This window comes from Empedobacter stercoris (assembly GCF_020281205.1).
In the GTDB taxonomy this organism is placed as follows: Bacteria; Bacteroidota; Bacteroidia; order Flavobacteriales; family Weeksellaceae; genus Empedobacter; species Empedobacter stercoris.
Map to the genome: position 1 here is coordinate 57,672 of NZ_JACXZC010000007.1, position 57,671 is coordinate 115,342.

At 32.5% G+C, this 57,671-nt stretch carries 49 protein-coding genes and 4 tRNA genes (2 of these 53 cut by a window edge); 40 read left to right on the forward strand and 13 right to left on the reverse strand.

All coding sequences use genetic code 11. The annotated features are described in order from the left end of the window. Positions 1–191, reverse strand: partial view of a hypothetical protein gene (locus tag IF125_RS05180; protein ID WP_188319560.1) — the 5' end (the start) only. The gene continues 241 nt to the left of window position 1, outside the view; only the first 191 of its 432 coding nucleotides appear in the window; it begins with the start codon at positions 189–191; its stop codon lies off the left edge, out of view. 89 nt (positions 192–280) lie between these two features. On the opposite strand from IF125_RS05180, the gene IF125_RS05185 reads away from it, so the two are divergent. The 4 genes from IF125_RS05185 to IF125_RS05200 all read left to right on the forward strand — a co-directional run bounded on the left by IF125_RS05185 (position 281) and on the right by IF125_RS05200 (position 5,943). Next, entirely contained in the window at positions 281–1,177 is an 897-nt protein-coding gene (locus IF125_RS05185; RefSeq protein ID WP_188319561.1) for a glycerophosphodiester phosphodiesterase family protein, read from the forward strand. Next, on the forward strand, positions 1,178–2,776 hold the full coding sequence (bshC, locus tag IF125_RS05190) for a bacillithiol biosynthesis cysteine-adding enzyme BshC (protein ID WP_225541755.1): 1,599 nt from the start codon (positions 1,178–1,180) through the stop codon (positions 2,774–2,776). 41 nt (positions 2,777–2,817) lie between these two features. Then, positions 2,818–4,659, forward strand: coding sequence for a LysM peptidoglycan-binding domain-containing protein (locus IF125_RS05195; protein ID WP_225541756.1), 1,842 nt, complete (start codon positions 2,818–2,820; stop codon positions 4,657–4,659). Between the two features lie 114 nt (positions 4,660–4,773). Continuing rightward, positions 4,774–5,943: a dicarboxylate/amino acid:cation symporter gene (locus tag IF125_RS05200; RefSeq protein ID WP_394369877.1), complete on the forward strand. Its 1,170-nt coding sequence runs from the start codon at positions 4,774–4,776 to the stop codon at positions 5,941–5,943. Positions 5,944–6,037: 94 nt separating this feature from the next. On the opposite strand, the gene IF125_RS05205 is transcribed toward IF125_RS05200, so the two are convergent. Next, entirely contained in the window at positions 6,038–8,437 is a 2,400-nt protein-coding gene (locus tag IF125_RS05205) for a TonB-dependent receptor (RefSeq protein WP_225541758.1), read from the reverse strand. A 189-nt stretch (positions 8,438–8,626) separates the two neighbouring features. On the opposite strand from IF125_RS05205, the gene IF125_RS05210 reads away from it, so the two are divergent. The 6 genes from IF125_RS05210 to IF125_RS05235 all read left to right on the forward strand — a co-directional run bounded on the left by IF125_RS05210 (position 8,627) and on the right by IF125_RS05235 (position 12,106). Further along, positions 8,627–9,391, forward strand: a complete 765-nt coding sequence (locus IF125_RS05210; protein ID WP_171622555.1) for a Rossmann-like and DUF2520 domain-containing protein — start codon at positions 8,627–8,629, stop codon at positions 9,389–9,391. Beyond that, positions 9,388–9,912 (forward strand): KdsC family phosphatase, encoded by a 525-nt coding sequence (locus IF125_RS05215; protein WP_171622554.1) that lies wholly within the window; start codon positions 9,388–9,390, stop codon positions 9,910–9,912. The genes IF125_RS05210 and IF125_RS05215 overlap by 4 nt, the downstream gene beginning before the upstream one ends. Positions 9,913–9,923: 11 nt before the next feature. Then, complete coding sequence (locus IF125_RS05220) at positions 9,924–10,508, forward strand: Maf family nucleotide pyrophosphatase (RefSeq protein ID WP_171622553.1); 585 nt, start codon at positions 9,924–9,926, stop codon at positions 10,506–10,508. Between the two features lie 76 nt (positions 10,509–10,584). After that, positions 10,585–11,151, forward strand: coding sequence for a nicotinate (nicotinamide) nucleotide adenylyltransferase (gene nadD / locus IF125_RS05225; RefSeq protein ID WP_171622552.1), 567 nt, complete (start codon positions 10,585–10,587; stop codon positions 11,149–11,151). Positions 11,152–11,166: 15 nt separating this feature from the next. Continuing rightward, a complete protein-coding gene (locus tag IF125_RS05230; RefSeq protein WP_225541759.1) occupies positions 11,167–11,682 on the forward strand; it encodes a hypothetical protein in 516 nt (171 codons plus the stop codon). Next, a complete protein-coding gene (locus IF125_RS05235) occupies positions 11,657–12,106 on the forward strand; it encodes a GNAT family N-acetyltransferase (RefSeq protein WP_225541760.1) in 450 nt (149 codons plus the stop codon). Before IF125_RS05230 ends, IF125_RS05235 begins: the two co-directional genes overlap by 26 nt. On the opposite strand, the gene IF125_RS05240 is transcribed toward IF125_RS05235, so the two are convergent. Genes IF125_RS05240 through pth form a run of 3 tightly spaced genes read right to left on the reverse strand, consistent with a single transcriptional unit; the run spans position 12,094 to position 13,293 of the window. Beyond that, positions 12,094–12,324, reverse strand: coding sequence for a DUF3820 family protein (locus IF125_RS05240; protein ID WP_114998729.1), 231 nt, complete (start codon positions 12,322–12,324; stop codon positions 12,094–12,096). The genes IF125_RS05235 and IF125_RS05240 overlap by 13 nt on opposite strands. Next, positions 12,324–12,737, reverse strand: coding sequence for a rhodanese-like domain-containing protein (locus IF125_RS05245; RefSeq protein WP_225532377.1), 414 nt, complete (start codon positions 12,735–12,737; stop codon positions 12,324–12,326). Before IF125_RS05245 ends, IF125_RS05240 begins: the two co-directional genes overlap by 1 nt. After that, complete coding sequence (gene pth / locus IF125_RS05250; protein ID WP_171622549.1) at positions 12,727–13,293, reverse strand: aminoacyl-tRNA hydrolase; 567 nt, start codon at positions 13,291–13,293, stop codon at positions 12,727–12,729. Before pth ends, IF125_RS05245 begins: the two co-directional genes overlap by 11 nt. A gap of 112 nt (positions 13,294–13,405) precedes the next feature. Between pth and IF125_RS05255 the strand changes: the two genes are divergently transcribed. From IF125_RS05255 to IF125_RS05265, 3 genes are all read left to right on the forward strand, one after another. Continuing rightward, a complete protein-coding gene (locus tag IF125_RS05255; protein WP_225541761.1) occupies positions 13,406–13,921 on the forward strand; it encodes a TlpA family protein disulfide reductase in 516 nt (171 codons plus the stop codon). Positions 13,922–14,105: 184 nt separating this feature from the next. Continuing rightward, complete coding sequence (gshB, locus tag IF125_RS05260; RefSeq protein WP_225541762.1) at positions 14,106–15,086, forward strand: glutathione synthase; 981 nt, start codon at positions 14,106–14,108, stop codon at positions 15,084–15,086. Then, positions 15,083–17,089 carry a flavohemoglobin expression-modulating QEGLA motif protein gene (locus IF125_RS05265; RefSeq protein ID WP_171622546.1) on the forward strand — a complete coding sequence of 669 codons (2,007 nt, stop codon included), beginning with the start codon at positions 15,083–15,085 and terminating at the stop codon, positions 17,087–17,089. Before gshB ends, IF125_RS05265 begins: the two co-directional genes overlap by 4 nt. A 33-nt stretch (positions 17,090–17,122) precedes the next feature. On the opposite strand, the gene IF125_RS05270 is transcribed toward IF125_RS05265, so the two are convergent. Together IF125_RS05270 and alaS are read right to left on the reverse strand one after the other, a co-directional pair. Beyond that, entirely contained in the window at positions 17,123–18,034 is a 912-nt protein-coding gene (locus IF125_RS05270) for a DMT family transporter (RefSeq protein ID WP_225541763.1), read from the reverse strand. Between the two features lie 99 nt (positions 18,035–18,133). Next, a complete protein-coding gene (gene alaS / locus IF125_RS05275; protein WP_225541764.1) occupies positions 18,134–20,743 on the reverse strand; it encodes an alanine--tRNA ligase in 2,610 nt (869 codons plus the stop codon). A gap of 99 nt (positions 20,744–20,842) precedes the next feature. On the opposite strand from alaS, the gene IF125_RS05280 reads away from it, so the two are divergent. The 13 genes from IF125_RS05280 to IF125_RS05340 all read left to right on the forward strand — a co-directional run bounded on the left by IF125_RS05280 (position 20,843) and on the right by IF125_RS05340 (position 30,515). Beyond that, the gene (locus IF125_RS05280; protein ID WP_171622544.1) at positions 20,843–21,793 is read left to right on the forward strand and encodes a M23 family metallopeptidase; all 951 of its coding nucleotides are present in this window, start codon (positions 20,843–20,845) and stop codon (positions 21,791–21,793) included. Between the two features lie 9 nt (positions 21,794–21,802). Further along, positions 21,803–22,171, forward strand: a complete 369-nt coding sequence (locus IF125_RS05285) for a MerR family transcriptional regulator (RefSeq protein WP_171622543.1) — start codon at positions 21,803–21,805, stop codon at positions 22,169–22,171. Between the two features lie 229 nt (positions 22,172–22,400). Then, entirely contained in the window at positions 22,401–26,801 is a 4,401-nt protein-coding gene (gene dnaE, locus IF125_RS05290) for a DNA polymerase III subunit alpha (RefSeq protein ID WP_225541765.1), read from the forward strand. Between the two features lie 109 nt (positions 26,802–26,910). Next, entirely contained in the window at positions 26,911–27,228 is a 318-nt protein-coding gene (trxA, locus tag IF125_RS05295; protein ID WP_038331009.1) for a thioredoxin, read from the forward strand. 127 nt (positions 27,229–27,355) lie between these two features. Continuing rightward, positions 27,356–27,429, forward strand: a tRNA-Asp gene (locus tag IF125_RS05300). 44 nt (positions 27,430–27,473) lie between these two features. Next, a tRNA-Asp gene (locus IF125_RS05305) sits at positions 27,474–27,547 on the forward strand. 49 nt (positions 27,548–27,596) lie between these two features. Then, a tRNA-Asp gene (locus IF125_RS05310) sits at positions 27,597–27,670 on the forward strand. 58 nt (positions 27,671–27,728) lie between these two features. Continuing rightward, positions 27,729–27,805: transfer RNA gene (locus IF125_RS05315), tRNA-Asp, on the forward strand. Between the two features lie 143 nt (positions 27,806–27,948). Continuing rightward, entirely contained in the window at positions 27,949–28,356 is a 408-nt protein-coding gene (locus IF125_RS05320) for an NUDIX hydrolase (protein ID WP_188319570.1), read from the forward strand. A 69-nt stretch (positions 28,357–28,425) separates the two neighbouring features. Further along, positions 28,426–28,686, forward strand: a complete 261-nt coding sequence (locus IF125_RS05325) for a hypothetical protein (protein WP_171622860.1) — start codon at positions 28,426–28,428, stop codon at positions 28,684–28,686. Positions 28,687–28,763: 77 nt separating this feature from the next. After that, complete coding sequence (locus IF125_RS05330) at positions 28,764–29,195, forward strand: RNA polymerase sigma factor (protein WP_394369878.1); 432 nt, start codon at positions 28,764–28,766, stop codon at positions 29,193–29,195. Beyond that, the gene (locus tag IF125_RS05335; protein ID WP_225541767.1) at positions 29,185–29,766 is read left to right on the forward strand and encodes a hypothetical protein; all 582 of its coding nucleotides are present in this window, start codon (positions 29,185–29,187) and stop codon (positions 29,764–29,766) included. The genes IF125_RS05330 and IF125_RS05335 overlap by 11 nt, the downstream gene beginning before the upstream one ends. 122 nt (positions 29,767–29,888) lie before the next feature. After that, entirely contained in the window at positions 29,889–30,515 is a 627-nt protein-coding gene (locus IF125_RS05340; protein ID WP_225541768.1) for a hypothetical protein, read from the forward strand. A 21-nt stretch (positions 30,516–30,536) separates the two neighbouring features. Here IF125_RS05340 and IF125_RS05345 read toward each other — a convergent pair whose 3' ends face one another. Together IF125_RS05345 and ahcY are read right to left on the reverse strand one after the other, a co-directional pair. Beyond that, on the reverse strand, positions 30,537–31,112 hold the full coding sequence (locus IF125_RS05345) for a hypothetical protein (protein WP_225541769.1): 576 nt from the start codon (positions 31,110–31,112) through the stop codon (positions 30,537–30,539). 161 nt (positions 31,113–31,273) lie between these two features. Further along, the gene (ahcY, locus tag IF125_RS05350; protein WP_225541770.1) at positions 31,274–32,587 is read right to left on the reverse strand and encodes an adenosylhomocysteinase; all 1,314 of its coding nucleotides are present in this window, start codon (positions 32,585–32,587) and stop codon (positions 31,274–31,276) included. Between the two features lie 74 nt (positions 32,588–32,661). On the opposite strand from ahcY, the gene IF125_RS05355 reads away from it, so the two are divergent. From IF125_RS05355 to IF125_RS05370, 4 genes are all read left to right on the forward strand, one after another. Then, positions 32,662–33,291, forward strand: a complete 630-nt coding sequence (locus IF125_RS05355) for a 4'-phosphopantetheinyl transferase family protein (RefSeq protein WP_225541771.1) — start codon at positions 32,662–32,664, stop codon at positions 33,289–33,291. An 84-nt stretch (positions 33,292–33,375) separates the two neighbouring features. After that, positions 33,376–34,062: a nicotinamide riboside transporter PnuC gene (gene pnuC / locus IF125_RS05360; protein WP_188319572.1), complete on the forward strand. Its 687-nt coding sequence runs from the start codon at positions 33,376–33,378 to the stop codon at positions 34,060–34,062. Positions 34,063–34,122: 60 nt separating this feature from the next. Continuing rightward, the gene (locus IF125_RS05365; protein WP_171622851.1) at positions 34,123–34,827 is read left to right on the forward strand and encodes a Bax inhibitor-1/YccA family protein; all 705 of its coding nucleotides are present in this window, start codon (positions 34,123–34,125) and stop codon (positions 34,825–34,827) included. A gap of 70 nt (positions 34,828–34,897) precedes the next feature. Then, positions 34,898–35,614 carry an LOG family protein gene (locus tag IF125_RS05370; RefSeq protein ID WP_225541772.1) on the forward strand — a complete coding sequence of 239 codons (717 nt, stop codon included), beginning with the start codon at positions 34,898–34,900 and terminating at the stop codon, positions 35,612–35,614. Between the two features lie 69 nt (positions 35,615–35,683). Here IF125_RS05370 and IF125_RS05375 read toward each other — a convergent pair whose 3' ends face one another. The 3 genes from IF125_RS05375 to IF125_RS05385 are packed head-to-tail and all read right to left on the reverse strand — an operon-like array spanning position 35,684 to position 41,268. Next, a complete protein-coding gene (locus IF125_RS05375; RefSeq protein ID WP_225541773.1) occupies positions 35,684–36,712 on the reverse strand; it encodes a SusE domain-containing protein in 1,029 nt (342 codons plus the stop codon). 1 nt (position 36,713) lies between these two features. Further along, positions 36,714–38,339, reverse strand: a complete 1,626-nt coding sequence (locus IF125_RS05380; RefSeq protein WP_225541774.1) for a RagB/SusD family nutrient uptake outer membrane protein — start codon at positions 38,337–38,339, stop codon at positions 36,714–36,716. 10 nt (positions 38,340–38,349) lie between these two features. Further along, the gene (locus tag IF125_RS05385; protein ID WP_225541775.1) at positions 38,350–41,268 is read right to left on the reverse strand and encodes a SusC/RagA family TonB-linked outer membrane protein; all 2,919 of its coding nucleotides are present in this window, start codon (positions 41,266–41,268) and stop codon (positions 38,350–38,352) included. A gap of 224 nt (positions 41,269–41,492) precedes the next feature. Between IF125_RS05385 and IF125_RS05390 the strand changes: the two genes are divergently transcribed. From IF125_RS05390 to IF125_RS05435, 10 genes are all read left to right on the forward strand, one after another. Continuing rightward, positions 41,493–42,512: a LacI family DNA-binding transcriptional regulator gene (locus IF125_RS05390; protein WP_225541776.1), complete on the forward strand. Its 1,020-nt coding sequence runs from the start codon at positions 41,493–41,495 to the stop codon at positions 42,510–42,512. A gap of 159 nt (positions 42,513–42,671) precedes the next feature. Continuing rightward, on the forward strand, positions 42,672–44,018 hold the full coding sequence (locus tag IF125_RS05395; protein WP_188319576.1) for an MFS transporter: 1,347 nt from the start codon (positions 42,672–42,674) through the stop codon (positions 44,016–44,018). Between the two features lie 5 nt (positions 44,019–44,023). Then, a complete protein-coding gene (gene pgmB / locus IF125_RS05400; RefSeq protein WP_225541777.1) occupies positions 44,024–44,680 on the forward strand; it encodes a beta-phosphoglucomutase in 657 nt (218 codons plus the stop codon). 28 nt (positions 44,681–44,708) lie between these two features. Then, positions 44,709–47,006, forward strand: a complete 2,298-nt coding sequence (locus IF125_RS05405) for a glycoside hydrolase family 65 protein (protein ID WP_225541778.1) — start codon at positions 44,709–44,711, stop codon at positions 47,004–47,006. 223 nt (positions 47,007–47,229) lie between these two features. After that, positions 47,230–49,083 (forward strand): glycoside hydrolase family 13 protein, encoded by a 1,854-nt coding sequence (locus IF125_RS05410; RefSeq protein ID WP_225541779.1) that lies wholly within the window; start codon positions 47,230–47,232, stop codon positions 49,081–49,083. 157 nt (positions 49,084–49,240) lie between these two features. Beyond that, positions 49,241–51,418: a glycoside hydrolase family 97 protein gene (locus IF125_RS05415; protein ID WP_225541780.1), complete on the forward strand. Its 2,178-nt coding sequence runs from the start codon at positions 49,241–49,243 to the stop codon at positions 51,416–51,418. Positions 51,419–51,706: 288 nt separating this feature from the next. Next, on the forward strand, positions 51,707–53,386 hold the full coding sequence (locus tag IF125_RS05420; protein ID WP_225541781.1) for an alpha-amylase family glycosyl hydrolase: 1,680 nt from the start codon (positions 51,707–51,709) through the stop codon (positions 53,384–53,386). An 18-nt stretch (positions 53,387–53,404) separates the two neighbouring features. Continuing rightward, positions 53,405–54,787, forward strand: a complete 1,383-nt coding sequence (locus IF125_RS05425) for an alpha-amylase family glycosyl hydrolase (protein ID WP_225541782.1) — start codon at positions 53,405–53,407, stop codon at positions 54,785–54,787. 78 nt (positions 54,788–54,865) lie between these two features. Next, on the forward strand, positions 54,866–55,477 hold the full coding sequence (locus IF125_RS05430) for a PepSY-like domain-containing protein (protein WP_225541783.1): 612 nt from the start codon (positions 54,866–54,868) through the stop codon (positions 55,475–55,477). Positions 55,478–55,597: 120 nt separating this feature from the next. Next, on the forward strand, positions 55,598–57,199 hold the full coding sequence (locus tag IF125_RS05435) for a class I SAM-dependent methyltransferase (RefSeq protein WP_188319582.1): 1,602 nt from the start codon (positions 55,598–55,600) through the stop codon (positions 57,197–57,199). 68 nt (positions 57,200–57,267) lie between these two features. On the opposite strand, the gene IF125_RS05440 is transcribed toward IF125_RS05435, so the two are convergent. Next, on the reverse strand, positions 57,268–57,671 hold the final stretch of the coding sequence (locus IF125_RS05440) for a hypothetical protein (RefSeq protein ID WP_171622835.1). The gene runs 613 nt beyond the window's last position; 404 of the gene's 1,017 nt are visible here — the last part of the coding sequence; its start codon lies beyond the right edge, outside the window; the stop codon is at positions 57,268–57,270.

The window sequence follows — 57,671 nt, forward strand, 5'->3', positions numbered from 1 at the left end:
TGCTCTTTCAAATCACCTGAAGCATCTTTCAAATTATGAATTGTTTTACGTGCAAAATCTGATGCATCATCCGCAATCAATGTTCCTGTTTTTTTTACCGTTGCCGAAACATCGTCAAATTTATCGCCCGCTACATCTATTGCAGTTTCAGTTTTTCCTAAAATTCTTTTCAAAAAATTTCTAAGTCCCATAATAATTTATTTTCTTGATTATTTTCACTTTAAATTTACAGCTTCATTCAATAACTTTGAATGAATTCAAATTAATTTTTATTAAAAATATGATTTTTAACTATTTTAAACGATTCTATCTTGGAGTTTTCGTACTGAGTTTACTAACTATTTTTAGTTGTAATCCAGAAAAAAAACAGCCCGAATCGAATCATACTACATCATCCGAAGTTATATCTTTCAAATATTCGACCAAAAATAAAAATTATGTAAGTGCTCATCGTGGTGGTAGTGGAATTCATGGTTTTCCAGAGAATTGTATTGAGACCTTAGAGCATCTTTATCAAAACGGTATTCAAATTTTTGAGATAGACGTGGCTGAAACAAAAGATGAACAACTTATTTTAATGCACGATAATTCTCTACAACGGACAAGTACAGGGCGACAAGATGTCAATCAAGTTGATCTAAAAACGATAAAGGAATACTTTTTGGTAGATGATTTCGGTCAACAAACGTCTTATAAAATTCCAACTTTTGCAGAAGCATTAAATTGGGGAAAAAATAAACCAATTTATTTTATGGTAGACATCAAAAAAGGTGTTGATTATCGGGCGATAGTTTCGACAATAAAACAAGCGAACCTACAAAAACAAGTGGTTTTGGTAACTTATACAATTGGACAAGCTAAAAAGTTACATCAACTTGCACCAGAAATGTTATTGTCTGTTTCGATGCGAAACGAAAGAGAATTGAATGAAATGCTAAATAGCGGAATTCCAACTGATAAAATGGTTGCATTTACTGGAACCCGTCGCAATGATCAATCATTTTTAGATAAAATTCATGACAAAGATATAGTCGTCATTTTTGGTACGTTAGGTAACTTAGACAAAAGTTCTGCTGCAAGAAATGGTCAACTTTATCGCGATTTAGAAAAAGATGGTGTCGATATTTTTGCAACAGATAGAGCAATAGATGTTCATCAAACGATTAATAAAAATTAAATGGAAACAATATCACTTAAAGATTCAAATTATTTTTCAAAATTGATGCTCAATTACATCAATCAAGATGAAAGTTTGAACGACTTCTATAACCTATTTCCAACCAAAGAAAATTATAGTAAACAAGCTAAGAATAAACTTGAAAATTATAAAAACAGAGCAATTCTTGTTGAACAAACCTCGAAGCAATTAAATCATTTAGAACTTTCGGAAAAACAACAAAAAAATCTCAAAAAATTAGCTAAAAAAAATACGGTAACCATTACAACTGGTCATCAATTAAATTTGTTCACAGGGCCGATTTTCTTTTTTTATAAAATATTACAAGTCATTAAAGCGTGTGAAGAATTAAATGCAGAACAAAAAGAAGTCAATTTTGTTCCCATGTTTTGGATGGCCACTGAAGATCACGACTTCGAAGAAATCAATCATTTCAAATATGGTGATCGAATTATTCATTGGGAAAAAGATTTTGGAGGTCCCGTTGGTCGATTATCAACAGAAGGTTTACAAGAAGTTTTCAACTCTTTTTTGAAACTTTTGCCAAATGGGAAAAAGAAAACAGATTTACACAATTTGATTGAAGCATCTTATTTGTCAAATGATAATTTAACCGAAGCAACTCGAAAATTAGTTCATTTATTATTCAAAGATCTTGGATTGTTGATGATTGACGGCGATGACAAAGAATTGAAAAAAATAATGATTCCTTCTTTTGAGCAAGAGTTAATTCAATCTACATCCTTTAAAAAAGTAATTCCTCAGAATGAAAAATTAGAACAATTAGGTTATTCGATTCAAGTAAATCCACGCGAAATAAATTTATTTTATATTAATCAAAATAACTCTCGCGAAAGAATTGTTGAACAAAATGGAACGTATTTTGTCAATAATACTTCAATCAAATTTTCAAAAGAAGAAATGATTAGCGATTTACATCAAAATCCAGAAAAATTTAGTCCAAATGTGATTTTGAGACCATTGTACCAAGAAACAATTTTACCGAATGTTGCGTATATTGGTGGAGGTGGTGAAATGGCTTATTGGTTGCAATTAAAGGAAATGTTTAACGAATTTGAAGTTGATTTTCCTCTTTTGGTGTTGAGAAATTCATTATTAATTAGAACTGAAAAGCAGTATGAAAAGCAACAAAAATTAAATCTATCGAACGAAGATTTATTTTCAAACAGTTTAGCTATTGCGAAAAAACAAGCGATTAATTCATCAGAAATAGCACCTAAACTTCCTGAATTGGAAGAGGAATTAAAAAATATTTTTGAGCGTTTAGAACAGTTGAGTTCGTTAACCGAGTCTTCTTTTGCAGATATGATACAAGCACAGCGCACAAAACAATTGAAAGGTTTTGAGAAAATAAAAAAACGTTTGGTACATGCAGAAGTTAAAAAGAACGAAGATTTATTGAAAAGAATAGAACAATTATTAAATGATCTTTCTCAACAAAATGGTTTGCAAGAACGAGTGAAAAATTTTGCTGATTTTGACTATGTTAACATCAAGTATTTCATTGATTTTATTGAAGATAGTCTTCAGCCTTTCGAGTTTGAGTTTATTATAAATACATTAAACGAAGAACGCTAACCAAAACATAATTTGTATATTTGAAACGAAAATTCATCTAAATGAAAAAAATATTAGCTTTATTGTTATTTGTTGGTGCATCAGCACTTTATGCTCAACAAAAAACGCATACAGTTCAAGCCAAAGAAACCGTTTACGGAATTTCGAAACAATATGGTGTTTCGCAAGAAGAATTGTATAAAGCCAACCCTAAAATTGAAAAAAATGGGATTCATCCAGGTGATTTGATTGTAATTCCAACCAAAGGGACTGCAACAAACCAACCAACAGAAACCAATAATTCTACTCAACATGTAACTACTTCTGACGATAATTATCAATACATTACGATAGAGCCGAAAGAAACCGTTTACAACTTGACTAAAAAATATTCTATTTCGGAAGAAACATTGTATTCTTTAAATCCTCAAATCAAAGAAAGAGGTTTAGAAATTGGAGATGTGATTAAACTTCCGAAAGTGGTAACGAACAAAGTTTTTTCTGTACCGAAAGGAACTCACTTGATCAAAAAAGGGGAAACTTTATATACATTAGCCAAACAATATAATGTAAGTGTTGATGATTTTTATGCTGAAAATCCAGCATTACAAACTGGAGTAAAAGAAGGCATGGTCATTTCTATCCCTAAAAAATCGGGGTCAGTTACTATTGAAGAAAACTCGATCAATTATGTTGTTCAGAATGGTGATTCTGCTTACGGAATATTAGAGAGATACAATACGAATTTAGATGAGTTATTGCGTTTAAATCCTGAATTAATTAATGGGTTAAAAGCTGGAATGACTCTTAAAATTCCATTGCAAAAAAATGCAAAAATCATCAAATATGGAACTGCAGGGAAATTGAAACGTGCAAATGACAACGAAATTAATGTTGCCATCTTGTTGCCTTTTGATGTAGCTAATAATCCACAATTGAAAAACTCGCAAGCGATGCAATTTTTTACCGGAACTAAATTAGCCTTAACACGTTTAGCAAAAAAAGGTAAAAATGTCAATGTAAAAGTCGTCGATACAAAAGACGGAAATCTACAAGATATCCTATCGACAACCGATTTTAGTAAAACAGATGCAGTTATTGGTCCCTTAAATACTTCTGATGTAACCGAAGTCGCAAACTTTTTTAGTAATTCTGGAATTGCTGTGATTTCGCCTTATGCGAATGATGATTCATTGAATTCTTTTAATGATTTATTGATTTCTAATCCAAAAGATGAAGTTATCGCGGATCAAATCATCGATGAAATTGGGAAAAATTTTGCTGGAGAACAAGTTTATTTATTGACAAATCGTGATGATCAAGAATTAGCAAATTACACAAAGAAACAATTAGAAAAACAATTGAAAGCTAATGTGGTTATCGTAGATAGTGCTTCTAAAATTGTACAACCACACGATAAAGTAAATGGTGAAGATTATTATACACCAATTATTACGGTTTTAGTTGGAGATGACGATGCATTAGGAAAGCAATATTTAGAAAAATTAAAAACATTTCACAAAGACAACATCAAAGCTTATGGAATAAAAGCTGTTTCGGTTTATGATGTGTATAATCCAGAAAATGCGAAAAATATTGATGCTTTCCGCGAATTTGGTTTTGTCTTTAGTACCGCACGCTTAATCAATACAAGAGATACGGAAGTACAAAGTGTTTTGAAAGATTTTAAAGATGTTTATTGCGAATTCCCTACACGTTACGAGCAAATTGGATACGATGTAACATATGATATTGTAGATAGAATGAACAATAAAGGAGATGTTACGAATAATATTACAACAGAATATACACGTGTGGCTTCTAAATTTGCTTACAAAAAAGCAAGAGGAAGTAAAGCATTTACAAACGATGCGAGTCGTATAGTACGTTTACCAAAAAAATAAATACTTCTAAAAATTATACCTAAAAGCGATACTAAATCATAGTATCGCTTTTTCTTTTTTTATGAATTAGAATTAAAATCATTCAGAATGAAAGTATTTTTTCTAAATTTGGATATGCACAAACTTAAAGACAATTTACTCGTAAAAGTGATCCTTGCCATTGTGCTTGGAATTGCACTTGGCGGAATTATACCAGAAGCTATTGGTCGTATATTTATAACTTTTAATGACTTTTTTAGCAAATTACTCAACTTTCTAATACCGTTAATTATTGTCGGATTAATTGTTCCATCAATTGGGAGACTGGGACAAACTGCTGGAAAATTATTGTTTACGACAGTATTGATCGCTTATGGTTCCTCTATATTATCAGGACTATTAGGTTATTCTGTAAGCATGTCTGTATTTCCTACTCTATTAGAAAGTCAAACAGGACAAATAAATTTAGCAGAAAAAGCGAAAGAATTTGCACCTTATTTTTCAATCGAATTTCCTCCTTTATTTGGTGTAATGCCAGCCTTAATCTTTTCATTCCTTTTCGGAATTGGATTATCAAGATTAAAAAATTCTACTTTTGGAAATTTTGCAGATGATTTTGAAACGATTATAACCTATTTAATTAAAAACTTAATTATTCCACTTTTACCAATTTTCATTTTCGGAATTTTCTTGAATATGTCTTATTCTGGGCAAGTATTTACGATTATGAATGTATTTTTAAAAATAATTGGCGTTATCTTCGTTCTACATATTTTGTTGTTACTTGTTCAATTTATTATTGCTGGATCAATTGCAAAGAAAAATCCATTGACGATGTTAAAATTGATGATGCCGGCATATTTTACAGCCTTAGGAACGCAATCATCTGCTGCAACAATTCCGGTTACAATTGCGCAAGTAAAGAAAATTGGAGTTCGAGAAGAAATTGCAAATTTTGCAGTGCCTTTGTGCGCAACGATTCATTTATCTGGTTCGATGTTAAAAATCGTTTGTTGTTGTTTAGCATTAATGCTAATTCAAGGAATGGAAATCGATTTTATTCAATTTTTTGGATTTATGATGATGCTTGGTGTCGCAATGGTCGCAGCGCCTGGAGTACCTGGTGGAGCAATTATGGCAGCAATAGGAATTATCGCTTCGATGTTAGGATTTGATGCAGAAAATCAAGCATTAATGATTGCACTTTATATTGCAATGGACAGCTTTGGTACTGCAGGTAATGTAACGGGAGACGGTGCAATTGCCGTAACCTTAAATAAGTTATTTAAGAAAGAAGTTCAATAAATAAACTATTAATGATATAAAAGAAGCGTTCTAAAATTAATTTAGAACGCTTTTTTAGTTATAAAAATATATAAATGAGGAATGTACTTGTTGATTAGAACCCTACTCCACCACCTTGATTTTCTGTTTTATTTCTCTGAGCTTCTGCACGAGAACGCACTTTTCCACCGAAATTATACGTAAAACCAATATTTAATGTTTGAGCTTCCCAACGGAAATTGCCGTAACCTCTTGCAGGATCGTACATTTCTAAACGTCCGTAAAATGTTCTGAAAATATCACTTACACGAGCACTTAAAGCAGCTTTACCACCCATAAATGTGTAACGTGCACCTAAATCCATACGCCACATATCTTGCATTTCTCCTTGTACAAAACGGTATTTACCTGAGTACATAAAGAAATGTTGTAAACTAATTGATTTCGTTACTTTGAATGTGTTGTTCATACGAGCTGTCAAACGATTAGCGTCTATTTCTGCTGTGTATGGATTTTTAAATTCATCCATTCTGGCAACAACCATTGTATTGTGTGTAAAATCTCCACTAATATTTGATGACCACCATTTTGTTGGAACAAGATTAAACGCTAATTCGAAACCATATGCATTTACTTTATCGTAGTTTTCATATAATTGGATGAATTTTTCTGAATTTGTATCATCAACCAATACACTACGGAAAATATTATCTTGTACATGTCTGTAAAATACATTAGCCGAAATAGAATTTTTACCAATTCGTTGTAAATACCCAACTTCAAAATTATCTGTGTATTCAGGTTTTAATTCTGGATTTCCAATGCTTGACATTAATGGAGTTGACCATTCTGCTACTGGAGATAATTGTCTGATTCCTGGACGATCTATTCGACGGCTATAATTCAACGAAACTTGTCCTTTTTCTGATACATCGTATGTTAAGAATGCAGATGGAAAGAAATCTAATTTATCTTTATCAATATTCTTCGTTTCTTGATTGTAAAAATAATTTCCTTTGTCTTTATATTGTTCTGCTCGTAAACCTAATTGCATACCAAATTTCCCGAATTTTTGACCATAATTTACATATGCAGAAAGGAAATCTCTCGTGAAATCAAAATCTGTACTAGGGTCAATTAAGGTGTTTTCGATATCAATTCGTCTATCAGTTAGTAACGTATTGTTATTTTTTTCGCGACGAAATTGCAATCCTGCTTCTATTTTTCCGCCATCTTTTATTTGATTTGTATAATCTAAATTTACACGAACATTATCCGTTTTAGAATCACGATCTTCGTAATAATTTTCTGTTTTAGGATAAGTATTGTGCATATTTCGCCAATCCGTATTTGTCGCTTGAGAGAAAAATGCATCTAAAACAATGTTGTGGTCTTTTTTATCGAAATCACGTTTAAAGTTTAAACTATAGTCTTGACTTTTCCAATCTCCATGAAAATCAGAATTATTTGGGTGAAGAGTATTGACATCTGTTTTTATAATGTCCGAACCAATTTCACCATGTCCTTTTCCAAACCATTGATTGGTATAAACTGTTAAAGCTGTTTTATCATCAATAAACCAGTCAAATCCGAATTTAGCTGCTTGACTTTCATCTTTATTCAAAATATCAATCGCTTGCCAACGTTTAGAATCATAATTATCTAAGTATCCATGAAATTCGCTTGGACGTTTATTGTAGCTATAATTTCCAAAAAAGTTAAATGAACCTATATTTACATTTGCAGTTAATGAATTATTGAAACGACTTTTTTTACCTTGTTCATAACCTGTATTTAACGTAACATTATATCCTTTTTTCTGACCTTTTATCATGACAATATTAATGATTCCAGATTTCCCGTCTGCTTCATATTTTGCAGAAGGATTGGTTATAATTTCTACACTTTTTATTTGATTAGAAGGAATTTGTTTTAATACTTCCGAAGCTGATAAAGAAGAAGGTTTACCGTCGATATAAATTTTTACATTTTCGTTTCCTCTTAGAGATAACTCACCTGTTTGTTGATCTACATTAACAGACGGAATGTTATTAAGAACAGCAGCTGCGTTCGCTCCAGCAGACACTAAATCATTTCCTACTTCTACAACACGTTTGTCAATTTCGTTGCGATATTGCGAAACTTCTGCACGTACAAAAGCACCTTTTAATTCTACTGTCTCAGTAGATGAAGCTTGTAAAACAATATTTCCTAAATTTAATTCACCTCCTTTTACTTCTGCTGTTGTCACAGATTGTTGGTAGCCAAATTCTGTAATTACCAAACGATAATTTCCGTCTTCTAAATCTGGAATTTCAAATGTTCCATCTTCATTAGCATAAACTTCATCAAATAATTCTTTTGAATCAGCTTTAAAAATCTGAATTGCAGCCATAGCTACAGCTTCATTTTTTGTATTTTCAATCTTTCCCTTCACAGGATGATGCTCCTGCGCAAATCCGTAAATAGAACAAACGGAGAAAAGAATAGCTAAAGTAATTTTATTTAATTTCATAGTTGATGTTTTTGCATAGTACTATGTTTTACATAATACAAAGTTATAATGATCCGAACTTTTACCTAATAAGACGCATGAATTAAAAAATTGTTACAACAATTATAATTTTTTTTAAAATTTTATTTCCTCAACTGAAAAACTTACTTTTATCATTCAATTAATATTAATTCAAAAATTGCTAAAACATTGAGTTCAATTGTCATATTAGGCGCAGGTAATGTTGCATTTCATTTAACTCGTGCATTAATCGAAAACACTTGCAATGTTCGACAAATATTTAATAGAACATTAGAGCATGCCAGAGAAATAGGCGAAGCAAATAGAATTTCGTACACTGATAAAATATCTGAAATTGAAAAAGCAGATGTTTACATTATCGCAAGTGCGGATTCTGGTATCGAAGAATTTTCGCATTATATCCCATATGATGATGTATTAGTCGTGCATACATCAGGTTCGTCGCCAATGTCTGTGTTGAAAGGAGATTATCGTAAAGGAGTTTTTTATCCGTTGCAAACTTTCTCGAAAGAACGAACGATGCGTTATGATAATATTCCATTTTTTATCGAAGCCGAAAATCCTGAAGATTTAAAAACATTAAATGATTTAGGAAATCGTATTTCCAATGAAGTTCATGTGTTGAATTTTGCGAGCAGAATGCAAGTACATATGACAGGTGTTTGGGCAAATAATTTTGTCAATCATTTATATTATATCGCTGGAAATATATGCGAACAGAATAATGTGCCGTTCGATGTTTTGTTGCCGCTAATTCAAGAGACTGCCAACAAAGTAATTGAAATGAATCCGAAAGATGCTCAAACTGGACCAGCAAAACGCGGAGATCAAGTGATTATAGATCGTCATTTAGAAGCCCTTCAAGACGATTCGAGATTATTACAGATTTACCAAATAATGACAGATTCAATTAAACGAGTTTACGAAAAATGATAAGTTATAAAGAGAAACTAAATAACATCAAAACGGTTATTTTAGATGTAGATGGAGTTTTGACAGACGGTAATTTAATTTTATTACCAACTGGCGAAATGGTGAGAACAATGAATACACGAGATGGTTATGCCATGCAATTAGCCATTAAACAAGGAATTCGTATTGCAGTAATTACAGGAGGAAGAGATGAAGCTGTAGTTAATCGTTTAAAATATTTAGGCTTAACAGATATTTACGTGAATAAACGTGATAAAGTAGATGCTTTCGAAGATTTACTTTTTTCTTACGGATTAGACCCTGATGAAATTGCTTATATGGGCGATGATTACCCTGATTTAGCTGTAATGAATTTGGTAGGATTGGCTTGTTGTCCAAACGATGCATGTATGGATGTACGTAAAGCATCTGAATATATTTCACCTGAAAACGGTGGAAAAGGTTGCGTTCGCGATTTATTGGAACAAATCTTAAAAGTTCAAAATAAATGGTATAATGCTGAAGAAATTGCTTCGGTATAAAGGAATTTAAAATGTTATTAACCGAAAAATTTAAAGATACCACTATCATTCTGGCATCACAATCGCCAAGAAGAAAAGAACTTTTAGCAGGATTAGGATTACAGTTTTCAACAATTTCATTGGATATTGACGAAACTTTTGATCGCAACGAATTGAAGAAAGCTCAAATCACCGATTATCTTTCTGCAAAAAAAGCAAAAGCTTATACAGCAATTGAACCAAATGATTTAATTATTACATCGGATACAACGGTTTGGGTAGATGATGAATCGTTAGAAAAAGCTTCGAATAGAGAAGAAGCTTACGAGATGATTAAAAAATTAAGCGGAAAAACACATTCTGTTTACACATCGGTTACCATTCGCTCTATAAAAAAAGAAGTCACGTTTTCTGACGAAACCCAAGTTACTTTTGCAGATTTAACAGATGAAGAAATTTATTTTTATATCGACAATTACAAACCTTTCGATAAAGCCGGTGCATACGGTGTGCAAGAATGGATTGGCTACATTGGTGTTGATAATATGAATGGTAGTTATTTTAATGTAATGGGATTGCCAACGCACAAGCTATATAAAGAGTTAATGAAATTCTAAATCATATCATCCAGCTTCGGCTGGATTTTTTTATTCTACAATTATCGTATTTTTGTTTTTCTAAAAAATCAATTTTATGAAGGTCGGTTTATATTTTGGATCATTCAATCCTATTCATGTCGGACATTTAATTATTGCCAATCATTTTCAACAATTCACCGATTTGGATCAGGTTTGGTTTGTTGTTTCGCCTCAAAACCCATTGAAGAAAAAGAGTTCGTTGGCAAATGAATACGACCGATTAGAAATGGTTGAATTAGCGATTAAAGATTATCCTAATCTACGTGCATCCAATATTGAATTTACGTTACCAAAACCATCTTATACGATTGATACGTTAATTCATCTGAAAGAAAAATTCCCTGAACACGAATTTGCATTAATTATGGGTTCTGATAATTTGGATGGAATTTCGAAATGGAAAAATGCTGAGATTTTAATGCGCGATTACCAATTTTATGTTTATCCGCGTCCTGGTTATTCCCAAGAAGAAAATTTTGACAATGTCGAAATGGTCGAAGCGCCTTTGATGGAAATTTCGTCTACATTTATACGAAATGCAATCAAAGATGAAAAAAATATCAAACCAATGTTACCTAATAAAGTTTGGGAATATTTGGATGGAAGTAATTTGTATGGATGAATTTAATTTGAAAATGTGAGAATTTCTAATTTAATAAGATGGTTAGGTATTAGTTTTTTACCAATTGTATTTGTATTCATTATTTTCAGCTTAATAAAAGACATCACCAAATCTGAAAATGATATTAAATTGAATCAAGGTATAATATCTGAAATGGGAATAACAGAAAGAATTTATAAAAGCACTTCTCATAGAGGTATTACAACCAAAAATGATGTATTCTACCTGAAAGTTAAAAATGATAACAATAAATATTCTTATTTTGAAAGATTTTCAAATAATTATCAATCAATAATACATGATTTAAAAATTGGTGACTTTGTAAAAATTTATAATGAAGGAATTGATAAAAATCAAAATACAATTTCTATCATTCAGCTAGAGAAAGGCAATCAAATTTTAATTTCAAAATCTATTCATAATAAAAGAAATTATTTTATTATTATAGCTTTTTTAGCATTTCTAATCTTATATGTTATAATAATTTATCGAAAATTTAAAAATCATGACAAAACAAGCCTCTATAAATAATTTAGAAGAAATAGTTCCTTTATTTGATGCGTATCGTCAATTTTATGATAAAAAAAGTGATGTTGAAGGTGCAAAAGAATTTTTGTTAGAGAGAATTGCCAATAACGAATCGGTGATTTATTTGGCTTTTGACGAAAAAGAGAATGCAGTTGGTTTTGTACAATTGTATCCCTTATTTTCATCAACTCGAATGAAACGTTTCTGGATTTTAAACGATTTATTTGTTTCGCCAGAATTTCGCGGACAAGGTTTTTCAAGAGAATTGATTGATCAAGCAAAAAAATTATGCATAAAAACTGATGCTTGCGCAATGTTGTTAGAAACCAGTGTTACAAATCATATTGGAAATTCATTATATCCAAGTGCTGGATTTATACTGCGCGATGATGCAAATTTTTATGAATGGGAAACTCAACCAAATTGACGTTTCAATTCGTAGATAATGTCTTCTAATCCGTTTAATTTTATTTCGTAAACAGTCGATAATAAAACGCCTAATTTTCCTTTCGGAAATCCACCTTTTCCTACAAACCATTCAAGATAAGATACAGGTAAATCGCACAACAAACGCCCTTCGTATTTACCGAAAGGCATTTTAGTTGTGACAATTTCTTTTAATATTTCGGGACGAAATCCTTCCATTATTTTGCTACAGTTCCTTTGTAAGTTGACATTCCATCCTTGAAATTGTTTGCATTACTGAACCCTTTTTCTTGCATTTTTTCTGTTGCTAATTTTGCACGAACGCCAGATTTACAATAGATGTAATAATTTTTCTTTGGATCTAATTTTTGAATTTCTTCTTCGAAATTAGGATTTTTTACATCGATGTTAATTGCACCAGGGACATGACCTTCAGCAAACTCTTCTGGTGTACGAACGTCTAACAAAACATTCTTTTTGTTCTTCAAATTAACCTCCGAAGCATTGTCTAATGTAGAAGTTATTTCTTCTATTTTAGCTTGTTTTTCATGAGTTATAGTTGAACTATTTGCACAAGACCCTAAAAATAGAGTTCCTGTAATCATTGCGATTCCTAAAATTTTATTTACCATTATATTGATTCATTGTGTTACTTAATCCTTGAAAAATAAACGATAAAACAGCATCTGCAGCCAAATTTAATCGTTCATTCATTTTTTCGTTTTCTTCTGCTGACCATTCTCCTAAAACATAATCAACTTGTCTGCCTTCCGAAAATTCGTTTCCTACACCAAAGCGTAATCTCGCATAATTTTGACCACCAACTTTGTTCTGTATATCTTTTAAACCATTGTGCCCACCGTCGCTTCCTTTTCCACGCATACGAATTGTTCCAAATGGTAAATTCAAATCATCGGTGATGACAAATATATTTTCTAACGATATATTTTCTTTTTTCATCCAAAAACGAACTGCATCCCCACTCAAATTCATATAAGTATTTGGTTTTAATAACGTCACAGGTCTCGCTTTATATTTAAATTGTGCTACATCGCCAAAATTAGAAGGAGAAAATTTTGCTCCAGTTTTTTTAGCAACTTCTTCAACCACCTTGAAACCAATATTATGACGCGTATTTTCGTATTGAGCTCCAATATTTCCTAGCCCAATAATCAGATATTTTTGCATGCAACAAAATTACATCTTTTTACAATCATTCGGAATAAATATTTAACTTCGCTTTAAAATCTACTAAATTGGTATAGGTTTTGAAAAGACATGAAATCGATAAAAAATTATCATGAAAAAAATAATTAGCGTTTTAATATTATTTGTTGGGATGAATGCCTTTTCTCAGAAAATTCCAACACTAATGAAAACTGAATTTCCTGCAGCAGCTTTACAAGATAGCGTAGTTGATTTGGAAGGAAATTCAGTAACCATCGAAAAAATTGTTTCGAACAATAAAGGTAAAATTGTTTTGATAGATTTATGGGCAACTTGGTGTGGAGATTGTATCAAAAATATGTCCTCGTTGAAAAAATTACACGAAAAAAATCCTGATGTAACATTTGTTTATCTCTCAATGGATAAGTCTGAAGAAGCTTGGAAAAATGGAATTGAAAAATATCAAATTGAGGGTCAACACTTTTACTTAGGAAACAATTGGAAGGGTAATTTTGGCACAGGGATTGATCTAAATTGGATACCGAGATATTTAGTTCTTGATCAAAATGGAAAAATAGCAAATTACTACAGTGTAAAAGCTGATGACCCAAAAGTTCAGGAAACAATTGATCGTTTACGAAATAAATAGTTTATAGTTTACCAACCTAAGGGTGATTGAAATTGAAAAATCAATCACCCTTTTCTTTTATTAATTGCTAAAAATCAATACCTTTCATAGAATAAAAATAAATATTCTATAATTTTTTGTAGAGCATTTTTTATATCAAACTTTTAGTTATTATTGCATTGATTTTAATACCCTTTATATTTATATGAAAATATGCTTCGTAATGTATCCTTGGGACAAGGTTGAACCAGGAAAAGATACCACTATGCGAATTATTAAAGAATGCGTAGATCGTGGTTTTGAAGTATCCTATTTAACAAAAAAAGATATCTCTATTGCCAAAGGCAAAGTTGTAGGTAACTGCAGAAAGATGATTACTACAGACACAACGGATTGTGTAGAATTTTATCACACCATGAAATTTGAAAGTAGTATCAAAGATTTAACCGAGTTTGATATGATTTTTATGAGAGCCGATCCACCAATTGATCCGCTTTTATTGAACATGTTAGAATTGATCGAAGATAAAGTTTTTTTCGTCAATAAAATTTCTGGTTTACGTAAAGCAAATAACAAAATATACGCTGCTTCTTTTGATGATGGTCAGGAAACAATTGTTCCTCAAACGCTTATTACGAAAGATATCGATTTAATTAAATCGTTTGTTGAAGAAAATAAATTCGAAAAATTTATCATCAAACCATTAGATGGAATGGGAGGTAAAGGTGTAATTCTTTTCGAACGAAAAAATATTGGTAACTTAAGCTCGATTTGCGATTTTTATGTCAATCATTCTGGAATTTCTCAACCTATTATTTGTCAAAATTATATTGAAGGTGCAGAAAAAGGAGACGTTCGTGCAATTGTGATTAATGGAGAACCTATTGGCGCTATTATGCGTGTGCCTGCAGATGGTGATCACCGTTCTAATATTTCGGCTGGTGGTTCTGCAATTAAACATGATATGAGTGAGCATGAATTAGAATTGTGCCGTAAAATAGGGAAACAATTAAATGAAGATGGAATTTATTTTTGCGGAATCGATTTGATTAACGGAAAAATGGTTGAATTAAATGTCGTAAGTCCTGGGGGAATTGTCCCTCATAACAATGTAAACAATAACAACGAGATACAGAAACAAATTGTATCAATGTTATTGGAGAAATATAAAGAATTTAAAGCATGAAATCCTTAAGTATACAGCAAATATTAGATAATATTGAGAACGAAATTGTATTTGAAGCTTATGCAGAAGACGACTCATTCAAAATAAAAATTGACGAATACATTCCTTACGTTTGTGCTGCCATTCACGATGGTGGACAAATGCGCGAAGATATTCGAGAAAAATGTTTATTGAGTAATTACGAGCGTTGGTACGAAGAAGATCCTCATACAGCCGAGTTTGTAGAAACTTTCCCAATCTTAATTCAAGGTTGTGATTCTCGATTTGAATACGATTTAAACCGTGGTCCAGAAAATGCTGTGTACGAAGAAGCTTGGGGAAAACAAGTTTGGAAAGAGCCTTTATCTATTTCTCAAAAACAAAAAAGTAGTGCAAAACACCATGCTTTTTACGAAGTTTTACAAGCTTTAATCAGTAAGCTCGAATCTAAGTTTAAATCGTGTTTGGTATACGATATTCATTCTTACAACTGGAAGCGTTGGGATCGTCCAGTTCCTGTTTTTAATATTGGAGCTGAACGTATCGATAACGAACGTTATGGAAAATATGTTGAAAGTTGGCGCGATGAATTGGCAAATATTGAAATAGAAAATATTCATAATTATTCGGCTATAAACGATGTTTTTTACGGACGTGGTTATTTGTTAGAATTTGTGACAACTAATTTCAAAAATACATTGGTATTAGCAACAGAGGTTTCTAAAATTTATTGTGATGAATTGACGGGAGAATCTTTCCCCGAAATTATCAATCAAATAAAAGAAGGGTTTAAATCGGCGATTTTAAATCATGCTTATGAATTCGTAAAAACAGAAACAACCTATAAAGTAGGATCAAAACAAGTGAATATTCTGCACAACGAATTGGAATCTGATTTGGTGAAAATTGACAAACAATTGTATCAATTGGTTCAGAATTTTGAATTGTTAAGTGTTATCAATCCAATAAACTTAGAGTTTGAAAAAAAGAAATTCTTGGCTTCTAAATATACATACGAACCTCAATTTAAGTACAATCCTCTAAATATTGATCCATTCGAATTTAAACGAAAATTATCAAATATTAAAGTCGAAAAAATCAATGATATCAGTATTCAAAACATGTACATGAATACTATCAATGCCTATTTTGATAAGGTAGATTTGTTGGCAAATCTTGGGACAGATAAATTCTTGTACAATTCGTTGCGTTATTTTGGTGAACCAACTAAAAAAGATATCGAAAATGCGAATTTCATACTGTATTGTCCTGAATTTAGAATGGATAAACAAGGTGATTATACCGAAGAAGAAGTTGTAAATTTATTTAGAAATGCAACAAATGATTACGGTTTCAAGTTTGATATTGAAGTTTCGGATGATATTGCATCAAAAGCGCTTGTGATTAACAGCAAGAAAAAAGTGGTAATTAAACGAGGTGTAAAATTCGATAAACGTTTTACAAATGGTTTAATTGAACACGAAATTGGTGTACATATGGTGACGACGATGAATGCATTGGATCAACCATTAAAAATATTTAGCATTGGTTTACCTGTTAATACGTTAACGCAAGAAGGTTTAGCGATTTTAAGTGAATATTATTCTGATTCTATTAATCATAGCCGATTGAGGGAACTTGGTTTACGCGTAATGGCAGTTCATATGTTGACAAACGGAAAATCTTTCAACGAAACATTTATGACATTGATGGAAGAATATAAAATGCAAGCAGAAGATGCTTTTTATTTGTCAACTCGTGTGTATCGAGGTGGTGGTTTCACGAAAGATGCGCTTTATTTAAAAGGTTTAAAAACAATTTTGAACTATGTTGATCAAGGACGTTCTTTGGATAATTTATTAATTGGTAAAACATCAGTAGAATATATTGATACGATTGATGAGTTAGTAGAACGAAGAATGATTAATAAACCAAAGTATTACACAAAAATTTTCAAGAAACATCTTGAAAACCCAGAAATTAATCCAATTTTACAATATATTTTTAATGGAATTAAAGACTAATAAAAAAGCGAGATAAAATCTCGCTTTTTTATTTTAATTAGTTTTTAATCGTTTATTTTTAAACATTTCAGGTTTGTAATTTGTTATAAAAACCCCACAAATAATTAGAATTGTAGCAAATATAAATTTAATTGAAATTTCTTCGTCTAAAATTAACCAACCTAAGATAATGGCAATAATTGTGTTAAAATAGGAGAGGATTGAAACTTGTATTGGAGAAATTTTTGTTAATGCATAATGAAATGAGAAAAATGTGATAACAGAGCCAAAAATTGCTAAATAAATCATTGCAGAGATACCTTTTATACTCCAATTCTCGAAATTATAATTTTCTGTAAAAACTAAAGCAAAAATAATTTGGACAATTCCAGCAAACATAAATTGGTAAAAGAGGTTTAATGAAATATTCTTAGATTGAATATTCATTTTCTTCGTGAAAATAGTTCCTGATGCCCAGCCTGTAATCGCACAAAAAAGCAAAATAATTCCAGTTCTAAATTCTGGATTTGCTAATTCTTGAATTCCATCCCAAAAAATAAAAATTACTCCACCAAAACAAAGTAAAACACCTAAAAATCCGCGGTAACTAAATTTTTGTAAACCAATAAAAATACTTCCTAAAAAAACGAGAATAGGAGAAGTAGCGCTAATTAATGCTGCTAAACTACTTGATAAATTTTCTTCTGCAACTGTCGTTAACCCATTTGCTCCGATTAGCATAAGCGTAGAAAAAATAAGTTGATAAGATAGGTTTTTCCATCCAATCCATTTTAATTCTTTTTTCGAAATTAAAATGATTAACATAATAATTCCGGCTAAAAATTGACGAATTCCAGCAACAAACCATCCAGGAATTGTTTCTACAGCTACACGAATTCCGAGAAAAGTTGTGCCCCAAACAATCGCAACTATGCATACAGCAATCAATAATTTGATGTCTTTCAAGATAAAAAGAATTTAAGTGTTAATTTTATTTAAGTGTTATAAAAATAAAAAAAGCGACTTGTATACAAGTCGCTTTTTGAGTCTATTTTTCGGAAAAGATTATTTTACAAAATCTTCTGCTTGTTTAAGCGCAGCATCCAATCCAGAAACCTCTTTACCACCTGCAGTAGCTAAGAAAGGTTGTCCACCTCCACCACCGTTGATGTGTTTTGCAATTTCTTTTACAATTTGCCCTGCATTATACCCTTTTTCATCCACAAGATTTTTTGCAATCGAAATGGTGATAGATGGTTTTACAGTATCATTAGTTCCCACAACTATAAATGCATTTTCGATTTCTTTTGTTAAATCAATTGCATTTTGTTTTGCAGCATTTGTATCTAAATTTGTTTTTACAGCTAAGAAATTAACGCCGTTGATAGTTTGAACAGCTGTTTTCCAAGTTGCTTTTTCAGCCGCAGCTTGTTGCGCAACAAAAGATTCTAATTGTTTTTTCAATTCAGCATTTTCATCCAATAAATGTTGAACAGCTTTTACCGCATCATTTTTCGTTTTAAGAGCAGCTAAAACATCATTGTAGTTTTTCTCCGCCTCTTTGTAAGCTTCGATTGCTTTGTTAGATGTAATTGCTTCGATACGACGAATACCTGCTGCAGTAGAAGATTCAGATAAAATTCTGAATAATCGAATATCAGCTGTGTTTTTTACATGCGTTCCACCACATAACTCGATAGATGAACCAAAACGAATTACACGAACTTTATCACCGTATTTTTCACCGAATAATGCCATTGCTCCGTCAGCGATAGCTTCGTTGATATCACAATCTCTTTTTTCGATTAATGGTAAAGCATCTGCAATTTTATCATTTACTTTTTGTTCAACAATTGCCAATTCTTCATCTGTCATTTTAGAGAAATGAGAAAAGTCAAAACGTAAATAATCATCACCAACATAAGAACCTTTTTGTTCAACATGAGTTCCTAAAACTTCGCGTAACGCTTCGTGCATTAAGTGAGTTGCGGAGTGATTTTTAGTTGTTTCGTTACGTTTTTCAACATTTACTTTAGCATTAAAAGTAGCATTTACATTTTCTGGTAAAGTTTCAACGAAATGAATAACTAAATTGTTTTCCTTTTTTGTATCGATAATTTCTATCGTTTCGTTTAACGTAGAAATTGATCCAGTATCACCAATTTGTCCTCCTGATTCTGCATAGAAAGGCGTTTGGTTGAATACCAATTGAAAAAATTCTCCTTTTTTATTTTTTACTTTTCTGTAACGTGTAATTTTTACTTCAGCTTCTGTGTTATCATAAGCGATAGAAGTTTCATTGCCTGCATTATCCAAAATAACCCAGTCATCCGTTACCAAAGCTGTTGCTTTTTTCGAACGTTCTTTTTGCTTTGCCATTTCAACATCAAATCCAGCTTCGTCAATTGTGAAGCCATGATCTTCTGCAACAATACGAGATAAATCTGCAGGGAAACCGAAAGTATCATACAGTTCGAATACCACATCACCAGGTACAACTTTAGAATCTCCTAATTGCTCGATGATTTGATTTAATCTGTTCAATCCTTGTTCAATTGTACGTAAGAAAGATGCCTCTTCTTCGCGAATAACTCCTGTTACAATTGTTTCTTGTTTTACTAATTCTGGGAAAAATTCACCCATTTCAGCTTTCAAGATTGGATATAATTTATAGATAAAAGGTTCGTTAAGACCTAAAAAACGGTATCCGTAAGAAATAGCACGACGTAAGATACGGCGTATAACATATCCTGCACCTGTGTTAGAAGGTAATTGTCCGTCTGCAATTGCAAAAGAAACAGCGCGTAAATGGTCTACAACAACACGAATTGCAATATCCGTTTTTTCAGCTGTATCATATTTTACTCCAGAGATTTCTTCTAATTTTTGGATTAATGGTTGAAAAACATCAGTGTCGTAGTTAGATGATTTACCTTGTAAAACCATTGCCAAACGCTCAAATCCCATTCCTGTATCGATATGTCGAGCAGGTAAAGACTCTAAAGAGCCATCAGCTTTGCGTTGATATTGCATAAATACCAAGTTCCAAATTTCGATTACTTGTGGATGATCCATATTAACTAAAGATTTTCCATCAACAGCTAAACGATCTGCTTCTGGTCGAATGTCAATATGAATTTCAGAACAAGGTCCACATGGTCCAATATCACCCATTTCCCAGAAATTATCTTTTTTATTTCCGTAAAGAATTCGGTCTTCCGCAATATGTTGTTTCCAAAGCTCTAATGCTTCTTCATCTAAAGAAGTTCCATCACTTTTGTCACCCTCAAAAACAGTTACATAGATTTGATCTTTAGAAATTCCGTATTTTTCTGTTAGTAATTCCCATGCCCAAGCAATTGCTTCTTTTTTGAAGTAATCACCAAAAGACCAGTTTCCTAACATTTCGAACATCGTGTGGTGGTAAGTATCTTTTCCTACATCGTCCAAATCATTATGTTTACCAGAAACACGAAGACATTTTTGTGTATCCGCGATACGATTACTTTTTGGAGTTCCGTTTCCTAAAAAGAATTCTTTGAATTGTGCCATACCCGAATTATTAAACATTAATGTCGGATCGTCTTTCAAAACAATAGGTGCAGAGTCGACAATTGAGTGTCCTTTTGTTTCAAAAAAATGCAAAAATTCTTTTCTTATATCTTTGGATTTCATTTATTTAAATTATTTTTATCATTTGATTAACATGTTTGCTCATACAATATTCGTTACTTTGCAAACGTTTTACAAAGATAATAAAAGCTTGGTTAAGTAATGGAAAATAAAAACTATAAGTATAATTCTGTGAGATTTCTGATGAGTTGGGTGAAGAAAAGAGCGAAGAAAACTCCTAAAACAGCATTATACGTTTTACTATTTTTATGTTTATCGACAATATCTGCTGGTATGGTTGGGTATCATTTTAATGATTCTGAGTTCGCTTCAAAAGCAGGGAAATTTAAAAACAGCGAAAGCAAATTATTAGCTGAACTGGAAAGAATGGAAAATGAAAACCAAGAGTTACATAAAAAATTTAAAGAAGTAGAAGAAGCCTTGACAGAAATCGAAGAAAAAGATCGCAATATTTATCGTACGATTTATGATATGCGTGTCAATGAGAATATCGATTCTGTAAATAATGAAATTGATAATTATACAGCTGAAGACATTGAAAAATTAGTTGCAAAAATTGCAGCTGAATCAAAATCATTGGACGAAGTTTTTCGTTTGGCGGGTGTAAAAGATGCTAATTTATCATCAATGCCAGTTCTAAAACCTGTTGCAGATAAATATGTAAATCGTTTGGCTTCCGGTTTTGGGTCACGTTTTCATCCAATTTTAAAAGTGAATAAAATGCACAAAGGTTTAGACTTTGCTGCCGCTACAGGAACACCAATTTACGCAACTGGAGATGGTTCTGTAAAAGTATCTGAATTTAATTCGGGTTATGGAAATATGGTTGTGTTAAAACACGGAAATGGATACGAAAGCTTGTATGCTCACATGACACGTGCGAAAGTTCGTAGAGGACAAAAAGTGAAAAGAGGTGATGTGATTGGTTACGTAGGATCGACAGGTTTATCGACAGGAGCGCATTTACATTACGAAATTCACAAAAATGGAGAACCTGTAGATCCAATTATGTATTTCTATAATGACGTTGATCCAGACGATTTTATTAAAATTTATCAAAACTCTAAAAAAATGTCATTATCTTTGGATTAAACGCTGATAATGAATGTAGACCTTCCTGACAAACTTTATTATTCGATAGGCGAAGTAGCCAAAGCTTTTGATGTAAATGCATCATTGATTCGTTTTTGGGAAAAAGAATTTGAAATAATTCAGCCTAAAAAGAATGCAAAAGGTAATCGATTATTTACTAAAGATGATATCCAATGTTTCAAGAATATTTATTATTTGGTCAAAATAAAAGGGTATACGCTCGATGGTGCAAAACAAGCAATTGGTAAAAAAGGAGTGGTCAAAACAAAAGATGAAATAGATGTTGTAAAACGTCTCGAAAATATTAAAGACGAACTCATCAAACTTAAAATGAGTTTTGAGTCGGAAGAAATTTTAGAAAAAGATGAACTGAATTAAGTTCATCTTTTTTGTTTTAATAATAATATTAACTTCTTTCGTCATTTCGAGTGAAAATCGTTGATTTTAGTATCGAGAACTTAGACGAATTATATTTTATTGAAAAGTATAAACAAGTTCAATAAAACAAAATCTGAAAGTGATTCTAAAATCTAGTTTTATTCTTAACTTTTCTTAAGAAAATCTTCTCTTAAGATTTCGTAAATTTACAGATTCAAACGAAAACTCAATGTACTTAATATACGATACAGAGACAACTGGTCTTCCGAAAGATTGGAATGCACCGATTTCTGATTCCGACAACTGGCCGCGATGTATACAAATCGCTTGGCAATTGCACGATGAAATGGGGCAAATTATTGAACATCAAGATTATTTGGTTCGTCCAGATGGTTTTGATATTCCGTACGATTCTGAGCGTATTCACGGAATTTCAACTGATTTAGCTACCGAAAAAGGAGTTCCATTAAAAGAAGTTTTAGATAAATTCAATGAAGTTTTAGGTAAAGCTAAATTTATTGTTGGACAAAATTTAGGTTTCGATATCAACATTATGGGAGCCGAATTTTATCGTCTGAATTATGAAAATAATTTAGCAGATAAACCTGTTTTGGATACATGTACAGAAGTTACCGCAGAGTTGTTAAAACTTCCTGGTGGTCGTGGTGGTCGTTACAAATTACCAACGTTAACAGAATTGCATGAATATCTTTTTGGTGTTCCATTTGGTGAAGCACACAACGCAACTGCGGATGTGGAAGCAACGACACGTTGTTTTTTTGAGTTGATTCGTAAAGGTATTTTTACAAAAAATGAATTAGAAGTTGAAGATGAATATTTTGTTCGATTTAATGAAATCAATCAAACAAATATTCAACCAATTGGATTAAATCATGTCAATCTAAAGAAAGCTTCACAAGAAATTGCAAAAGCAAAAGCGAAAGAAGAAGGAGGTGATGAGGTAGTTGAAATTTCAGAAGAAGTTTTAGCGCAGTTTGAGAAAGCAAAATTTGCACATTTACATAATCATACACAATTCTCAATTTTACAATCAACGATTTCTGTTAAAGATTTAGTAGCTGCAGCTTCAAAAAATAAAATGCCTGCGGTTGCAATGACCGATCATGGAAATATGATGGGAGCATTTCATTTTAATGCAGAAGTACAAAATCATAACAAAGCAGCAAAAGAAAAGAATGAAGAATTAATTGCAGAAGGAAAAGAACCAACTGAAGTGTTAATAACACCTATTATTGGTTCGGAATTTTTTGTTTGTGAGAATCATTTAGATAAATCAAAAAAAGATAATGGTTATCAAATCGTTGTTTTTGCAAAGAATAAAAATGGTTATCATCATTTAGCAAAAATGGCGTCGAAAGCATATACAGATGGTTTTTACTATGTGCCTCGTATTGATAAAGCGATTATTGAAGAATATAAAGAAGATTTGATTGTTTTATCTGGAAATTTGCAAGGTGAAGTTCCAAATAAAATTTTGAATCTTGGTGAAAAACAAGCCGAAGAGGCCTTGCTTTGGTGGAAAGAGCAATTTGGTGATGATTTTTACATCGAATTGATGCGTCATGGTCAAGAAGATGAAGATCGTGTCAATCAAACATTGCTTGCTTTTGCACGCAAACACAATGTAAAAGTTGTCGCAACAAATAATACCTATTACATTAACCAAGACGATTCGAATGCCCACGATATTTTGTTGTGTGTACGAGATGCCGAGAAACAATCGACTCCTATTGGTCGTGGTCGTGGATTCCGTTTTGGTTTGCCAAATCAAGAATATTATTTTAAGTCGGAAGCAGAAATGAAACAATTGTTTCAAGACATTCCCGAAGCAATTATTAATATTCAAGAAATTGTTGATAAGATAGAAGAATACACGCTTTATCGAGATGTATTACTTCCAAAATTTGATATTCCCGAAGAATTTCATCACGCAGAAGATGATGAAGATGGAGGGAAAAGAGGTGAGAATGCTTATTTAAAACATTTAACCTACGAAGGTGCAAAAATTCGTTACCCAGAATTGACCGACGAAATTAAAGAACGTTTGGATTTCGAATTAGCCACAATTGAAAAAACAGGTTATCCTGGTTATTTCTTGATTGTACAAGATTTCATCGCAGCAGCTCGTAAAATGGGCGTATCGGTTGGTCCAGGTCGTGGTTCGGCGGCAGGATCAGCAGTTGCTTATTGTTTATGGATTACCAATTTAGATCCGATAAAATACGATTTACTTTTTGAGCGTTTCTTAAATCCAGACCGTGTATCTATGCCCGATATCGATATCGACTTTGATGATGAAGGACGATCATTGGTAATGGATTATGTGATTGATAAATATGGAGCAAATCAAGTAGCGCAAATTATCACATACGGAACAATGGCGGCTAAATCTTCGATAAAAGATACAGCACGTGTATTGGATTTGCCATTATTTGATGCCAATCGTGTAGCAGGTTTAATTCCAAATATGAAATTGGCAAAGATTTTCAATTTAGATGATAATGCCTTAAAAGGATCCTTAAAACCAGAAGAATTTGATGCGGTAAGTGAATTAAAGCGTTTATCAAACGGAACTGATTTAGCTGCTGAAACTATTCAACAAGCTAAAATCTTAGAAGGTTCTGTACGTAATACGGGTATTCACGCGTGTGGAGTGATTATTACGCCAGATGATATCACCAATTTCGTTCCTGTAACAACTGCCAAAGATTCAGATTTATATGTGACTCAATTTGATAACTCGGTTGCAGAAAGTGCCGGATTATTGAAGATGGACTTCTTGGGGTTGAAGACCTTAACGTTGATTAAAGATACGATTAAGTTAGTGAAGGCAAGAACAGGAATCGAGATTGATCCTGATGAAATTCCAATTGATGACGAAAAAACATATGAGCTTTTCCAACGAGGTGAAACAGTTGGAGTTTTTCAATACGAGTCGCCTGGAATGCAAAAATATATGAAGGATCTTCGTCCAACTGTTTTTGCAGATTTAATCGCCATGAACGCCCTGTATCGTCCAGGTCCAATTGAATATATTCCGTCTTTCGTTCGTCGAAAAAATGGAGAGGAACCGATTACCTATGATTTGGATGCGATGGAAGAGTATTTATCAGAAACCTATGGGATTACTGTTTATCAGGAGCAAGTAATGTTACTTTCGCAGAAATTAGCAGGATTCTCGAAAGGTGATGCCGACGTTTTGCGTAAAGCTATGGGTAAAAAGCAAAAAGCTGTCTTGGATAAAATGAAACCAAAATTTGTTGCGCAAGCTTCAGAAAAAGGGCATGATCCTAAGATTTTAGAAAAAGTTTGGACAGACTGGGAAGCCTTCGCATCGTATGCATTCAACAAATCGCATTCAACATGTTATGCATGGGTAGCGTATCAAACAGCTTATCTGAAAGCACATTATCCAGCAGAATATATGGCGGCTGTTCTTTCAAATAATATGAATGATATCAAGCAAGTGACCTTCTTTATGGAAGAGTGTAAGCGAATGGGATTAGCTGTACTTGGACCAGATATTAACGAATCCATTACAAAATTTAATGTAAACGAAAATTACGAGATTCGTTTTGGAATGGGAGCTGTAAAAGGTGTTGGGCAAGCCGCAGTAAACTCGATAATTTCTGAACGTGAAGCAAATGGTCCGTTCAAAGATATATACGACTTTGTTAAACGTGTCGAATTGCGAACAGTGAACAAAAAAACAATCGAAAACTTAGTTTTAGCTGGAGGTTTTGATTCGTTTGAATTTCATCGTGGACGTTATTTTTATATCGAAAATACGACAACTAATTTGGAAAAATTAATCAAATACGGAGCAAATTTTCAAGAGCAAAAAAACTCTGCTCAAACCTCTTTATTTGGCGATTTTGGTGGCGATTCTGTGATAGAAGATGTAGTGCCAATGCTACCTGATTGCGAGAAATGGAACATGTTGCAACGTTTATCAAAAGAAAAAGAAGTGGTTGGAATTTATATTTCTTCTCATCCATTAGATGATTTCAAACATGAGCTGAAAATGGCTTCCAATTGTAGTATTTCGGATATTAATGCAAACGAGGATAATTTTGTCAACAAAGAAGTATCAATTTGTGGAATGATGTCAAATATTCAACATCGAATTGCGAAAAATGGAAATGAATTTGGTATTTTTACGTTCAGTGATTATACCGATTCCATGGATATTATGGTTTTTGGAGGAGATTATTTGAAATATAGACACTTTATGCAAGAGAATATGTTCTTGAATTTGAAATTGAATATCTCGAAAAAAGAATTCAAAGATAAAGAAGGAAACGTGACGCAAGGGCGAGTATATAAAAATATCACGAATATTCTATTGTTAAATGAAATTGTAGAAAAACAAGCCGAAAAAATGACGGTAAAGATTGAAGTTCCAGCATTTTCGGAAGAAACTTTTACCAAACTATCAGATATTATGTACAAATATCAAGGAGATAAATTATTGAAAATCCAACTAATTGATCCAAAAGATTATTTGAATAATTTAGATTTGCCAGCAGGTAAAATTAAAATAAATATTTGCCGAGATTTGTTAAAAGAATTAGATGAATTACAGGAGATTACATTTAAACTGAATTAATTATACATTTCATTTATCTTGTAATTGACAGATAATATAAAAGGAATTTTTCTGCAATAAAATTTTATGTAGATTTGTAAACTTAAGATTAGATAAAAAATATAAGATTATGGCATTAGAAGTAACAGACGCATCATTTGCATCGGATATTATAGAGTCAGGAAAACCTGCAATGGTTGATTTTTGGGCTGTTTGGTGTGGTCCTTGTAGAATGGTTGGTCCAGTTGTGGAAGAGCTAGCTACAGAATATCAAGGAAAAGCAGTGATTGGTAAAGTTGATGTAGACACAAACCAAGAAGTTGCTGCAAAATACGGAATCCGTAACATTCCTACAATTTTATTCTTCAAAGACGGAGAAGTTGTAGATAAAGTTGTTGGAGTTGTTCCAAAAGAACAATTAGTAGAAAAATTAAATGCGATTTTATAATAGATTAAATCGTTGATTATGAAATAAAAAAATCTCGGATGAAAAGTTTCCGAGATTTTTTTAGAAAAAAGTTTAGGTTTTATCAGAAAACCGCCTATATTTGCAATCCGAAATCAATACAGATTTTGATCCGGTAGTTCAGTTGGTTAGAATACTTGCCTGTCACGCAAGTGGTCGCGGGTTCGAGTCCCGTCCGGATCGCAAAAAGTTTCGTTCTTTTACACAATATATTTTTTATAATTTCTGATCCGGTAGTTCAGCTGGTTAGAATACTTGCCTGTCACGCAAGTGGTCGCGGGTTCGAGTCCCGTCCGGATCGCAATTTTTTATAAAAATTCATAAAAAATATATTTAATTTATAATTTTCTGATCCGGTAGTTCAGTTGGTTAGAATACTTGCCTGTCACGCAAGTGGTCGCGGGTTCGAGTCCCGTCCGGATCGCATCTATTTCTTTTTCTATTTTAGATCGACGAAAATTATAAATAAAAAAAAACAGACTGATCCGGTAGTTCAGTTGGTTAGAATACTTGCCTGTCACGCAAGTGGTCGCGGGTTCGAGTCCCGTCCGGATCGCCAACTTTTATAGCTTCACAATTTATTGTGGAGCTTTTTTTTGCTCTAAACTTTTCTACGTTTACTTTTGCATAACGCATAACGCATAACGCATAACGCATAACGCATAACGCATAACGCATAACGCATAACGCATAACGCATAACATGAATCATATATATTTGGTCAATGCATTGGTAACAGATGCAGAGGGTAGAATGCTTGCTGTTCGAAAAAAGAATTCGAAATTTTTTCAGATGGTTGGAGGCAAACGCGAAAAAGGTGAAGAATTATTAGCAACACTTCGGCGCGAATTTTTAGAGGAAATTAATATCGATATTTTACTGCACGATGTTTCGTTTTTAGGACAACACACTTCTGTTGCCGTTAATGAGAAAAATACAGAAGTACATGCAAATGTTTTTCATGTGAAATTGAAGTCGTTAAAAACGCTTAAAATTGCTTCTGAAATAGAAGAAATGGCTTGGATAACGAAAGAAAACTACACAGATTATCAATTGGCTCATTTGTTAGAAGAATTTAGTTTGCCTATATGGTTGGAAATGGAATGCTAAAAACTCAAAAATTTCTGTAACGTTTTTATTTTATGTCTACTAACTTGTAAACACTAAAATAATTTGGCGATGAAATCTATTTGGGAAGCAACTTTTGAGCATAATGTAATTAGAATTGAGAATAATTGGTTTTCTGGAGAAAAATTAGTTGTAAACGGACAATTACAAGATTTAAAGCAGAATCTATTTGCATCTAATTTAGAAGGTCATCTTTTTACAATGACGAAAGAGAAGTTGAAAATTAAAGTTAGATTGTTTTCAGATTTTTTCAGAATAAATTGTATTCTTTTTGTCGATAACGAACAAGTTGTTTTGAAACAAATAAAATAACAATTTTGAGGGCAAAACAGACTTATTTCTTAGAACTAATCGAACAACACAAAGGGATTTTGCACAAAGTCGCTAAGATGTATATGGATGATGCTGATGATCAGAATGATTTGATGCAAGAAATTGTTTTGCAGTTGTGGAAATCATTTGAACGGTTTGAGGGAAATTCACAATTTTCGACTTGGATGTATCGTGTTTCACTGAATACGGCTTTAACTTATTTCAAAAAAGAAAAGAAAAAGACGGATACTCACACATTTATAGAAAATATAGATCGTGTAGACGAGGTAGATTCTCGTGAAAAGGAGACGCAACTTGAGTTGTTTTACAAAGCTGTTCACGAATTAAATAAAGTCGAAAAAGCCTTAATTTTTCTTTTTTTAGAAGGACAAAGTCACAAAGAAATTGGTGCAAACTTAGGAATTACTGAAGGAAATGCTCGCGTAAAACTGAATCGTACAAAAGATAAACTACAAATTATTATAAAAAAATACGGCTATGAATTTTGATGAATTACAAAAACAATGGGATAATCAGTCTTCAGAAGATGTGAAGATTAATCCTGATCTTGAGCTGAATCAAAAAGCAAATACAGTTATTGATAAGGTAAGAAAAACGTTGAAAAAAGATTTCTTTTTTCAGCTAACGAATTTTCCATTGTTATTAATTTATCCATATATATTTGGATTAAATACGCCTTTGATTTGGTTTATCATATTGTGTTATATAATTATTATGATATTACCTCTTAAAAATCTCATTAAATTTTATAATTCTTCTTACCGATTAGAATATAATTCTTTGAAAAATATCAATTGGTTTTATTATAATTTTAAATTTTCTATTGAAATTTTTAAATTATATACGAATGTTGTTACAGTATTAGTCATCATGTTTATTGGAATTACATTCTATGAAAAGTATTCTGAAAAAGATCTAAAATTTATTTTAATTTTTTCTATTATTTTTATCCCAACATATATTATTTCTTGTATCTGGATGCTAAAATGGTGGATAAATAAACTGTATAAAAAACCGTTGTTAGAATTAGAAAATATTTTAAACCAATTAGAAGAGTAGCGATATGTTACTCTTTTTTTTGTTAATGTAATACTTTAAACTTTAACATGTTATTGTGTAACCTTTGGGAGTTTTGAACATCTATATTTTATAAAATTGATAATAATTTAAAAACCAAATAGATGACAAAAATTTACTTCCTTATTTTATGTTTTATAACGTCTGCAAATGCACAAGATTATAAAAAAGATACGATAGAATTGCACGAAACGATTTTGTATGATAAATCTAAGTTTAAATTAAAAAGAGTTGGACCAGATACTAAGACTAAGACTGTACAAGTTGGTTTGAATTCGGATATGAATTTAAAAAAAGATTCTTTACCAAAATATATAAAAGAAATTGCTATCCCAATAAGTGCACCTAATAAAGAATTCACTTTTCAACGAATAAATTTTAATTTCAGTTACCCATTAAAAGTTGATTCTGTTATTGTAAAAGTAGATTTATTTAGTGATTTAGATAATCGTCCAGATAAAACGATATTAGAAAATCCTTTTAATATTGTAGTTAAAAAAGGAAGTCAGCAGGATGATATTTTTACTTATGATTTGAGAGATTATAATATTAAACATAAAGGAAATTTCTACATAAAAGTAGAATTGTTAACAAAACTTGAGTCACCAATATATCTTAGCGCAGCGTTGTTAGCAAAATGTTTGTACAAAACTAAAGATTCGGATAAATGGCAGAAAACACCATTAGGAATTACGCCTGCAATCAATGCTGATATTTTGATAAAAAGATAAAAGAGCTGAAAAGCTCTTTTATTATCGTGGTGTTCCCCAACCCCAAGGAGCGGGTGGTGTTTCAATTTCATTTGTTAAATCGAAGTAAACGTTAAATGGTACTTTAGAACCAGGTTTTTGCAAATTGTAACTAAAAGTTTTGTCATCAAGTGTTATCCACCAAATATTTGTTGAAGCATAATCTATAAGACTTGCTGTTTCTTGGTCGGCAGGAAACATCTGGAAATCTTTAAAACCATAATTGGTATTTGTTCCACCATAAAAAGTTACCGACTCTGAAGTTCCATTTTCGTGACGATGATCGTGTTTTAGCGTGATGACTCCATCTTTTTTAGTCAAAATCCATGTACGTGAATAATTATCACCCACATTGAACGGAATTTTTATTTCGTTTTCTGAACAGCTTTTAACATGCATCGTTAATTTTTTACCAGCAAAATCATCACGTTTTATGTGTTCAGCTAATTTTCCTTCGTAGGCTTTACCGCAATGTTTTTTGAGGTTTTTCCAAAATATTTCCGAAGGTTTATCTGTTTGTGCAAAAAGTGAAGTGCCTCCAATTAATACAAATCCAAGCTGTATGTATTTTTTAATCATAATCAGTAATAAAAACTATTCAATAATATTTTAAAGATAATCTTTTTAGAATTAATTGTTGAGCTTAATTTTCTATGCATAAAAAAGCCCTCGCTTGTTCAGGGCGAGGGCATATAGTTAAGTGTGTTATTTCTTCAAATAAAAATCTAAATTAAAATTAATTAATATCTATAATATTCTGGTTTATATGGTCCTTCAACCGTTACACCAATGTATTCTGCTTGTTCTTGAGATAAAACTTCTAATTCTACTCCTAATTTAGCTAAATGTAATTCTGCAACTTTTTCATCTAAATGCTTCGGTAAAGTGTATACTTCATTTTTGTAAGCTGATGAATTTGTCCACAATTCGATTTGAGCTAAAGTTTGGTTAGAGAAAGAGTTTGACATCACAAAAGAAGGGTGTCCTGTTGCACAACCTAGGTTAACTAAACGTCCTTCAGCCAAAATGATGATGTCATTTCCGTTGATGTTGTATTTGTCAACTTGTGGTTTAATTTCTTCTTTCGTGTTTCCGTAGTTTCCGTTTAACCAAGCCATATCGATTTCGTTATCGAAGTGACCAATGTTACACACAACTACTTTGTCTTTCATTTTCTCGAAATGTTCTGCACGTACAATTCCAAAGTTACCAGTAGTTGTAATTACAATATCAGCGTTTGCAACAACTGTATCTAATTTTTTTACTTCGTAACCTTCCATAGATGCTTGTAAAGCACAAATAGGGTCGATTTCAGTTACTGTAACAATTGCTCCAGCACCACGGAAAGAAGCCGCTGTACCTTTACCAACATCACCATATCCACAAACTACAACACGTTTACCAGCGATCATCAAGTCAGTAGCACGTTTGATAGCATCTACTGCAGATTCGCGACATCCATATTTGTTGTCGAATTTAGATTTTGTTACAGAATCATTTACGTTAATTGCAGGCATAGGCAATGTACCTTTTTCCACTCTTTCGTAAAGACGGTGTACACCTGTAGTTGTTTCTTCTGATAATCCTTTGATCTCAGCAACCAATTCTGGGTAACGATCAATCACCATATTCGTTAAATCTCCACCATCATCCAAAATCATGTTTAATGGTTTGCGATCTTCTCCGAAAAATAATGTTTGCTCGATACACCAATCGAATTCCTCTTCGTTCATCCCTTTCCAAGCATACACAGGAATACCAGCAGCAGCAATTGCAGCAGCAGCATGATCTTGTGTAGAGAAAATATTACATGACGACCATGTAACATCAGCTCCTAAAGCAACCAACGTTTCGATCAATACTGCAGTTTGGATTGTCATATGCAGACAACCCGCAATGCGAGCACCTTTCAAAGGTTGAGCAGCTTTATACTCTTCACGGATAGCCATTAACCCTGGCATTTCAGCCTCAGCCAACGTAATTTCCTTTCTTCCCCACTCAGCTAAAGAAATATCTTTAACTTTGTATGGAATGTATTGCGTTTTTGTATCCATCAATTGATATATTTAACTAACTTTTTTTTAAAGTTTATAAGGAACAAATTTACAAACAAATTTCGATTAATAAAATGCCCGTTATCGATTATATTAACGATTTTAAACATACCCGTATAATCACGTGGGAAGTCACAGAATCGGATGAAGAATTATTAGAATATCTTCAATTAGAGGATTATAGAAGAGAAAAATATACGAATCTACGACCTAAGCAAGCTCGGGAATATCTTGGCTTGCGCGCTTGTCTAAAGAAATTGGACTTGGATTACGATGTAAATTACGATGAACGTGGAAAACCTTTTTTACCGACTAACAAAGAAATTTCGATCACACATTCGTACGGCTTGGTTTCGGTTGGGGTGAGTGAATATAATATAGGAATTGATATTGAATTGGCACGTCCAAAAAAAATCTTGAACATCAAACATAAATTTGCTCGTCCTGATGAAAGTTGTTGGATACCAAAAGATCATGAGATTGAATATCTGCATGTGATTTGGGGAATGAAAGAAGGTTTGTATAAACTGAATGGTGGAAATTTATGGAATTTTCTGAATCATTATCGCGTAGAAGAATTTGAATTAATAGAAAATAATCAAATTATTTGTTGGATTTCTGATGAGATAAAATCTCGAAAATACCATGCGTTTTATAAAATGATTGGAGAATATTATTTGGTTTGGGTGCTGGATTATGAATAAATCGAAATGCGAAATTAGAATTACGAATTATGAAACTCAAAAATTATTCTTACATTCTCAAATTAGCGAATTAACACATTAACCATGAACGATTTTATTGATTATATTTTTGCGCCTTATAAAACGTATTCTTCGTTGAATATTTTGCTCGAAACTATTGCAACTCTATTTGGAATTATTTCAGTTTATTACACTTACAAACGTAATATATTGGTTTATCCGACCACTATTATTTCGACATTTATTTTTATCTATTTATTTTTTAATTGGGGATTGTATGGCGAAACAATAATCAATTTTTATTATACATCGATGGCAATATATGGTTGGATTTTGTGGCAAAAAAATCTTGAAGAAGATCATAAACATGTTGATGTTTCGTGGGCTTCGAAAAAAGAATATTTGTATGCAACGATTTTGTTTGCATTGAGTTTTCTGTTTATTCTGACGATTTATTATTTCCGTCCAGTTATTCAGAATGGATTTGACACAAGTTTTATCAATCAATGTCAATTTCATTATACTCAAATAGATTTTATAGATGCATCGACAACAGCCATCTTTTTGATTGGGATGTGGATGATGGCAAGACGAAAAATTGATAATTGGTTTTTTTGGATAATTGGTGATTTGGTGATGATTCCACTGATGATTCATAAAGGAGCTGTGATTACATCATTTCAGTATATTGTTTTGTTAGTTTTATCGATTATTGGACTTATTGATTGGATTAAATCTATTAAAAATTACCAAAAAATAGTGAGCGAGTAAATAAGTTTATTTTATTATTTTAGCATTAATTATTTATCAAAAATTTTACCTAAAAAAAATATGGAAGATCAACACGTATATCAACAAAACCAATTGGTTGCAGAAGCAACGAGTGCAGAAAGAGCAAATTTTTATAAACATACCTATGGACATGTTGCAGGAGGAGTTTTAGTATTTGTATTAATCGAATCTTTGATGTTGAAATCAGAAGCTTTAGTCAGCTTTATGTTAAGTTTAACCTCAGGATATCTTTGGTTAATTCTATTGGCTGGATTTATGGGAATTACTTGGGTCGCACAAAAAATGGCTTATGGTTCGATTTCTAAATCAAAACAATACTTAGGTTACTTATTGTATATAATTGCAGAAGCTTTAATTTTTGTTCCAATGCTTTACATCGCATTACATTATGGCGGAACATACGTTATAAAACAAGCGGCAGTTGTGACAGGAGGATTATTTGTAGGATTATCAGCTATCGTATTTTTTACAAAAGCAGATTTTTCTGTTTTAAAAGGAGCGTTAACAATTGGATTCTTCTTAGCAATTGGTTTGATAATTGCTGGGATGTTATTTGGGTTCGATTTAGGCTTATGGTTCTCAGTAGGAATGTGCGCATTAGCAGGTGGTGCAATATTATACAATACGCATCAACTAAAATATGAATTTGGAACACAACAATATGTTGCAGCAGCATTGTCGTTATTTGCATCATTAATGTTACTATTCTGGTATATTTTAAGAATTTTTATGAGCAGAGATTAAACAGAAACAAACAATAAATTTGTATATTGAACCGTAGCATTTTTGTTACGGTTCTTTTTATTAAAATACTATGACAAATAAAGAAAAAGAAGTAGATAGAATACAATCTCCGTTTCGACCAAAAGATTGGAACGAGATTAGAATAAATGACTCTTGGGCATTGTTCAAGATTATGGCAGAGTTTGTAAATGGTTATGAAGCCATGTCAAAAATTGGACCTTGTGTTTCTATTTTTGGTTCGGCACGTACATCAAAAGAAAATCATTATTATCAATTAGCAGAGGAAATTGCCTATCAATTAACTAAAATAGGTTTTGGTGTTATTACAGGAGGAGGACCTGCAATTATGGAAGCTGCAAATAAAGGTGCTCAAAAAGGAGGAGGCTCATCTGTTGGTTTAGGAATTACATTGCCTTTCGAGACAGAATTGAACAAATATATTGACCGTGAATATGAAATAAATTTTGATTATTTCTTTGCTCGAAAAGTGATGTTTGTAAAATATTCTCAAGGATTCATCGTAATGCCAGGAGGTTTCGGAACATTAGATGAACTGTTTGAAGCATTAACTTTAGTTCAGACAAAGAAAACAGGTCGTTTCCCAATCGTTTTGGTTGGTACTGAATATTGGTCTGGATTATTTGATTGGATTAGAGATCGAGTGATTGCAGATGGTTATATTTCTGAAACAGATTTAGATCTTTTCCGTTTAGTTGATACAGCAGAAGAGGCGGTTGGTCACATTCAGAATTTCTATGCAAAATATAATATCAAGCTTAATTTTTAAGCACAAAAAAACCTCATCAATTGATGAGGTTTTTTTGTGCTTAAAAATATTTATTAATGTGAAAAAATATTATTGTGCTTCTACGCTATATGTTTTTTTCGTAAAGTTTGCTATAATCTTGTATTTACCAGCTTTGATTTTGATATTATCTCCACCTTCTTTTAAAATACCTTCGATTCCAGAACCACCAAAATTGACAGCATAATTAGGATCATTATTTAATCGAAATTTATATTCTCCATCTTTTAAAGTTGTTGTAATTACCCAAGAATCTAAAGTTCCATCGTAAGATAATTTTTCATCTGGACCTTCCCATCCGTTTGCAGTCGCATCACCGACTAAACCCCATGAGTAATCTTCTAATTTATATGTAAGGTTAGTCAAATCAATCGTTACTTTATAAGTCCCAGCTTTTACAGCAATATCTTTACCGCCTTTTTCTAATTTACCATTTGCGCCACCGTAGTCCAATTCCCATTTATTATCTTGGCGGAATTTGATATCACCATCTTTTAAAGTTGTGTAAGCGACAAATACATTAGGAGTTTCTGTTTTCCAGAAAGGAACATCTGGTCCATCCCAACCATTAGGTGTTGCAGAACCAACGATACCCCAATTTGTAGATAAATCTGTAGGATAAGGTGTAACGTTTAACGAATAAACATTAGAAATTAATGGTTGAGAGCCAGGAGTTCCAACAGTTGAAACCACACGGAATTCTAATTCACCTTCTTTAAAAGGTTCTAAACCTAAATCTGTAGAAATTAAATTTAATTCTTTAACCGTTACATCAGCCGTTGTAGCGGATGTAGAAGTTACTGTTTTAGCATTTTCGAAATTGTTTCCTGCTAAATCAATTTCTAATTCATATTTAGGTGGAGTATTTACACCATAATTAGCAGCAGACCATTTGAACGTCATCGCAGTTGAAGCCGCATTTTCTTCTAATAATACAATCGAATTAGATGCAGGTGCTTCTACTACAGGCGCTACAAATGTTGAGGGATCTAATTGTATGATGTCTTCATCGTCATTACATGCGCTTAACGCAAAAACACTTGCACAAGCGAACGAAATATATTTTATAAAATTTTTCATCTTAGTAACCAGGATTTTGAGTTAAATTTTTGTTGATTGTAATTACATTAAATGGAATTGGATAAAGGCTTTTTGTTGCATCTACAGAAGTACCGTTTTGAACGCCCCCTTTCCAAGGCCAATTGTAATTATTTGTAAACTTACTGAAACGAATTAAATCCGTTCTACGCGTTCCTTCCCAATACAATTCTCTTGATCTTTCAGCTAAAATGAAATCTAAGTTTAATTGTCCGTCAGTAATATTACCTGATGTATTTCCGTATGCACGAGTTCTTAATTGATTAACTAAATTCAATGCAGTTGCACGATCACCACCAGTTCCTCCACGTAAAACAGCTTCAGCATAGTTTAAATAGATTTCAGCTAAACGAATAATAGGAACATCAGTATCAGCAAATACAGCAGAAGGATCATTTCCTGCTGTTCCATTTGATTTTATATTAGAGAATTTCTGAACTGCATATCCTTGAGCAAAAGTACTTACACTTTCAATTTCATAACTTTGTCCATCTGTAAAAAACATTGCACGTTTATCTTTCCATGCAATAGGATTTCCTTCGGAATTAGTTTCTGAAATAGAGTTTGAGAACTGGTTAACTAATGCTTTTGTTGAACGAATACCTCCCCAGCCTTCATTAACACCATAATTATCATGTTGCATTTTTCCTCCAATAGCTGCTTTAATCAAAAATGTTGACCCTCCATATGTTTTAGAATATTTTCCATCAAAATTTAAAACAAAAATAGCCTCTTCTTGCGCACCATTTGTATCATTGTCTCCAAGAAATAATTCATCATATGCAGAACCATTTTTGTTAACATCATTTGTGTTAATTTTATAACCAGATTGTATTACCTGATTAGAATATGTGATAGCTTCTGTGTATTTTGCTTGACCAATCCAAGTTTCTGCATTTAAATATAAACGAGATAATAACGCTTGTGCAGCTGTTTTATCTACTCGACTATATTCATTTGAGCGACTATTTACTAAGTCAGTATCAATTGCTTTTAACTCAGACTCGATGAAAGAAAATATTTCTTGACGATTACTCTGTGTTGGTAATTCTGATGTAATTTCTGTTACCAAAGGTACGTTTCCATAAAAGTCCATTAAACTATAATAAGCATATGCTCTAATAAAACGTGCTTCAGCAATATACTGCTTAACTTCTTCAGATGTTTGAGCTAACGTTTCAGCATTCTTAATGTAGGAATTTGAAAATGAAACGGTTTGAGCTAATCTGTAATACATAGCCTCAACAAATGGGTTACTTGCACTCCAAGATATTGCATGCATATCTGGAACACCAACATCTCCCCAACCAATAATGGCTTCGTCTGTAGGTAAAACATTTACATTAAATAATAAACGTGTATATTGAGAAGCTCCTTCATCTATCCCTGAAATATCACTATCTCCATCTGGACCTTTTTGACCAGTTAAAGCTAAAGAAGCGTACACTTTTGCTAAACCAGATTTAGCAGTTGCTGGATCCTTAAAAACATCAAACTGTGTAAAAATATCTGGATCATTTGGTTTTAAATCCAAATCATCTTGACACGAAGAAATAGAGAATGCAAAAATTGCAGTTAATAAATATGTTGAAATTTTAAATTTTTTCATTGTTGTTTTCTTAGAAGTTAACATTTAAACCAAAGACAAATGTTCGTGGACGAGGATAAAATCTGTTATCAATTCCTCCAAACATCTCAGGATCTAATCCATTATAATTTGTAAATACAGCAACATTTTGAACAGCTCCGTAAAGACGAACATCCATTCCTTTGATGGCTTGTTTTAAATTATAACCTAATGTAATGTTATCAATTCGGAAGAAAGATGCATCTTGTACGTAATAATCACTCAATAAATTAGTATTTGTAATTGTTGAGAAACCTGCATTATAGTAATCAGTATGTACATTAGATAAATAGTTTTGCCCATTACCTGTAGCTTTCGCACTATATCCCTTTGCAGAAGCAACATTATTATAAGCATAATTCCCTAAACTTGCACGGGCTGTTGCTGATAAGTCCCAATTTTTATATCGGAAATATGTATTGAATCCCATTGTGATATCTGCATATGGACTTTTGTGAATATAACGATCTTTATCATTGATGATTCCATCTTTGTTTAAATCTTCGTAAGCACCTTCGATTGGTTTTCCGTTTACATCGTAAATTTGTTTGTACACATAGAAACTATATGGAGTATAATCTTCTCTATGAATTTGAATGTTATTTCCTGTTCCTCCGTCAATTCCTCCAACTAGATTATCAGTTGACAGGTTTTTTATTTTATTATCATTATATGCAATATTGTATCCAAATGACCAATCAATGTCTTTTGTTTTAATAATATCAGCATTGATACTAAATTCAACACCTTTATTTTCCATATCACCGATATTTTTATCGATCATACTTCCAAAATTAGTAAATGGATCTACGTATACTTTCGCAATTAAATCTTTCGTTTTCTTTTGATAGATATCTAAGCTACCATAAATACGATTTCTAAATAAAGCATAGTCAACACCAACATTTAATGTACTCGAAATTTCCCATTTTAGGTTTTCACTTAATGGATCTGGTCTATATGTTTGATAAAATGTTGAACCAAATTGATAATAAGCAGTTGATTGAGAAATTTTATAACGAGTCAAAAATTGGAAATTTCCTAATCCGTTTACGTTTCCAACTTCTCCGTAACCCACACGTAGTTTCAAATCACTAACAGTTGAATTACCTTTTAAGAACTCTTCATTCGAAATATTCCATGCAACTGCGACAGAAGGGAAATATCCCCAACGATCATTAGGATTTAATTTAGAAGAAGCATCTGCACGTAATGTACCTGTTAAAATGTATCGATTATCGAAATTATAGTTTACACGTCCGTAATATGATAACAAAGTAGAATGATCGCGATCCACAAATTCAAATTCAGGATTACCTTTTTGTTCTAATTCACTATCGTAACTATGGTTATATGTATTAAAATATTGATATCCATAACCAGCAACAACATTTACATTGTGTTTTCCAAAATCTTTGTTGAAAGTTAAGTAAGCGTCAAGTAATTTATTATAAAATTGTGCACTGAATGTTGTTTTTGATCCATCCCAATTTTGCTCTGATGAAGGTAAATTCTCTGTAGTTATTTTACGACCATTTGCATTAGAAATATCATAACCAAGATTAACAGTAGCAGTTACTGAAGGTAAAAAATGTAACTTATAATCCATTTTAGCATTTCCTACAAAACGACGAACTTCTGATGTGTCACCAACTTCATTGATTAACGCGACTGGGTTTGTAGGTGCTAAACCATTTCTGGTATTTCCAGAAGCCCAAGTATGATAACCACCAAATAATGAATTTCCTGAATAAACTGATTGAGTTGGATCATATTCTAGAGCTGCACCAATTGCATCACGATTAGCAAAATCATTTTCAATGTATGATCCTCTTGCGTTAAAATCAAATTTTAAATGATTATCTAATAACGAAGGATTAAGATTAAAAGATGCAGTTGTACGATTAACATTATCTCCTTTCAAAATACCATCTTGATTTGTATTCGATACAGAAAAACGAGAAGGCATGTTTCCTCCAATATTTCCCATTGCACTAAGGCTATGATCAAAACCTATAGCAGTTCTATAAATTTCTTTTTGCCAATCTGTATTTGCATTTCCTAATTTAGCTACATCATCAGTTGTTCCAACAGATTTTACTAATTCACGGAACTGATCTGCATTCATCATCTGTATATAACCTTCAGGCTGATATACAGATGTGGTAGAATTATAACTAAATTTGAATTTTTTACCTTTTCCTTTTTTAGTTGTTATCATTACAACACCATTTGCAGCACGAGAACCGTAAATGGCAGTTGCCGAAGCATCTTTCAAAATAGTCATGGTTTCGATGTCATTCGGATTTAAGAAATCCAATGGATTTCGAGAACCTCCAATATTTACCTCTGATAATGGAACACCGTCGACTACATATAATGGTTGAGAGTTTAATGATAACGAACTATTACCACGAATGATAATATTTTGTCCATCACCAGGAGCACCACCGGCAGATGTAACAACAACACCAGCAATTTTTCCAGTCATTAATTCTTGTGCAGATGTAATCGATCCTTTGTTAAAATCCTCTGAATTCAATTGATTAACAGAGCCTGTAACATCTTCTTTTTTCGCTGTACCATAGCCGATAACAACAACTTCTTTTAAGTTTTCGGTCGTTTTTCCTAAACGTAATTGCAATTGTGTTTGTCCTGCATATGTTATTTCTTGATCTTCGTAGCCAAAGTTGCTAATCACGATAATATCACCGTCATTCGCTTCTAAAGTAAAATTTCCTTGTTCATCAGAAATTGTAGATACTCCTGTTGTGATGTTCGAAACATCAGCACCAGCAAGAACTGCATTGTTTGTGCTATCATAAACTGTTCCTTTAACTGCAGTTTGTGCAGATAAAATCGCAGGGCTTGATAAAACTAATGCAAGAAGAGATTGTTTTAAAATCCTCATATATTTTCCGTTTTGTTTCGTTAATTTTTAATTTATATTTTTACTTCTCAATTTCAAATGTAAGTCCTTTAATTCATTGATTGTGTATGTTGTACACTTATAATAGTTACGAAAACGTTTTCGTGTTAATAAATAATTAAATTAATTGCTAAAGGATGTTAATATTTAATAAAAAAAACAGAAATTAGTCGAATACGATTGATGGTTTAGGTAGAAAGAAGATTATGAAAAAGAATTTGACTTTAAAACAGATTGCAAAAGAATTAGATGTTTCGATATCAACGGTTTCGAAGGCTTTAAAAAATAGTGATGAAATCAGTGAAGCTACACGAAATAAAATTCAAGCTTTCGCAAAATTATACAACTACAAACCAAATAATATTGCATTAAGTTTAAAGAATCGAAAGACGAAAACTATTGCCGTGATTATTCCCGAAATTGTGCACGATTTTTTCGCTATGGTAATTAGCGGTATCGAAAATTTAGCGAATCAATCAGGATACAATGTTTTAATATGTTTATCAAATGAGTCCTACGAACGAGAAGTAATTAATATGGAAATGCTTGCTTCTGGTAGTATAGATGGATTCGTCATTTCTCTTTCCAAAGAAACCCAAGCCAAAAAAGACTATCATCACATCAAAGAAATTATCAATCAAGGTATGCCAGTTGTAATGTTCGATCGTGTAACACGTGAGGTGTATACCGATAAAGTGATTATTGATGATGTCTTAGCGACACAAGAAGCGATACAATACTTTATCAGTAAAGAACGTAAGAAAATAGGGTTTATTACAACACCAGATTACATAAGTGTCGGAAGATTAAGAACAGAAGGCTATAAAAAGACATTGAAAGCAAATGGGATTGACGTTAACGAAAATTTGATTTTAAGAATAGAAGATGAAAGTCAATTGGACACTATGATTGATGATTTTTTCGAAAAAAATGAATTTGATGCAGTTATGGCAGTTAACGAATTGTATGCTGTAAAAGTGTTAAGAACAGCTCTTAAAAGAGGGATTAAAGTGCCAGAAGATTTACATTTAATCGCTTTTACTGATGGTGTAATATCCAAAAACTCAATACCAAGCATTTCTACAGTCAAACAAAATGCATTCAAAATGGGTGAGATAGCAGCCCGACTTTTAATTCAAAAATTAGAATCAGAAAACGAACACGAACATTATATAACCGAAGTTGTCGGAACAGAATTATTGCACCGAGAAACTACAACGTTTTAGTAAGTATTTTTAGGTTAAATAATTGTAACAGTTGCAATAATCCCAAAAAATTGTTTTAACATTGTAATCTAATCAAAACATATTTTTACTTCTCAAACCAAAAATATAGTTTTGATAAGCTGAAACGCTTATCGTAAATAATTAATAATAATTACGATAATGAAAAAGCGTAGATTAGGATTTCTTGAAATCTGGAATTTAAGTTTCGGATATTTAGGAGTTCAAATGGGATTTGCTTTGCAAAATGCAAATGCAAGCCGAATTTTAAGTTCTTTTGGAGCTGATGTACACGAATTGTCTTGGTTTTGGATTGTCGCTCCATTAATGGGATTGATTGTTCAACCGATCATCGGACATTATTCGGATAATACATGGTCTAAATTTGGACGTAGAAAACCTTACTTTTTAATAGGAGCCTTATTGGCTTCTTTCGGATTAATCTTAATGCCACAAGCGGGTGCATTTACAGCATTATTGCCTGCTTTATGGATGGGTGCAGGATTTTTAATGATCATGGATGCTTCATTCAACATCGCAATGGAGCCTATGCGTGCGTTTGTAGCAGATATGTTACCTTCAGATCAGCGAACTTTAGGTTACTCTATTCAAACAGTTATTATTGGTTTAGGTGCTGTAATTGGTTCTTGGTTACCTTATGTTTTGAGCAATTGGTTTGGTGTTTCGAGCACGGCTGCAGAAGGAGAAATTCCTTTTCACTTGATTTTATCATTTATCATTGGAGCAATAGCAATTATCGTAACAGTTTTAATCACCATTTTTACTACAAAAGAATACACGCCAGAACAATTAGAAGCATTTGAAAAGGCCGAAGGAAAAGAACCGATTGTAGAAGAAAAATCAAGTCTTTCTCAAATTTTTATAGATTTTGGGAATATGCCTACAACCATGAAACAATTAGGCTTGGTTCAATTTTTTACATGGTTTGCTTTATTCGGTATGTGGGTATATGCAACTCCTGCAATAGCACACCATGTATATGGTTTATCATTGAATGACACTCATTCAGAAACCTATCAAAAAGCAGGAGATTGGGTTGGAATTATTTTCGGAGTTTACAACGGGATTTCAGCAATTTTTGCATTTTTCTTACCTTCAATTGCCTTAAAATTTGGTCGCAAAACAACCCATGCCATTTCTTTAATTTGTGGAGGTTTAGGATTAATTTCCATTTATTTTATTCATGATCCAAAATTATTAATCCTTTCCATGGTTGGAGTAGGAATCGCTTGGGCAAGTATTCTATCCATGCCGTATGCGATTTTAGCAGGAGCAATTCCAGCCAAAAAAATGGGCGTTTACATGGGGATTTTTAATTTCTTTATCTGCATGCCTCAAATTGTCAACGCTCTATTGGGCGGACCTATAGTGAAATATATTTATAATGATAATCCAATCTACGCCATCGTAACAAGTGGAGTTGCTTTAATCATAGCTGCACTTTTTGTAACGCGTGTAAAAGATGTGGATGAACCAATCAAAGCATAATCATTTTGAAAACTAAAGCATTTATTTTCGATTTAGATGGTGTCATCGTAGACACTGCAAAGTACCATTATTTAGCATGGAAAAATTTAGCAAATAATTTGAATATCGATTTTACACACGATCATAACGAGTTGCTAAAAGGTGTTTCTCGTGTACGTTCCTTAGAAATTATCCTTGGATTAGGAAGTGTTCATGCATCAGATGAACAAAAAAACGAATGGTTAATTCAGAAGAACGAAGAATATTTAGGTTATATCAACAAAATGGACGATTCTGAAATTTTACCTGGAGTCATGAAAGTTTTAAACTTTCTGAAAGCAAATCATCAACCCATCATTTTAGGCTCTGCTTCTAAGAATGCACGACCAATTTTAGAAAAAGTAAATATTCTAAATTATTTTGATGATATCGTTGATGGAAATGACGTTACAAATGCCAAACCAGATCCAGAAGTTTTTATCGTTGGAGCTAAAAAAGCCAATCAACCAAATGAGAATTCAATCGTGTTCGAAGATTCTGTTGCAGGAATTCAAGCAGCAAATGTTGCAGGTATGACAAGCATAGGAATTGGAGATTCTTCGGTTTTGAATGAAGCCAACCATAATTTTAACAATTTTACAGAAATCACAGAAGAATTCTTAATGGAATTGATCAATCAATAAAACACAAACAACTTACAATACAATAAAAATGAATCAAGATTATATCATCCCGAATGCATGGTCAATTATCGAAGAAGGGTTTGAAAAAGATCGCGTAAAATCGTCTGAAAGTTTATTTTCTATCGGTAATGGAGCAATGGGACAACGTGCAAATTTCGAAGAATTTTATTCAGGTGATACGTTTCAAGGAAGTTACATCGCTGGAGTTTATTATCCTGATAAAACAAAAGTGGGATGGTGGAAAAACGGTTATCCAGAATATTTTGCAAAAGTGTTAAATGCACCAGTTTGGATCGGAATTAACATCGAAATTAATGGTGAACAATTTGATTTGAATAGGTGTAAAGAAATCAAAAACTTTCGTCGTGAACTGAATATGAAAGAAGGTTTATTGGATCGTTCTTTTGTAGCTACTTTACCTTCTGGATTAGAAATTGAAGTGTTTGTTCGTCGTTTTCTTTCTGCTGATTTGGATGAATTAGGTGTGATAAAATATGATATCAAACCGATGAACGGTGATGCGAAAATTATTTTTAAACCTTATGTAGATGCTGGTGTAAAAAATGAAGATGCCAATTGGGAAGAAACATTTTGGGAGCCAATTTCGTCAGAAATAAAAGCTGAACAAGGTTTTGTACAAGCACAAACGTTTAAAACACACTTTAATGTGGTGACTTTTATGGAAAGTAAAATTTCTATTAATGGAAGTTATCAACAAGTCAAATCAATTTCCAATGTTAAAACGAATACAAAAGTTGAATTTACATATGAAGTTGAGGTTAAAACCAATGATACAGTAACCATTGAAAAATTTGGAGGTTATGTTGTTTCAACAAATCATCTCGAAAATGAATTGATTTCTGCTGCTGAAAAGGTTTTAGAACAAGCGAATAATTTAGGTTATGAACAATTGTTAATAAACCAAAAAGAGGCTTGGGCGAAGACTTGGGAAATGGCAGATATTACGATAGATGGTGATACGAAAGCACAACAAGGAATTCGTTTCAATATTTTTCAATTAAACCAGACATACTCAGGAAAAGACGCACGTTTAAATATCGGTCCAAAAGGATTTACAGGTGAAAAATACGGTGGATCTACCTATTGGGATACAGAAGCGTATTGCTTACCGTTTTATATGGTAACTAAAGATCAAAAAGTAGCACGAAATCTGTTAATGTATCGCTACAATCAATTGGATAAAGCGATAGAAAACGGAGCGAAATTAGGTTTCAATAAAGGAGCTGCATTGTATCCAATGGTTACGATGAACGGAGAAGAATGCCATAACGAATGGGAAATTACCTTCGAAGAAATTCATCGTAATGGAGCAATTGCTTTTGCGATTTACAATTATACTCGTTTTACGGGTGATGAGTCTTATATTCCTGAAGCTGGTTTAGAGGTTTTATTAGGAATTGCACGTTTCTGGAAACAGCGTGTTAATTGGTCAAATGACAAGAAACAATATGTCATGTTAGGTGTAACAGGACCTAACGAATATGAGAATAATGTGAATAATAACTTTCACTCAAATTATTGTGCGCAATGGTGTATGAATTATTTGATTGATCAAGTTGAAAACGTTAAAACAAATTATCCACAAGATTTTGAACGAATTGTCGCTAAAACAAATCTTACAGATACTGAGTTAGCAGAAATGAAAAATATTGCAGCAAATATCTATTTTCCATTTAGCGAAGAATTAGGAGTTTACTTGCAACAAGATGGTTTCTTGGACAAAGATTTAACACCTGTTTCTGAATTATCTAACGAAGAACGACCAATCAATCAAAAATGGTCGTGGGATCGTATTTTACGTTCAGCTTATATCAAACAAGCAGACGTTTTACAATCATTCTATTATTTCGAAGATCATTTTACAAAAGAGCAATTAGAAAAACATTTTGATTTCTACGAACCATTAACGGTTCACGAATCATCATTATCGCCTTGCGTTCACTCTATTCAAGCGGCAACGTTAGGAAGAATGAATCAAGCATATACCTTCTACTTGAGAACTTCTCGTTTAGATTTAGATGATTATAACAAAGAAGTTCACGAAGGATTACACATCACATCAATGGCAGGTACTTGGATGTCGATTGTAGAAGGATTTGGTGGAATGCGTGTTAAAAACGATCAATTATATTTTGAACCACGTTTACCAGAACAATGGAAAGGGTTTTCGTTTAAAATCAATTTCCGTAATCAAATCCTAAAAGTCAATGTAAATAAAGGAGAAACTACTTTCGAATTGGAAGGAACAAAGCCATTAGAGGTTTATGTTTTCGACCAAAAAGTTATTGTTCAGCCTTCAATTTAATAAAGGGAATTCAAATACCTTGAAGGCTTTGGCTTTCGAGGTATTTTTATTTAAGGTTATAAGTTTTAAGTGATGTGTTCTACGTTTTTTTTTGGAAAACGTATTTAAAGCCTTGACTTTTTTGATTCGTTTTTGTGTCAAGACTTCCCCAAAGGGCATATGAATTCATATAAAAGAATTTAAAATAGTCATGAATAAAAATGAATAATAAAAAATAAACAAAATGAAAAAACTATTCGTATTAACCTCTTTACTATCAAACTTTGCTTTTGCTCAAATACAAAAAGTAGAGCCCATGTTTTGGTGGAAAGGGATGAAAAATCCAGAAGTTCAAATTTTGGTTTACGGAAAAGATATCAGTAAATACAGTATTGAGTTATCGGATCAAATAAAGATCAAAGATATTCAGAAAACAGAAAATCCAAACTATGTTTTTGTAACGGTTAATACAAATAATGTAAACAAATCATCCTTCAAAATTAACATCAAAAACAAAAATAAAGTTGTTGATTCGTACACGTACGAGTTAAAAGATCGTCAGCCAAATTCTGCCAATCGTTCTTCTTTTACGTCAAAAGATGTGGTGTATTTAATCATGCCAGATCGTTTTGCAAACGGTGACGAAAGCAATGATTCGAAAAAAGTATTGACTGATAAAGCCAATCGTTCTATTCCAGATAGTCGACATGGTGGAGATTTGCGAGGAATTATTAATAATGTAGATTATATTCAAAATCTTGGGGCAACTGCAGTTTGGTTAACGCCTGTTAATGAGGATAACGAAAAACAACATTCGTATCATGGTTATGCACAGACAGATTTATATAAGATTGATGGACGTTACGGAACAAATGAAGATTATCGAGAACTTTCTCGTGAATTGAATAAACGTGGGATGTACTTAATTCAAGATTATGTAACCAATCATTGGGGAATTTCGCATTGGATGATTCAGGATTTACCATCGCAAGATTGGATTCACAAATTTCCAGGAGGAAAAGATGGTTTCCGTCGCTCAAATTATCGGACAACAACTCAGTTTGATAAAAATGCTTCGGAAATAGACAAAAAAGAAGCGTTAGACGGTTGGTTTGATTATACAATGCCAGACATGAATCAATCAAATCCTTTGGTATTAAATTATCTGACGCAAAATGCCATTTGGTGGATAGAATATGCAGAATTAGGCGGAATGCGTGTGGATACATATCCGTACAATAACAAAGAAGGAATGGCGAAATGGGTAAAAGCTATTACGACAGAATATCCTAATTTTAATATCGTAGGTGAAGCGTGGATGTATTCGCCAGCTCATATTTCGTATTGGCAAAAAGATTCGAAGATTGCTGAAATTGACAATTATAATTCACATTTGCCTTCTGTAATGGATTTTAATTTATTCTCAGAATTACCAAAAGCAATCAAAGAAGAAGAGTCTTGGGACAAAGGAATGATCAAATTGTACAATTCGTTTACAAATGACTTTTTATACCCAAATGTTAACAACATGTTTGTATTTATGGAAAATCACGATACAGAGCGTTGGAACGAAATGATGAATGGTAATATTAATGATTATAAACTGGGGTTATCATTAATTTCTACTGTTCGTGGAATCCCGCAAGTGTATTATGGTTCTGAAATTGGTATGCGTGGCGATAAAAGTAAAGGGGATGCAGATATTCGTCGCGATTTTCCTGGTGGATGGAAAGCTGATCAGCAAAATGCTTTTACAAACGAAGGAAGAACTTTGGAGCAAAAACAATTTCACGATTTTACAGCAAAAGTTTTCAATTGGAGAAAAAATAAAGAAGTGATCCATTCAGGGAAAACAAAACATTATATGCCACAGCAAAATGTTTATGTATATTTTAGATACAACGAGAAAGAATCTGTAATGGTTGTTTTGAATGCAAATCCAGAAAAACAAACCTTCAAATTAGATCGATTTACAGAATCATTAGATGGAATTACTTCAGGTAAAGAGATTATTTCAGATAAAACATTTCCAATTAAATCAAGTGAAGAAATCTCAATTGATGGTAAAACTGCAATGATTATTGAACTTAAAAAGTAATAAGTCATCCTGAACTGCCGCACTGAGCATGTCGAAGTGCAGGATCACATAAAGGAGAGAATGAAAAACTGAAAACAGTTCAGCTCAACATGTAATTTATAGCTTTAAGCATTAGACGTAAAGCATAAAACAAACAAAAAATATAAAAACAAACACTATGAAAAACTTTAAGTTTATACTTGGTTTAGGGATCGCAATGATGAACATGGTTTATGGACAAGAATTGAAATCGCCAAATGGAAATTTTGTGATGGATTTCTCATTGTCAAAAGATGGAAAACCGACTTATCAATTAAAATATAAAGGAAAAGATATAATCAATCCAAGTCATTTAGGATTTGAATTTAAAACGAAGCACAAAGAAATGGATTTCGCTGTCCAAGACCGAGTGGAAGACGATAAAGCAAAAGATATTGCGAACTTTTTATCAGGTTTTAAAATCATTGCTACCAAAACATTAACTTTCGACGAAACATGGCAACCAGTTTGGGGAGAAGTCGATAAAATCAGAAATAATTTTAACGAATTAGCGGTGACGGTTTCTCAGTCAAATACAGATCGTCAAATGATTATTCGTTTTCGCTTATTCAACGAAGGTTTAGGTTTCCGATACGAGTTTCCAGAACAAAAGAATTTGAAATATTTTGTCATCAAAGAAGAGCGTTCTCAATTTGCAATGGCAGGAGATCATACCGCTTTCTGGATTCCTGGAGATTACGATACACAAGAATACGATTATACAGAATCTAAATTAACAGAAATTAGAGGTTTATTTGATAAAGCATACATCGGAAATGCATCTCAACAAGCGTTCTCAAAAACAGGTGTACAAACAGCTCTGATGATGAAAGCAACAAATGGGCTTTACATCAACTTACACGAAGCGGCGTTGATTAATTATCCTGCAATGAGTTTAAATTTAGATGATAAAACATTAACGTTCGAGTCGTGGTTAACACCAGATGCTTTAGGTGATAAAGGGTATTTACAAGCACCTTTCAATACGCCTTGGCGTACAATTATTGCAAGTGACGATGCAAGAGAAGTAGCATTTAAAGGGCCACAATTAATTTATAATTTAAATGAACCTTCTAAAATCAAAGATACTTCTTGGATCAAACCAGTAAAATATATCGGTGTTTGGTGGGAAATGATTACAGGAAAAAGTTCTTGGGCTTATACAGATGAATTTCCAACTATACAATTAGGTGTAACAGATTATAAAAATGCGAAACCAAATGGAAAACATGCTGCGAATAACAAACATGTAAAAGAATATATTGATTTTGCTGCAGAGCACGGTTTTGATGCTGTTTTAGTAGAAGGTTGGAACGAAGGTTGGGAAGATTGGTTTGGAAATCATAAAGATTACGTTTTCGATTTTTTAACACCTTATCCAGATTTTGATGTAAAAATGTTAAATGCTTATGCAAAATCAAAAGGTGTAAAAATTATGATGCACCACGAAACATCAGGGGCAATTCGAAACTACGAAAGACATTTGGACAAAGCCTATCAATTTATGAATAAGAATGGTTATACATCTGTAAAAAGTGGATATGTAGGAGATATCGTTCCTCGTGGAGATTATCATTACAGTCAAAATACCATCAATCATTATCAATATGCGATAGAAAAAGCGGCTGATTATAAAATTATGGTGAATGCACACGAGGCGGTTCGTCCTACTGGAGTTGCACGTACATGGCCAAACTTAATCGGTAATGAATCTGCGCGTGGAACAGAATATCAAGCATTCGGAGGATCTAAACCAAATCACGTCACAATTTTACCATTTACACGTCTTTTAGGTGGACCAATGGATTATACACCGGGTATTTTCGAAATGGATGTGAAGAAATTAAATCCAAACAACCATTCGCATGTTAATTCTACAATAGCAAATCAGTTGGCTTTGTACGTGACAATGTATTCGCCTTTGCAAATGGCAGCTGATATTATCGAGCATTACAAACAATTTTCTGATGCATTTCAATTCATTAAAGATGTGCCTGTAGATTGGCAAGATTCTAACTATTTGGAAGCTGAACCAGGAAAATATTTAACAATTGCACGTAAAGATAAAAACTCAAACAACTGGTTTATTGGAAATGTGAATGGCGAAACGCCTCGATCAACGAAACTCAAATTAGATTTCTTAGAGAAAGGGAAAAAATACGAAGCAACAATTTATGCTGATGCAAAAGATGCGCATTACAAAACAAATCCTCAAGCCTATAAAATCGAAACAAAAAAGGTTGACGTAAAATCAGTTTTAGATTTAACATCTCAAGCTGGTGGAGGTTTTGCAATTAGTATTAAAGAGATTAAATAAATTTTAGACTTAAAAAGTTTTAAATTCTAATTTCACGTCATTTCGAGTGAATTTTCGAAATGATAATGGAGAATATTTATATCGAGAAGTAAGATGTGAAAATTCGCCTAATTTCTCGATACGATTCTTATCAGAATCACTTGAAATGACGAATAGAAAGTCATCTTAAACTTGTTTCAAGATTATATAAAGAATGATGAGATGTTGAAATATGTTTAACATGACAAAACGGAAATTGTCATTCTGAGCTTGTTTAAGACTCATCTATAATGTTTAAAATCAGAATCAATGATTAAAAAAATAGTAAAACTTAGTTTATTTGCAGGTTTGTTTTTTACATCTTGTACAACCTCAAAAGTTGCAACTAATAAAGAAGTTAAATCATCACAAGAAAATGAATCAAGCCAAAAACAAGCATTTGTTTGGAATGCAGCAAATGTTTATTTTTTATTGACAGATCGTTTCGAAAATGGAGACAAAACAAATGATGTCAATTACGGAAGAACAGCCGAAACAGCAAAATTAAGAGGTTTCGAAGGCGGAGATTTTCGTGGAGTAATTAATAAAATTGAGAGTAATTATTTTAGTAATTTAGGTGTAAATGCCATCTGGATGACGCCAATCGTGGAGCAAATTCATGGTTTTGTAGACGAAGGTCAAGGGAAAACGTATGGATTTCATGGTTATTGGACAAAGGATTGGACTTCAATTGATAAAAATTGGGGAACTGAAAAAGAGTTACAAGAATTAGTTGATAAAGCACATTCGAAAGGAATTCGTATTATGTTGGATGCGGTGATTAATCACACTGGTCCAGCGACAACTTCGGATGGTGTTTTTCCTTCGGATTGGGTTCGTGTTTCTCCTCAATGCACGTACGATTCCTATAAATCGACGATAGAATGTACGTTGGTGAAAAATTTACCAGATATTTTAACGGAATCCGAAAATGATGTTTTACTACCACCACAATTGTTAGCAAAATGGTCGAAAGAAGGTCGATTGGAGAAAGAAGTGGCAGAATTGAATGCTTTTTTTACAACATATAACTTACCAAAAGCACCGAAATATTATATCATGAAATGGCTTTCTGATTACATTAGAAAGTACGGAATTGATGGCTATCGTGTCGATACAGTAAAACATACAGAAGAAGATGTATGGAAGAAATTCAATGAGATTTGTCAAGATGCTTTTGAAGAATATAAAGCTGCAAATCCAACCAAAATATTAGATCAAAACAAGTTTTTCTTGTTAGGAGAAGTTTATAATTATTCGATTAATGATGCACAACAATTTCATTTTCCTGATCAAACAGTTAACTATTTCGAGAATGGATTTGATGCATTAATCAATTTCGATTTGCGCTCAACTCAAAAAGAATCCAATCAAACTGTTTTTGATCGATACAATGATATTCTTCAAAACAAAATGGAAGGGAAGTCTGTAATGAGTTACATTACTTCCCATGACGATGGTTCGCCTTTCGATAAAAATCGTCAAAATCCTTGGGATGCAGGTACTCGATTGTTGTTGACACCTGGTATTTCGCAGATTTATTATGGTGACGAAACAGCTCGTCCATTAGAAGTTGTGGGCGTTGAAGGAGATGCTAATCTTCGTTCTAATATGAATTGGGAAAGTATCAAACCAAATTCAGAAACGGAATCATTATTGAAACATTACCAGAAATTAGGACAATTTAGACGAAATCATCCCGCAGTTGGGGCAGGAAATCAAACTGATTTACAAAATTCTCCGTATATTTTTACACGAAAATACAAGACAGATGATGTCGTTATTGGACTGGAAATGCCTATTGGTAAAAAGTCAATTAATGTGAGTTCGGTTTGGAAAGATGGAACAAAAGTGCGCGATGCATACTCAGGTATAACATCGGTGGTTAAAAATAGAAGAGTGATGATTTCAACTGCATCAGATGTAGTTTTATTAGAAAGAATTAAATAAAAGTAAAAATATAAACACATGATCAAAAGATTTTTAGCATTAACCTTACTTACCGGATTACTTATCACAAGATGTAGTAAAAAAGAAGGTGATGCATCGAATGGAGCACAAACAGAGCAAACAGAAGGGATGATTTCTCCTTTTACAGCTGAGATGGCAGAAACGTCTGTTATTTATGAAGTGAATGTTCGTCAGTTTTCGCCAGAAGGAACTTTTGAAGCGGTGACAAAAGAAATCTCTAACATCAAAAAATTGGGAGTCAAAATCCTTTGGATTATGCCGATTCATCCGATTGGAGAAGAGAATAGAAAAGAAGGTTTAGGTTCATATTATTCGATCAAAGATTATAGAGGAATTAATCCAGAATTTGGGAATGCCGAAGATTTCAAGAAATTGGTTGATGAAGCGCACAAAAATGGCATGTATGTTATTTTAGATTGGGTCGCGAATCATACAGCTTGGGATCATCCTTGGGTAAAACAACACCCCGATTGGTACGAGCAAGATAAGAATGGAAAAATGCATTTTCCTTATGATTGGACAGATGTTGTAGCATTAAATTTCGAAAACAAAGAAATGCGCAAACAGATGATTGCTGATATGAAATATTGGTTAGATGATTTCAAAATCGATGGTTTCCGTTGCGATATGGCACATGAAGTGCCAACTGATTTTTGGGAAGAAGCGAAACCGAAATTGGCAAGTGATCGCGAGATATTTATGTTAGGTGAAACAGAAAATCCAGATCTTTTAGTAAACGCTTTTGACGCGGCTTATGGATGGGAAATTCATCATATTATGAATGATATCGCCAAAGGTAAAAAGAATGTTTCTGCGATTGATGCATACATGGATTCGATTCCAAAAAAATGGCAAGCAGATGATTATAAATTATTATTCACATCAAACCACGACGAAAATTCTTGGGCAGGAACAGAGTATGAAAGAATGGGTGATGCAGTTGAAACTTTTGCCGCTTTAACGTACACATTGCCTGGAATCCCAATGATTTATAATGGACAAGAAGAAGATTTCAGTCGTCGACTAAAATTCTTTGTAAAAGATTCGATTGATCGTAATCCGAATGCAAAAATGAGAGGTGTTTACGAAAAGTTAGGAGAATTAAAAGTAACAAATGAAGCCTTTAATGGAGCGAAAAAAGCAGCTTCTTACGAACGATTAAAAACATCTGATGATAAATCTATTTTAGCATTTAAACGAAAGAAAAATACAACAGAAGCTTATTTTGTGGCAAATTTAACAAAGTCGGAAAAAGAAGTTACAGTTCCAATTAACGGAATCTATAAAAACTTTATGAACAATGAAGATGTACCATTTGATGCGACAACTAAACTGAAATTAAAACCGTGGGAATATCTTATTCTCGTTCAGAAAAAATAAACTCTTAAATGCTGGTTAAATTTTAATCAGCATTTTTTATGGTATAATGCTTGTTGATAAACGTTTAAAATCAAAATTATGAAAAAAATAGTTTTATCATTACTCGCTATTTTTAGTTTAGTTTTAACTGCATGCGAATCAAAAAAATCTACTGAAAATGATATTATTTCGAGTAAATCGGAAGCGCCTGAGCAACCTATCGTTATGGAAAGCGATATAGTGAATGGATCAGATTCATCGAATTCATCGAACTCTTATGTCATTTTACAAGATGATGGTCAACAAAAAACCGTAAATATTGATTCAAATGAAATGGTCGTTTCAGCGGATAATTTACCTGTAAATGTGCAGAATTTTCTTGTACAAAATTTCGGAAATCTCAAATTGTTGAATGCTATAAAAGAAGTTGAACGCAACATCACAACATATAATATTCAATTAAAAGATGGAACAAAATTAGAATTTTCAGATAATGGACAATGGATAGAAGTGAAGAATGGGTTAGGAAAAGCAATTCCAACCAATTTTTTTCCTGAAAAAATAAAAAGTTATCTTGAAAAAAATAATCTAAAAAGTCCTATTAAAAAGATTGAACAAGATAAAAAAGATGGTTCTTACGAAGTAGAATTTTTACAATCAAAACAAACATTGAAATTCGATTTGAACGGAAATTTCATCAAAATTGATTAATCCTATAAAACCTTGTCTACGGATGAGGTTTTTTTATTTTAAGTAATTTAAAATCACGCTATTTTTCTTACAAATATTTCGTAATTATCAATATATTTATAAGAGAAAAAATCAACCAAAATGGATAAAAAATATTTGAGATCGTTAATCTTTAGACATCTTGATGGTTTGGTAACTGCACCGATATTGAATGTTTTAGCGAGCAAAGGTGTGTTGCATTATATTGTCGAACATAAAACGATGTTATTGGATCAGCTAACAAAAGAATTTCAAGCAAACGAAGGATATTTAAATGTTGCTTTGCGTGTGTTGGCTTCTCAAAATATGTTAGAGTATACGGTAAATAATGAACAAAAAATTGTCGAAATTCAAACCAATAAATATTCAGACAGAGCATTTACAAATTTTGATATTTACCATGATTTAGGTGTTTTTTTAGCTGAAGATGAAGTGATTCATCAACATGATTTTTCGGAAGAATTTTGTAAAAAATGGATCAAGTTATTTGATAAGTACAAAACATATTTACTGACAAGTGATAACGAAGAGTTTCTTGAAAAACCATTGCATTATCAAATTACAAAACATATCGAAGGAGCTTTGGTTGGACCTATCATTGTTCGAATGGGAATGAGCGGTTTGTTTCATAAATATTTTATGGAAGCTTCTTTCAATCCAGATGAATTTCATAAAAATCCACAAACATTTGAAAAAATATTGGAGCGACTTGCCGAATTAGGTTGGTTTTCAAAACACGAGAAGAATTATAAATTTACTGAAACAGGCTTGTTTTTTGCACGTAGAGCAACATCTTACGGTGTTACTGTATCGTATTTGCCAATGTTTGCAAAATTGAACGATTTACTATTTGGTTCGCCAACGAAATTGAGAGAGATTACAGAAGGCGAAGATGAGCAACATGTTAATCGCGAAATGAATGTTTGGGGTAGTGGAGGTGCACATTCTACTTATTTTAAAGTGATAGATGAGTTTATTGCCGAGATTTTTAATCGTCCTATCGAAGAACAACCAAAAGGTATTTTGGATATGGGATGTGGAAATGGTGCATTATTACAGCATTTGTATGATGTGATAGAGCGACAAACATTGCGAGGAAAACATTTGGATGAATACCCTTTATTTTTAGTTGGTGCAGATTATAATCAAGCAGCATTGAAAGTAACGCGTGCTAATTTAATTAAAAATGATATTTGGGCAAAAGTGATTTGGGGCGATATCGGTGATCCAGATCGATTGGCGACTGATTTAAAAGAGGATTATTCTATTGAGTTGAGTGATTTGTTGAACATTAGAACATTTTTAGATCATAATAGAATTTGGGAAGATGTAAAAGAAGTTAAAATAGATAGAATCAGTACGTCCACTGGTGCATTTGCTTTTAGAGGTAAACGTTTGTCGAATAACGATGTGGAACAGAATTTATTGAATCATCTCAAAAAATGGGCGCCTTATGTTGATAAGTTTGGATTATTGTTAATCGAGTTGCATACAATCGCTCCAGATTTAACAGCAAGAAATTTAGGAAATACACCTGCAACAGCTTATGATGCAACGCATGGTTTTTCGGATCAATATATTGTCGAGGTTGATGTTTTTCATCGCATTTGTCAAGAAACTGGATTAATGCCTGATAAAACATTGTTTAAAAAATACCCAAATAACGAATTGGCAACTGTTAGTATCAATTTACTTAAACGATAGTTTTGAATGAATAGCATAAAAAAGCTCAGCATTTGCTGAGCTTTTCTGGTTAGCTTTGTGTCAATGAATTAGTTCAGGGTTATTTTTGCTTGACTAATTTTAAATCCATTTTCGTAAACATTGAAAGTATAAACTCCTTTTTGGAATTCTTCATTTTCCCAATCAAATGTAATATTTTTTACTTGCCCATTTGTGTAATTGAAGCTAATTGCATCAGAGAAATCAACTGTATCTCCAGATCTTAATTCAATTTGTCCACCTTGTGCATTTCCATATCTACCTAACGTTCCATCAGGATTATAGATAGCAACATATAATTTTTTGTCTCCAGATTCTGTTCTCGAATTGCGATCTACATCAAAAGAAACACGAATTTTATCAATACGTTTTGCACGTGTTTTTTCAACTTCTTTTCCACTACTTCTTACTCGAATACCTTTTATTTGTTGATTCGAAACAGATAAAGTAGAAC

What these genes read in the sequence shown, in the direction of transcription:
- IF125_RS05185 (WP_188319561.1), top strand. Translation starts at nt 281, where the DNA reads ATGATTTTTAACTATTTTAAACGATTCTATCTTGGAGTTTTCGTACTG.
- bshC (WP_225541755.1), top strand. Translation starts at nt 1,178, where the DNA reads ATGGAAACAATATCACTTAAAGATTCAAATTATTTTTCAAAATTGATG.
- IF125_RS05195 (WP_225541756.1), top strand. Translation starts at nt 2,818, where the DNA reads ATGAAAAAAATATTAGCTTTATTGTTATTTGTTGGTGCATCAGCACTT.
- IF125_RS05200 (WP_394369877.1), top strand. Translation starts at nt 4,774, where the DNA reads ATGCACAAACTTAAAGACAATTTACTCGTAAAAGTGATCCTTGCCATT.
- IF125_RS05205 (WP_225541758.1), bottom strand. Translation starts at nt 8,437, where the DNA reads ATGAAATTAAATAAAATTACTTTAGCTATTCTTTTCTCCGTTTGTTCT.
- IF125_RS05215 (WP_171622554.1), top strand. Translation starts at nt 9,388, where the DNA reads ATGATAAGTTATAAAGAGAAACTAAATAACATCAAAACGGTTATTTTA.
- IF125_RS05220 (WP_171622553.1), top strand. Translation starts at nt 9,924, where the DNA reads ATGTTATTAACCGAAAAATTTAAAGATACCACTATCATTCTGGCATCA.
- nadD (WP_171622552.1), top strand. Translation starts at nt 10,585, where the DNA reads ATGAAGGTCGGTTTATATTTTGGATCATTCAATCCTATTCATGTCGGA.
- IF125_RS05235 (WP_225541760.1), top strand. Translation starts at nt 11,657, where the DNA reads ATGACAAAACAAGCCTCTATAAATAATTTAGAAGAAATAGTTCCTTTA.
- IF125_RS05240 (WP_114998729.1), bottom strand. Translation starts at nt 12,324, where the DNA reads ATGGAAGGATTTCGTCCCGAAATATTAAAAGAAATTGTCACAACTAAA.
- IF125_RS05245 (WP_225532377.1), bottom strand. Translation starts at nt 12,737, where the DNA reads ATGGTAAATAAAATTTTAGGAATCGCAATGATTACAGGAACTCTATTT.
- pth (WP_171622549.1), bottom strand. Translation starts at nt 13,293, where the DNA reads ATGCAAAAATATCTGATTATTGGGCTAGGAAATATTGGAGCTCAATAC.
- IF125_RS05255 (WP_225541761.1), top strand. Translation starts at nt 13,406, where the DNA reads ATGAAAAAAATAATTAGCGTTTTAATATTATTTGTTGGGATGAATGCC.
- gshB (WP_225541762.1), top strand. Translation starts at nt 14,106, where the DNA reads ATGAAAATATGCTTCGTAATGTATCCTTGGGACAAGGTTGAACCAGGA.
- IF125_RS05265 (WP_171622546.1), top strand. Translation starts at nt 15,083, where the DNA reads ATGAAATCCTTAAGTATACAGCAAATATTAGATAATATTGAGAACGAA.
- alaS (WP_225541764.1), bottom strand. Translation starts at nt 20,743, where the DNA reads ATGAAATCCAAAGATATAAGAAAAGAATTTTTGCATTTTTTTGAAACA.
- IF125_RS05280 (WP_171622544.1), top strand. Translation starts at nt 20,843, where the DNA reads ATGGAAAATAAAAACTATAAGTATAATTCTGTGAGATTTCTGATGAGT.
- IF125_RS05285 (WP_171622543.1), top strand. Translation starts at nt 21,803, where the DNA reads ATGAATGTAGACCTTCCTGACAAACTTTATTATTCGATAGGCGAAGTA.
- dnaE (WP_225541765.1), top strand. Translation starts at nt 22,401, where the DNA reads ATGTACTTAATATACGATACAGAGACAACTGGTCTTCCGAAAGATTGG.
- trxA (WP_038331009.1), top strand. Translation starts at nt 26,911, where the DNA reads ATGGCATTAGAAGTAACAGACGCATCATTTGCATCGGATATTATAGAG.
- IF125_RS05320 (WP_188319570.1), top strand. Translation starts at nt 27,949, where the DNA reads ATGAATCATATATATTTGGTCAATGCATTGGTAACAGATGCAGAGGGT.
- IF125_RS05325 (WP_171622860.1), top strand. Translation starts at nt 28,426, where the DNA reads ATGAAATCTATTTGGGAAGCAACTTTTGAGCATAATGTAATTAGAATT.
- IF125_RS05330 (WP_394369878.1), top strand. Translation starts at nt 28,764, where the DNA reads ATGTATATGGATGATGCTGATGATCAGAATGATTTGATGCAAGAAATT.
- IF125_RS05335 (WP_225541767.1), top strand. Translation starts at nt 29,185, where the DNA reads ATGAATTTTGATGAATTACAAAAACAATGGGATAATCAGTCTTCAGAA.
- IF125_RS05340 (WP_225541768.1), top strand. Translation starts at nt 29,889, where the DNA reads ATGACAAAAATTTACTTCCTTATTTTATGTTTTATAACGTCTGCAAAT.
- IF125_RS05345 (WP_225541769.1), bottom strand. Translation starts at nt 31,112, where the DNA reads ATGATTAAAAAATACATACAGCTTGGATTTGTATTAATTGGAGGCACT.
- ahcY (WP_225541770.1), bottom strand. Translation starts at nt 32,587, where the DNA reads ATGGATACAAAAACGCAATACATTCCATACAAAGTTAAAGATATTTCT.
- IF125_RS05355 (WP_225541771.1), top strand. Translation starts at nt 32,662, where the DNA reads ATGCCCGTTATCGATTATATTAACGATTTTAAACATACCCGTATAATC.
- pnuC (WP_188319572.1), top strand. Translation starts at nt 33,376, where the DNA reads ATGAACGATTTTATTGATTATATTTTTGCGCCTTATAAAACGTATTCT.
- IF125_RS05365 (WP_171622851.1), top strand. Translation starts at nt 34,123, where the DNA reads ATGGAAGATCAACACGTATATCAACAAAACCAATTGGTTGCAGAAGCA.
- IF125_RS05370 (WP_225541772.1), top strand. Translation starts at nt 34,898, where the DNA reads ATGACAAATAAAGAAAAAGAAGTAGATAGAATACAATCTCCGTTTCGA.
- IF125_RS05375 (WP_225541773.1), bottom strand. Translation starts at nt 36,712, where the DNA reads ATGAAAAATTTTATAAAATATATTTCGTTCGCTTGTGCAAGTGTTTTT.
- IF125_RS05380 (WP_225541774.1), bottom strand. Translation starts at nt 38,339, where the DNA reads ATGAAAAAATTTAAAATTTCAACATATTTATTAACTGCAATTTTTGCA.
- IF125_RS05385 (WP_225541775.1), bottom strand. Translation starts at nt 41,268, where the DNA reads ATGAGGATTTTAAAACAATCTCTTCTTGCATTAGTTTTATCAAGCCCT.
- IF125_RS05390 (WP_225541776.1), top strand. Translation starts at nt 41,493, where the DNA reads ATGAAAAAGAATTTGACTTTAAAACAGATTGCAAAAGAATTAGATGTT.
- IF125_RS05395 (WP_188319576.1), top strand. Translation starts at nt 42,672, where the DNA reads ATGAAAAAGCGTAGATTAGGATTTCTTGAAATCTGGAATTTAAGTTTC.
- IF125_RS05405 (WP_225541778.1), top strand. Translation starts at nt 44,709, where the DNA reads ATGAATCAAGATTATATCATCCCGAATGCATGGTCAATTATCGAAGAA.
- IF125_RS05410 (WP_225541779.1), top strand. Translation starts at nt 47,230, where the DNA reads ATGAAAAAACTATTCGTATTAACCTCTTTACTATCAAACTTTGCTTTT.
- IF125_RS05415 (WP_225541780.1), top strand. Translation starts at nt 49,241, where the DNA reads ATGAAAAACTTTAAGTTTATACTTGGTTTAGGGATCGCAATGATGAAC.
- IF125_RS05420 (WP_225541781.1), top strand. Translation starts at nt 51,707, where the DNA reads ATGATTAAAAAAATAGTAAAACTTAGTTTATTTGCAGGTTTGTTTTTT.
- IF125_RS05425 (WP_225541782.1), top strand. Translation starts at nt 53,405, where the DNA reads ATGATCAAAAGATTTTTAGCATTAACCTTACTTACCGGATTACTTATC.
- IF125_RS05430 (WP_225541783.1), top strand. Translation starts at nt 54,866, where the DNA reads ATGAAAAAAATAGTTTTATCATTACTCGCTATTTTTAGTTTAGTTTTA.
- IF125_RS05435 (WP_188319582.1), top strand. Translation starts at nt 55,598, where the DNA reads ATGGATAAAAAATATTTGAGATCGTTAATCTTTAGACATCTTGATGGT.